General features: G+C 46.1%; 42 protein-coding genes, 5 tRNA genes and 1 riboswitch (1 of these 48 running past the window's edge). Of the genes, 16 read left to right on the top strand and 31 right to left on the bottom strand.

Features of this window, described 5'->3' with window-relative positions; all coding sequences use genetic code 11:
• The 3 genes in view from DW743_RS10955 to DW743_RS10945 are tightly spaced (at most 30 nt apart) and all read left to right on the top strand, a layout consistent with a single transcriptional unit that may run on beyond the window.
• Positions 1–9, top strand: partial view of a CD1871A family CXXC motif-containing protein gene (locus tag DW743_RS10955; RefSeq protein ID WP_020435933.1) — the 3' end only. It extends 132 nt beyond the left edge of the window; the window shows 9 of its 141 coding nt (coding positions 133–141); its start codon lies beyond the left edge, outside the window; it ends in the stop codon at positions 7–9.
• Positions 2–892, top strand: coding sequence for a 4Fe-4S binding protein (locus tag DW743_RS10950; RefSeq protein ID WP_117761572.1), 891 nt, complete (start codon positions 2–4; stop codon positions 890–892). The genes DW743_RS10955 and DW743_RS10950 overlap by 8 nt, the downstream gene beginning before the upstream one ends.
• A 30-nt stretch (positions 893–922) precedes the next feature.
• Positions 923–1,870, top strand: coding sequence for a TlpA disulfide reductase family protein (locus tag DW743_RS10945; RefSeq protein WP_117761573.1), 948 nt, complete (start codon positions 923–925; stop codon positions 1,868–1,870).
• Between the two features lie 72 nt (positions 1,871–1,942).
• Here the strand turns inward: DW743_RS10945 and DW743_RS10940 are convergent, their stop codons facing one another.
• The 4 genes from DW743_RS10940 to DW743_RS10925 form a co-directional block, all read right to left on the bottom strand.
• A complete protein-coding gene (locus tag DW743_RS10940) occupies positions 1,943–4,105 on the bottom strand; it encodes an ATP-binding protein (RefSeq protein ID WP_117761574.1) in 2,163 nt (720 codons plus the stop codon).
• Positions 4,089–4,904 (bottom strand): substrate-binding periplasmic protein, encoded by an 816-nt coding sequence (locus tag DW743_RS10935; protein ID WP_117761575.1) that lies wholly within the window; start codon positions 4,902–4,904, stop codon positions 4,089–4,091. Before DW743_RS10935 ends, DW743_RS10940 begins: the two co-directional genes overlap by 17 nt.
• 45 nt (positions 4,905–4,949) lie before the next feature.
• On the bottom strand, positions 4,950–7,115 hold the full coding sequence (locus tag DW743_RS10930; protein ID WP_117761576.1) for an ATP-binding protein: 2,166 nt from the start codon (positions 7,113–7,115) through the stop codon (positions 4,950–4,952).
• A gap of 146 nt (positions 7,116–7,261) precedes the next feature.
• On the bottom strand, positions 7,262–9,106 hold the full coding sequence (locus DW743_RS10925) for an ABC transporter substrate-binding protein (protein ID WP_117761577.1): 1,845 nt from the start codon (positions 9,104–9,106) through the stop codon (positions 7,262–7,264).
• Between the two features lie 99 nt (positions 9,107–9,205).
• Positions 9,206–9,281: riboswitch (cyclic di-GMP riboswitch) on the bottom strand.
• A 446-nt stretch (positions 9,282–9,727) separates the two neighbouring features.
• Here DW743_RS10925 and DW743_RS19080 point away from each other — a divergent pair.
• Entirely contained in the window at positions 9,728–9,934 is a 207-nt protein-coding gene (locus DW743_RS19080; RefSeq protein ID WP_117761578.1) for a helix-turn-helix domain-containing protein, read from the top strand.
• Positions 9,935–9,957: 23 nt separating this feature from the next.
• Here the strand turns inward: DW743_RS19080 and DW743_RS10910 are convergent, their stop codons facing one another.
• The 5 genes from DW743_RS10910 to DW743_RS10890 form a co-directional block, all read right to left on the bottom strand.
• A complete protein-coding gene (locus tag DW743_RS10910; RefSeq protein WP_117761579.1) occupies positions 9,958–12,372 on the bottom strand; it encodes a glycoside hydrolase family 3 N-terminal domain-containing protein in 2,415 nt (804 codons plus the stop codon).
• Positions 12,373–14,796 carry a glycoside hydrolase family 3 protein gene (locus DW743_RS10905; RefSeq protein WP_117761580.1) on the bottom strand — a complete coding sequence of 808 codons (2,424 nt, stop codon included), beginning with the start codon at positions 14,794–14,796 and terminating at the stop codon, positions 12,373–12,375.
• Positions 14,797–14,845: 49 nt separating this feature from the next.
• A complete protein-coding gene (locus DW743_RS10900) occupies positions 14,846–17,194 on the bottom strand; it encodes a GH36-type glycosyl hydrolase domain-containing protein (RefSeq protein ID WP_117761581.1) in 2,349 nt (782 codons plus the stop codon).
• A gap of 115 nt (positions 17,195–17,309) precedes the next feature.
• On the bottom strand, positions 17,310–18,743 hold the full coding sequence (locus DW743_RS10895; protein ID WP_238032763.1) for an MFS transporter: 1,434 nt from the start codon (positions 18,741–18,743) through the stop codon (positions 17,310–17,312).
• Positions 18,744–18,835: 92 nt separating this feature from the next.
• Positions 18,836–21,286 (bottom strand): beta-galactosidase, encoded by a 2,451-nt coding sequence (locus DW743_RS10890; protein WP_117510213.1) that lies wholly within the window; start codon positions 21,284–21,286, stop codon positions 18,836–18,838.
• Positions 21,287–21,506: 220 nt separating this feature from the next.
• Between DW743_RS10890 and DW743_RS10885 the strand changes: the two genes are divergently transcribed.
• From DW743_RS10885 to DW743_RS10855, 6 genes are all read left to right on the top strand, one after another.
• Complete coding sequence (locus DW743_RS10885) at positions 21,507–22,706, top strand: helix-turn-helix domain-containing protein (protein ID WP_022463022.1); 1,200 nt, start codon at positions 21,507–21,509, stop codon at positions 22,704–22,706.
• Between the two features lie 446 nt (positions 22,707–23,152).
• A complete protein-coding gene (locus tag DW743_RS10875; protein WP_055228581.1) occupies positions 23,153–23,911 on the top strand; it encodes a formate/nitrite transporter family protein in 759 nt (252 codons plus the stop codon).
• Positions 23,908–26,010 (top strand): DNA topoisomerase, encoded by a 2,103-nt coding sequence (locus DW743_RS10870; RefSeq protein ID WP_117761582.1) that lies wholly within the window; start codon positions 23,908–23,910, stop codon positions 26,008–26,010. The genes DW743_RS10875 and DW743_RS10870 overlap by 4 nt, the downstream gene beginning before the upstream one ends.
• 48 nt (positions 26,011–26,058) lie before the next feature.
• On the top strand, positions 26,059–26,724 hold the full coding sequence (locus DW743_RS10865) for an acyltransferase (protein WP_055228579.1): 666 nt from the start codon (positions 26,059–26,061) through the stop codon (positions 26,722–26,724).
• 224 nt (positions 26,725–26,948) lie between these two features.
• The gene (locus DW743_RS10860) at positions 26,949–27,641 is read left to right on the top strand and encodes an iron-sulfur cluster assembly scaffold protein (protein ID WP_022463018.1); all 693 of its coding nucleotides are present in this window, start codon (positions 26,949–26,951) and stop codon (positions 27,639–27,641) included.
• Between the two features lie 25 nt (positions 27,642–27,666).
• On the top strand, positions 27,667–28,677 hold the full coding sequence (locus DW743_RS10855; RefSeq protein ID WP_022463017.1) for a GGGtGRT protein: 1,011 nt from the start codon (positions 27,667–27,669) through the stop codon (positions 28,675–28,677).
• A 183-nt stretch (positions 28,678–28,860) separates the two neighbouring features.
• On the opposite strand, the gene asd is transcribed toward DW743_RS10855, so the two are convergent.
• The 7 genes from asd to DW743_RS10820 form a co-directional block, all read right to left on the bottom strand.
• The gene (asd, locus tag DW743_RS10850) at positions 28,861–29,946 is read right to left on the bottom strand and encodes an aspartate-semialdehyde dehydrogenase (RefSeq protein ID WP_022463016.1); all 1,086 of its coding nucleotides are present in this window, start codon (positions 29,944–29,946) and stop codon (positions 28,861–28,863) included.
• A gap of 87 nt (positions 29,947–30,033) precedes the next feature.
• Positions 30,034–31,413 carry an argininosuccinate lyase gene (argH, locus tag DW743_RS10845; protein ID WP_055267678.1) on the bottom strand — a complete coding sequence of 460 codons (1,380 nt, stop codon included), beginning with the start codon at positions 31,411–31,413 and terminating at the stop codon, positions 30,034–30,036.
• A 193-nt stretch (positions 31,414–31,606) separates the two neighbouring features.
• The gene (locus DW743_RS10840; RefSeq protein ID WP_147345102.1) at positions 31,607–32,500 is read right to left on the bottom strand and encodes a recombinase family protein; all 894 of its coding nucleotides are present in this window, start codon (positions 32,498–32,500) and stop codon (positions 31,607–31,609) included.
• Between the two features lie 71 nt (positions 32,501–32,571).
• A complete protein-coding gene (locus tag DW743_RS10835; protein WP_055217700.1) occupies positions 32,572–33,510 on the bottom strand; it encodes a DNA/RNA non-specific endonuclease in 939 nt (312 codons plus the stop codon).
• Entirely contained in the window at positions 33,507–33,803 is a 297-nt protein-coding gene (locus DW743_RS10830; protein ID WP_022463012.1) for a hypothetical protein, read from the bottom strand. The genes DW743_RS10835 and DW743_RS10830 overlap by 4 nt, the downstream gene beginning before the upstream one ends.
• 16 nt (positions 33,804–33,819) lie before the next feature.
• Positions 33,820–34,665, bottom strand: coding sequence for an ABC transporter permease (locus DW743_RS10825; RefSeq protein ID WP_022463011.1), 846 nt, complete (start codon positions 34,663–34,665; stop codon positions 33,820–33,822).
• Positions 34,658–35,428 carry an ABC transporter ATP-binding protein gene (locus DW743_RS10820; RefSeq protein WP_117761584.1) on the bottom strand — a complete coding sequence of 257 codons (771 nt, stop codon included), beginning with the start codon at positions 35,426–35,428 and terminating at the stop codon, positions 34,658–34,660. Before DW743_RS10820 ends, DW743_RS10825 begins: the two co-directional genes overlap by 8 nt.
• 110 nt (positions 35,429–35,538) lie before the next feature.
• Between DW743_RS10820 and DW743_RS10815 the strand changes: the two genes are divergently transcribed.
• Positions 35,539–36,186: an epoxyqueuosine reductase QueH gene (locus DW743_RS10815; RefSeq protein WP_117761585.1), complete on the top strand. Its 648-nt coding sequence runs from the start codon at positions 35,539–35,541 to the stop codon at positions 36,184–36,186.
• 192 nt (positions 36,187–36,378) lie between these two features.
• Here the strand turns inward: DW743_RS10815 and DW743_RS10805 are convergent.
• Positions 36,379–36,451, bottom strand: a tRNA-Thr gene (locus DW743_RS10805).
• A gap of 311 nt (positions 36,452–36,762) precedes the next feature.
• Here DW743_RS10805 and DW743_RS10800 point away from each other — a divergent pair.
• Entirely contained in the window at positions 36,763–38,163 is a 1,401-nt protein-coding gene (locus tag DW743_RS10800) for a citrate/2-methylcitrate synthase (protein WP_117761588.1), read from the top strand.
• 125 nt (positions 38,164–38,288) lie between these two features.
• Here DW743_RS10800 and DW743_RS10795 read toward each other — a convergent pair whose 3' ends face one another.
• The 3 genes from DW743_RS10795 to DW743_RS10785 all read right to left on the bottom strand — a co-directional run bounded on the left by DW743_RS10795 (position 38,289) and on the right by DW743_RS10785 (position 43,272).
• Entirely contained in the window at positions 38,289–40,544 is a 2,256-nt protein-coding gene (locus tag DW743_RS10795) for a DNA gyrase/topoisomerase IV subunit A (protein WP_117761589.1), read from the bottom strand.
• Between the two features lie 18 nt (positions 40,545–40,562).
• Entirely contained in the window at positions 40,563–42,488 is a 1,926-nt protein-coding gene (locus DW743_RS10790; protein ID WP_117761590.1) for a DNA gyrase/topoisomerase IV subunit B, read from the bottom strand.
• Between the two features lie 121 nt (positions 42,489–42,609).
• A complete protein-coding gene (locus tag DW743_RS10785) occupies positions 42,610–43,272 on the bottom strand; it encodes an HAD family hydrolase (protein ID WP_117761591.1) in 663 nt (220 codons plus the stop codon).
• A 204-nt stretch (positions 43,273–43,476) separates the two neighbouring features.
• Here DW743_RS10785 and DW743_RS10780 point away from each other — a divergent pair.
• The 4 genes from DW743_RS10780 (at position 43,477) to DW743_RS10765 (ending at position 43,921) form a co-directional block, all read left to right on the top strand.
• Positions 43,477–43,548 (top strand) — tRNA-Glu (locus DW743_RS10780).
• Between the two features lie 52 nt (positions 43,549–43,600).
• A tRNA-Glu gene (locus DW743_RS10775) sits at positions 43,601–43,672 on the top strand.
• A gap of 52 nt (positions 43,673–43,724) precedes the next feature.
• Positions 43,725–43,796, top strand: a tRNA-Glu gene (locus DW743_RS10770).
• A gap of 53 nt (positions 43,797–43,849) precedes the next feature.
• Positions 43,850–43,921: transfer RNA gene (locus DW743_RS10765), tRNA-Glu, on the top strand.
• 123 nt (positions 43,922–44,044) lie between these two features.
• Here the strand turns inward: DW743_RS10765 and pepT are convergent.
• The 11 genes from pepT to DW743_RS10710 all read right to left on the bottom strand — a co-directional run bounded on the left by pepT (position 44,045) and on the right by DW743_RS10710 (position 57,384).
• A complete protein-coding gene (gene pepT / locus DW743_RS10760; protein ID WP_055217684.1) occupies positions 44,045–45,262 on the bottom strand; it encodes a peptidase T in 1,218 nt (405 codons plus the stop codon).
• Positions 45,263–45,278: 16 nt separating this feature from the next.
• A complete protein-coding gene (locus tag DW743_RS10755; RefSeq protein WP_022463104.1) occupies positions 45,279–45,590 on the bottom strand; it encodes a metal-sensing transcriptional repressor in 312 nt (103 codons plus the stop codon).
• Positions 45,591–45,669: 79 nt separating this feature from the next.
• A complete protein-coding gene (locus DW743_RS10750; protein ID WP_055228568.1) occupies positions 45,670–46,428 on the bottom strand; it encodes an arginase family protein in 759 nt (252 codons plus the stop codon).
• 17 nt (positions 46,429–46,445) lie between these two features.
• Positions 46,446–47,321, bottom strand: coding sequence for an ABC transporter permease (locus tag DW743_RS10745; protein WP_055217680.1), 876 nt, complete (start codon positions 47,319–47,321; stop codon positions 46,446–46,448).
• 14 nt (positions 47,322–47,335) lie between these two features.
• Positions 47,336–48,301, bottom strand: coding sequence for an ABC transporter ATP-binding protein (locus DW743_RS10740; RefSeq protein ID WP_117510237.1), 966 nt, complete (start codon positions 48,299–48,301; stop codon positions 47,336–47,338).
• Positions 48,288–50,834: a hypothetical protein gene (locus tag DW743_RS10735; RefSeq protein WP_117761592.1), complete on the bottom strand. Its 2,547-nt coding sequence runs from the start codon at positions 50,832–50,834 to the stop codon at positions 48,288–48,290. Before DW743_RS10735 ends, DW743_RS10740 begins: the two co-directional genes overlap by 14 nt.
• Positions 50,831–51,964 carry a sensor histidine kinase gene (locus DW743_RS10730; RefSeq protein WP_117761593.1) on the bottom strand — a complete coding sequence of 378 codons (1,134 nt, stop codon included), beginning with the start codon at positions 51,962–51,964 and terminating at the stop codon, positions 50,831–50,833. The genes DW743_RS10735 and DW743_RS10730 overlap by 4 nt, the downstream gene beginning before the upstream one ends.
• A complete protein-coding gene (locus DW743_RS10725) occupies positions 51,954–52,652 on the bottom strand; it encodes a response regulator transcription factor (RefSeq protein ID WP_022462401.1) in 699 nt (232 codons plus the stop codon). The genes DW743_RS10730 and DW743_RS10725 overlap by 11 nt, the downstream gene beginning before the upstream one ends.
• 149 nt (positions 52,653–52,801) lie before the next feature.
• Positions 52,802–54,130, bottom strand: a complete 1,329-nt coding sequence (locus tag DW743_RS10720) for an MATE family efflux transporter (protein ID WP_117761594.1) — start codon at positions 54,128–54,130, stop codon at positions 52,802–52,804.
• Between the two features lie 210 nt (positions 54,131–54,340).
• Positions 54,341–56,671 carry an ABC transporter permease gene (locus DW743_RS10715; RefSeq protein ID WP_117761595.1) on the bottom strand — a complete coding sequence of 777 codons (2,331 nt, stop codon included), beginning with the start codon at positions 56,669–56,671 and terminating at the stop codon, positions 54,341–54,343.
• A 14-nt stretch (positions 56,672–56,685) separates the two neighbouring features.
• Positions 56,686–57,384, bottom strand: a complete 699-nt coding sequence (locus DW743_RS10710; RefSeq protein ID WP_117761596.1) for an ABC transporter ATP-binding protein — start codon at positions 57,382–57,384, stop codon at positions 56,686–56,688.
• Positions 57,385–57,671: the final 287 nt, after the last annotated feature.

Below are 57,671 nucleotides of genomic sequence, written 5' to 3'. Positions count from 1 at the left end.
ATTGGATAAGAAAATGAAATCAAACAAAAACTTTCTGGCCCGCTTCCGCGGATGGATTCAGGCAGCTGCTACACTGCTGACCAACATTCACATCCCGAATCTGTTGAAAGGGAAAATTTATCAGGGAAATGTAAAAACGATGTGCGTCCCGGGACTAAACTGTTACTCTTGTCCTGCCGCCACAGGTGCCTGTCCGATTGGAGCTTTTCAAGCCGTGGTCGGTTCTTCAAAATTCAAATTTACCTACTACATCACCGGATTTTTCATCCTGTTAGGTGTTCTGTTAGGGCGGTTTATCTGTGGATTTCTCTGTCCGTTTGGATGGTTCCAGGATCTGCTGCATAAGATTCCGGGCAAGAAACTTTCCACCGCAAAACTGAAGCCTCTGCGGTATCTGAAATATGTGATTCTGGTCGTCTTTGTTATACTACTTCCGGCATTTGTAACCAATTCACTTGGTATGGGAGATCCTTTCTTCTGCAAATACATTTGCCCACAAGGCGTACTTGAAGGCGCAATTCCACTGTCACTTGCCAACTCAGGAATCCGTGCCGCACTCGGACATTTATTTACATTTAAGTTCACAGTCCTTGCGCTTTTCATCATCCTGAGCATCTTGTTTTACCGTCCATTTTGTAAATGGATCTGCCCGCTGGGTGCTATTTACTCACTGTTTAACAAGGTATCTTTTCTTAAAATTCAGGTTGATCATGAGAAATGTGTTGGCTGCCAGAAATGTAGTCGTGTCTGTAAGATGGATGTCAATGTAGTAGACACACCAAACCATCCGGAGTGTATCCGATGCGGAGAATGTATGAAAGCCTGTCCGACTGATGCAATCTGCTATCATTACGGATTTTCAACTAAGAAACAGGCTGAAAATAAAAACTAATAAAACGTAATTTAAAGGAGATTTAAAATCATGAAAAACAAAACACTTAGAACAAACTCAATGAAATTAAAAAAGGTAATTGCTGCATCCCTTGCCATTTCTGTACTTTTTGCGTTTACAGGCTGCGGAAATTCCTCCTCAACAGACAATACAAACACAAAACAGGAATCTTCTTCCACAACAGAAACGGGCAGCGCAGACGAGCTGAACAAAAAACGGGATGACCTTTACCAGCAGGAAAACCAGCTTTTTGCTGATCACAAAGATGCATGGGACAAAGCCTTTGATCTTATGAACAAGAACGCTGCCGGTGATGCCATGAGCGAAAACTATGCTGATTCCCTCGCAAGCACAGTGGAATCTAACAAAGACTCTTTCTCTGAAGAAGAATATGAAACTCTGTGCAAAGACATCGAGACAATCCGCGGAATTGAAGAAGAAATTGCCAAGCTTGAGAAAGAGATTGCTGCATCCGATTCCTCTGACAGCTCTTCCTCCAAATCAGACGAATCCACAGCTGTATTCAAAGGTTTCAAAGGAAAAGATCTGGATGGAAACGATGTAGATGACAGTCTTTTCGCTAAAAATAAAGTTACAGTTGTAAATTTCTGGTTCAGTGGATGCAAGCCATGTGTCGGAGAGCTCTCTAAGCTGAATGAATTAAATGAGAAACTCAAAGAAATGGGTGGCGAAGTTGTTGGTATCAACATGGATACTTTAGACAACAATGAAGCCGGAATCAAAGAGGCAAAAGAAATCCTGAAAGCTCAGGGCGCTTCCTACAAGAACCTGACTTTCGATTCTAATTCAACAGTTGGAAACTATGCTGGAAAAGGAAACATCATGGCATTTCCTACAACCGTTCTTGTAGATAAAGACGGAAATATCGTTGGGGAACCTTTCATGGGTGGCATTGACGATCAGTCAAACTACGATCAGCTGATGAAGCAGATTCAGTCCGTACTGGACCAGAAATAATTACATAAATATCCTAGTTAGGGGGCAGTTACTGTTTGCAGTAACTGCCCCCTAACATTCTTATAACATCTTTTATTTCACCAATTTATGAATTACTTTTATCAGTAATTCCACATCAACTGGCTTAGCAACATGTTCATCCATCCCTGCTTCTTTTGCTTTTATTCTGTCCTCCGTGAACGCATTTGCTGTCATTGCAATGATCGGTACCTCCTTTGCATCCTCTCTGTCCAGAGACCTGATCATCTTTGTGGCTTCATAACCATTCATTACAGGCATCATAATGTCCATAAGAATGACATCAAATTCACCAGGTTCACTTTTTCTGAACAGCTCAACCGCTTCCTGCCCATTCCACGCTTTAATCACGTCCGCGCCCTCATTCTGAAGCATAAATTCAGCGATTTCCATATTCAGCTCATTATCTTCCGCCAGAAGAATATGCAATCCCTTTATAGATTTTTCGGATACCTCCTTCTGTTCTTCACGTTTATCCGCATCCGGATCTATTTTAAATGGAACCCGGATCACAAATGTCGTCCCTACGCCTTTTTCACTTTCAAAAGTAATGGTTCCACCCATTTTCTCGACCAGCTTCCTTGCAATGGCCATTCCCAGTCCGGTTCCGACAAACTTTGTGCGGCTTCCCGTATATTCCTGTGCAAATGGTTCAAAAATATGTTTCTGGAACTCCTCAGTCATTCCGATTCCTGTATCCCGGCAGATAAATTCCATTGTCGTCATTCCTGGCTGTTCGGATGGGATTTCCATGCAGCTAAGATAAATATGTCCATTTTCTCTGTTATATTTCACTGCATTGGACAGGATATTCATCATCACACGTTTTACATACCCCGGACTTCCAATAAGATCACGGTGTATGATTTCTTTTTTCTCCCATACAATCCGGATATTCTGTTCTGCAGCAATCTGTTCAATTACAACAAGCACTTCCTCAGAGATTTTGCTCAGATTAAATGGACTCTCTTCCAGAACAACTTCACCCGACTCCAGCTTACTCATGTCCAGAACATCATTTACCAGTTCCAGCAACAGATTGGATGCCGCTTTAACCTTTGTTCTGTATTCCTTCTGCTTCTCCATATCATCTGCATAATGGTCTGCCATATTGATCAAACCGTAGATTCCATTAATCGGAGTCCTGATATCGTGGCTCATACGATGAAGGAATTCTGTTTTTGCCTCATTGGCGGCTTCTGCCTTTTTTGCTGCTATCAGAAGTTCTGCTTTATATTTTTCATCTTTTTCAAATTCTTGTTTCCGGTGCGCCAGATTGGTTCTGTATGTCCAGAACCAGAATATGCCGGACATCAGAAAATAAAGAAAAATAACACCTATAACACTTAATGGAAGATTACAAAACACTTCCGTATCCGGAAGATATGCGTAGATATAATAATCACGCTGTTTCAGCATGATTCCATAACATCCAATTCCTTCCTTCCTAAAATGATAGATATGCTGACTGTCTGTATGCTTTTTCATTGCCTGAACAACTTCGTTGTCGGCTGTATTCTGTCCCAACAGGCTCTCATTATTGCTGGCAACAACGATTCCGTCGTCTGCAACGATAATCGTTCCATCTTTCTGGATACTATAACCATTTAAAAGCCCCTGTATCGTCAGCGTATAGTTTCTGGCAAATTCAGGAGATGTGTAATAATAGATTGCAACGATACCCGGTGCATCTTTTCTGGCGCAGGCTGCAATGTCAATAAAGGATCCATCTTCCCTGGTAAACCGTTCCGAATAGCTTCTTTCTTCATATCCGGCAAAATTCATGATAATTTCTTTTTGCAGATACTCCGTAATCTCATTAGCCAGAGACTCATCCGTGCTGTATTCACAGTCCGTCTTTCCTTCTGCATCCAGTACAATGATACCATCCACCCATAGAGTCTGCAGGTTTTCCTTCAGGAAATCCCGGCTTAGCTGACCGCCGTTTTCTATTTCCATATCGATATTCGTACTCATCTGTCTGGCACTTTCAATCGCACGGAGAAGACTTTTGGATTCCGAAGATTCATTATAATGGGTGTAGGTGGAACACTGCACTTTGACATAATTTACAATCTCCACCATTCTTTTCTCTGCTTCCGCTTTCTCCGCATGAAAGAAATAAAACAGAGAAATTACAGCCACACAGATTCCAATCAGACCACCGAGCAGCTGGATTCGTTTTTCTTTTTTCTTTCTCTTAATATCCAAGATCATCCACCTCCAGATACTTCTGGGGATCATCCAGATATTTTTCAATAATTTTCAGGGATGTGCCATCCTGGCGCATTTCTTCCAGTGTCTGATCCATCTGCTCACAGATTCCCCTGTCATCCTCTTTTGCAAAAGCAACTCCTATCCCCACAACCATCAAAGGTTCTTCAAGGATGCGGAAGCTTGTATCATAATCCTTCATATACTGGACAATAGATTCCTCATGTGCGGCGACTGCATCTACATATCCTTTCCCAAGAAATGTATAGATCAGCTCCCTGTGTCCCAGACTGATCAGATTGCCCAGCTTTGGGATTCTCTGATCCGTCCGGTTCAGAAAGATGCCTTCCGGTTTGGTTGTGGACTGAACAGCCAGGTTCTTTCCCGCCAGGTCACTCAGTTTATAGAGATCACTGTTCTCATTTACAGCGACCACCTGCCGGCTTGCTATATATGGTCCCGCCCAGCGGTAATCGTCAAGGCGTCCTTCCATGGAAAAGCAGCCCATGATACAGTCAATCTCTCCGCTCTCCACCAGTTCTTTTTTCTTCTCCCAGTTGATCTGGACAACCTCCACCTGATATCCCATTCTTTTGAAAGCTTCCGCAGCCAGTTCTACATCGATTCCCGTCGGTACACCATCCTCATTCAGATAATTGTATGGTGGATAGCTGTCGCTGCCGAGGGTAATAACAGGCTTTTCGGTTTTTTCTTTCGTGTTATCTGTGTTTTTACACCCCGCCAGGGTGACTGCTAAAATCCCTGCAAGCAGAATGCCTGCAATCACTCTTTTTCCTTTCATTTTCTGTCTATCCCTAACTCTCCTTTTTGATTCTTCTATGTCCGGTTACTTTCCATTCGTCACTGTACAGTGACCTGCGGTTCGGTACCCCCCCCCGCCTGATTTTATACTTCTTATCGTCTTTTCCAGCACCTTCATCTCAACCGGTTTTGAAACATGTGCATTCATACCGGCTGCCAGAGAATGCTGAATGTCCTCTGAGAATGCATTGGCAGTCATGGCAATGATCGGTATCGTCTTTGCCAGTTCATGGGAACTTCTGCGGATTGCCCTCGTCGCCTCATAGCCATTCATAACAGGCATCTGCACATCCATCAGGATCATGTCATAATCACCTGGAGCAGACTGCTCAAATGCCTTCAAAATCTCTTCACCATTTTCACAGATGGTACATTCCGCACCTTCAATCTTTAACAGTTCCGTCAGGATCTCTGCGTTCAACTCATTATCCTCTGCACACAGGAATTTCATTCCCTGCAGGATATTACCATCCTGCTCATCTGTTTCTTCCTGTGCCGCCAGAGCAGCTGTTCTATCCTCTGCAATTTTCAGATCCAAGAGAACCTCAAAACAGCTTCCCTGTCCCAATTCACTCTCCACATCAATGGTACCTCCCATTGCCTCAACCAGATTCTTAGTAATCGCCATTCCAAGTCCGGTTCCCTGTATTTTATTTGTAAGGGAACTTTCCGCACGGGTAAACGCATCAAAAATTGTATCCTTGAAATCTGCCGACATTCCCATACCATTATCGCTAACTAAGAAACGGTACTTTGCATAGACAGATGACTTTGTCTCACATTCTTCTACAAAGAACTGAATTTTCCCACCTTCCTGGGTATACTTCACTGCATTGGAAAGCAGGTTGCTGAAAATCTGCATCAGGTGAACCTGATCCCCATTCACCCACTCATGCTGAATATTTTCTTTTATGATTGTAAGGGTCTGCTGCTTTTCATATATTTGAGTATGAAATATAGTGTTAAGTTCCTGTACAAGATCCAGAATAGAAAAGTCAGAATATTTGAAGACTGTTTTTCCTGCCTCAATCTTGCTCATATCCAGAACGTCATTGATAATTCCCAACAGATGCTGTGATGAAATATGTATTTTATCTGCATACTCTATAACTTTTGCTTTATTACCTGCATCATGTCTAATCAAAGATGTGATACCAATGATTGCATTCATAGGTGTGCGAATATCATGTGACATATTAGACAGGAAATCCGTTTTCGCCTTATTTGCATTTTCAGCTGTCTGTAAAGCCTCTGTTGCAACGTTCTTTGCCTTTTTCAGTTTTTGATTGACTACTTCCATTTCCTTCATTGTTTGTAAATGAAGTTCATTATTTCTTTTTTCATATTCTGCTTTTTGATCTGCAAGACTAAGTCTGGAAATACTGTAGAATAATCCGGCAAAAAGTAAAAGTATAAAACCTGCCATGAGTATTGTTGTAAACAACACCGTTTTCTGGTAATCCATCAGCACATTGTCCACAACTCCCTTAGCCACAATGCACACCAAAATGGTGTTGTTGCTTTCTATCGGGCAATACCCCAGATAATAGGGGTTCTGTTTTCCCAAAAGTGCAACTCCGGATTCTCTGTTATCAAACTTCTTTTTGAACAAATCAGCCTCTTCTTCTGTAATAGCCTGTTCCCCTTTTAAATGTTTTAACAAAGAATAATTACGCAGGTATTTATCTCCACTCTGGTTCGTATACGTAATATTTCCGTCATGATCCAGCATGAACAAATATGCTTTTCCATGATAACCTTTCAATTTTAACATGGAATCCAGTTTCGAATGATCATACACAGTTCCAATTGCCGTATAAGTTTCTCCATTGATCGTGTATTTCTGACATGGAATCGCAACCAGATAACCGTCTTTTTTCTTCTGATCATAATCAAGACGCACCAGTTTTCCAATATTGTATCCGTTCTTTAAGTCCAGCAGAAGTTTACTTGGCATATCAATCCGCATTTTTGTTCCACCTGCTGATATTGCCTGACCATTTTCCTGAAGGAATATAAGAGTACTTTCCGATTCTTTTTCCCATGCTTCAAAGAAATTTTTGTTCGTATCCGTTTCAAGAGACAGTTCCCTCTCATGAAGTAAGAATTCCTCAACCAACTGCAGCTGGCTGTAGTATCCACTCACCTGAAGATCATAGGTCTGCTGTATCTGTTCAACAACAGCTCCCATACTGCTTTTTCCATTTTCGCTGATATACTTATTAGACTTACTTATAAGATACTTGATACAAACTAAGCTTAAAAGAATCATAAGTAGTATAAGCAACAGCCTTGTTATTTTTTTTCTTTTATTTACCGCTTGTTCTATCTCCACTTTTACTGTTCAACCTCTATATAGTCTTCCGGTGCTGACGGCTGCTGTCCATTTGACATTGCTTCGGTCCATGCACTTGATAATGTTGTATCTTTAAGCTGCTCAATCTCACATTTCGGATTTGTTTTTTTCAAAACGGACATTGTGGTGTCTGTAAGAAGAATCGAGTATTCCTTTTCTTTGTCTATTTTCTTATCATTAACTGTTAAGTCCTTTAACGAAAATCCACTTTCCTCTTGACTGACGATCATTTTCATACCGGATGCAATTGGTAATTCGTATTTATTGGTTACATAAAAATTCTCATCAGCATCGGCGAGATAATTTTCCACGAGTTCACAAACCTGTTTACCATTGATTTTTGCAACATATAATGGTGTATCTGAACTCTTCGCTGTCATCATGCCAACCCGGCTGCTGGTGCATTCTCCTTTGTACATAGAAGAAGTGAAATAATAATATGGTGCCAGAGCCAGCTGTGCATCATTTTCTTCTCTGATCGTAGTTAAAATGGAAGATGCTGCATCACGGCCATTTCTATCGTTCAGTGAAATGGAATATTCATTTTCAAAATTCACCGTTGCTTTTTCTTCTGGATCTTTACGATTCATTACACTGCGAAAAGTATCATAAGCCTGTGTTTCATCCATTTCCCCTGACAGTAATCCGTGAACAGCCTCAAGACTTGCATCAAATGATTTTTGGGCGGAATATCGGATATAAACAGCATTATGATTAATTTCCTCTTCCAGTCCAGGCACATCCTGCATCATGGTTGGAACATCTGTATTCAATGAAATAACACCGCTTCCATCCGCAATCAGCTTTTGCCCCTCTTCTGAAATCATACAATCCAGCACATCCAGCGCAGTATCCAGTTTCTCCCGATCTTTTTCCAGGTTTTTGTTAAATGCAATGTTTAAGGACGGAGTCATGTACACATAGGATTCATCCGATGTCTGTGAAAAGTAAGGAATACGGATCAGCTCCGCATCCATCTGTTTCTGCAGCTGCTGCATAACCGTCGGATGTCCATGAAACATTGCTGATTTTCCTTCGACAAACATCTGGGTTCCTGTATTGATATCAATATTGATATCTTCTTTACCAAAATGCGAGTCCTTAAGAAACTGACTGGTTTCTGAAAAAATACGTTTCCATAATACATCATCAAACTTTACTTCATCCGCTGCAGTCTCTGCACCGTTTCGCCATTCAATACCATCCAGGCTTGTAAACTCACCGATTGCTGCAGCCTGGATGATTTCATTATTAGACCAGTCTTCCCCAAGATCCATGGAATACGGTTTTATGCCATTATCATAAAACTGCTGACATGCCTGTACATATTCCTCATAATTTTCTGGAATCTTTACGCCATACTGATCAAACAGTGTTTTGTTGGCAATGATCGTCTGCGGAATACCACAGATTGGCAGCCACTGGATTTCATCCTCCGCATTCTTATAATATTGCACCGCATAAGAATAATACTTGGAAACAACATCATAAGAAGCAAAATCCATAAGATAAGGCTGTAAGTCCTGTGCATCTGTTCCAGAAAATCGACGTACTGTTATAATATCCGGTAATTCATCATGTTCTTTAAAATAACTGTATAAATCGGTATCATTGTTACCTATAATAAATTCAATATCCTGATCTGGAAACTGTTCATGGATATAGGGTGCAATATTTTTCATCAAACGATTTTCCCACAGATAAACGGTAAGATGATCATCATTTATAGATACTTCTTTCTTTGACTGTCCACATCCAGACAAGACAGCAGATGCTACAAGTACACCTGACACCACTGCTATCAGACAACGTTTTGCCTTTTTCATACTTTTATTTTCCTCATTCTTTCCTGATAAAATCATTATTGTTACGTCTATGAAATAACACCGTAAAAAAGCACCGTCAGACAGACAGTGCACCTCATTTTATGCAACTGGCTGCCATTTTAAAGGCCCTGTAGCTTTGCGTCCCAGACTTTCATCTGGTTTGCCAATTTCCTTATTATAGCTTTAATCTTATGTAAAAAACTGATTTTATTATACTTTAGTGTTCTACTATACACAAGAAAAAAATTAACATTTTAACGTTCAAAAACAAAAAAAGAACAGCCGATACATATACTCGAACTGTTCTCTTACTTCCGAAGTCCACGCAGCATTGACATTACTGTTTCCTGCTCATTTGTACTCAGATCATTCCATATCCCTAGAACTTCTTTCTGTTTTTCTGTCAGATTCTCTGAATTATCTTCTCGAAAAAACTGCGATAATGTCACGCCCAAAGCTGCACATATTTTTTCAAGTGTGATCAGCGACGGCAGGTTTTCCTGCTCTGGTTCATATGGTACTTACAATTCCACGTTGTATGTGATAAACTATTATTGTCCATTTGGACTACCTTTACAATCCTTTTTACAACACGTATACTTATTATATCGAAAAAATAATATGAAAATATCTGCAAAAATTATTAAAATATTGCCAAAACATAGAAAACAAATCACGGAGATAACAGAAACCACACTTCCCATCAGACAGATCGTCCTGCAGACCGGCTTCAGCCAGCAGTCCTATTTCGGAAAATGTTTCCGTGAAAAAATGAACTGCTCCCCACGGGAATACCGCAAGAACAGAACCGAATGCCGCTTTGTATAAAATGGCATCCGGTTCTGTTCTTTTTATTTCGCTGCGGCACTTGCCCAAAACGCTCTATTTCTTCCCGCAACCCATTTATTTTCTTTCACACAGTAGCTTCCTCTTAAACGAATATCTTCTGAAGAACTTCCGACCTCTACTGCATATCGTCCTTTTTCCACTTTCCAGTGCATATCAATGTCCAGAAAAGCCATTTGATCCGTTTTCACCTCAAAGCATACCGTTTTCTTTTCGCCCTTTCGCAGGTGAATGCGCTTAAAACCTGCCAGTTCTTTTACTGGTCTTGTCAGGCTGGCATATTCATCTCGTAAATAAAGCTGGACGACCTCATCTCCTTCACAGCTTCCCGTGTTCTCAACAGCGCAGGAGATCTGAACCGTATCTGCTGCCTTTTCATTTCCCATCGAGATATGTAAATCCGAATATGTAAATGTTGTATACGACAGTCCGTATCCAAAATAATATCTCGGTCTGTGCGGCATATTCACATAATTGGCAAAACCGATACTGCCGCTCTGATCCCAGGAGGAACCATATGGATGATTGTAATAAACCGGCAGCTGTCCCACTCCATAAGCAACGGTAACCGGAAGTTTTCCTCCCGGATTATATATTCCGGTTAAAATATCAACTACTGCTTCTGCTCCTGTTTCCGATGGACTCCATGCTTCCAGAATAGCATCTAAATATTCCCCTGCAGCATCACTGGAAATCGGTCTTCCATCAAAGTGAACGCCAACCAATGGTTTTCCAAGCTGCGCAGCCTTGCGAATAAATGCATCCTGACATTTTGGAAGGTTAATATCAGTACTGTCAATTCCTTCTCCCATTGATGCCATGGAACACGTTCCGTGCTTACCGCCAAGCGTCAGTATCACAATGTCTGCCTGCTTTGCTGCCTGCAGCGCTTCTTCAAAATGACTTTCGTCGTTTCCTGCAATCGGATAGCCATATGCATATAAAATCTCACTTTCCGGAAAGCGGATTTGGAATTCTTCATACAGATTTCTGCATTGCGGTTTCTGTCTTTTCAGGATCTGATCAAACTGCTCTGTCTCATCAGATTGAATATTGGTTCCCGGAACCGTAATAATCTCATCTGCATCTGCCTGTACAACTCCGCTTACACCTGCAATAGAATTGGCAATCGCATAGGTAGACTCCATCATGCACATATGTGTGTATCCACCAAACATTTTTCTGGCATACCCGGCATGCGGTCCGATCACCGCGATTTTTTTCCCTTTTGCCGCAATCGGCAATACGCCGTCATTTTTCAGCAGTACCATGGATTCTCTGGCCGACCGCAGGGAAGTGTTCCTGTCTGCTTCCTGCATTACAAGAGCATGAAGCTCTTTCCCTTCCAGCGCATAGGGATTTTCAAATAAGCCCATTCTGAATTTTCCCTCCAGAACCCGCAAAACCGCTGTATCCAAAATATGGATATCCAGTTTTCCACTTGAAAACATCTCTTTTAATTTCTCATTATAGCCAGTACAGGACGGCATCTCGATATCCATTCCCGCATGAAGACACATCGCACCGGCTTCTTCAAATGTTTCTCCAATATGATGTACACTATGCGCATTTCCCACTGCACCGTAATCGCTGATGCACATGCCGTCAAATCCCATTTTTTCCCGAAGCAGTTTCGTAAGCATGTTATAAGAAGCAGATACATCTTCTCCATTCACAGAGCAATAACAAGGCATAATACCTTTCAGATCTGACTCTGTGATTGCTGCCTGGAAAGGTTTTGCAAACACTTCTTCTAAAAGTCGCGTCGGCGTTTCGCTGTGTGTTCCATGAATTCCACCCTGCGAATTATGAAAAGCCACAAAATGTTTTGCCACACTTTCTGCTTTTCTTGAAGCAACTGTATTCTTTTGTATTCCTTTCGTATACGCTGCCCCCATCGCACTTACAAGGGAAGCATCTTCTCCATAACTTTCTCCAAAACGGCCCATACGCGGATCTCTTGCTACATCCAGAACCGGTGCCAGTATATGGGTAATGCCACAGGCCGTTTCCTGTCTACTCACAATTTCTGCAATCTGTTCTTCCAGCTTGGGATCAAAGCTTGCTCCCCTGCCAATCCCAGACGGAAAACTGGTGGAGTCCTGAATGAAGGCCCCGCACAATCCTTCCATATGAAAGATTGCCGGTATTCGATGGGCACTGTTTTCCATCACAATCTTCTGCACTTTTCTCTGCCATGCAGCCACTTCATCAAGTGTCTCCATCCTGCGCATTTCCAGCGTGCTTACTTCTCCCATTCCGTATTTTGTCTCCTGCTGAATTTTTTCAAAGTTATAGGCATCCTGATCAAAAGGAAAAACACAGTTAATCTGTGCCATCTTTTCATCAAGGCTCATTTCTTTGAGCAGAAGAGAGGCTCTTTCTTTAGCACCCAGTGAATAATCCCTATATGATTTCATTTAAATACGCTCCCCTTTCTCAAATAACTTCAGAACATGTAACAATCTTGCAACACTCCTTTCCAGATCTTTTCTGGTAATCCGTCTCTCCTGATAGGCCTGCAAAATCTGCCGGATCACCGGCGGGCCACCCGGCATCACGATATCATTTCCCGCTGCCACAGCATCGCCGCCATCTGCGACAATATCCATATCGCCCCAGTCAGTAACGACAACACCATCAAAGTTCCATTCTTCCCGTAAAATATGCGTACACAAATCTCGATTTCCAGCTGCAAGAACCCCATTAATTTTATTAAACGATGTCATAATAAAAGATACTCCGGCATCTCGAACCAACATTTCAAAAGGTTTCAGATAAAGTTCCCGCAATGCACGTTCCGTAAGGATGGAATCTACCGCATCGTACCGCTTCTTCGCACTTCCTCTTCGATACGTTTCCTGTTCATTCACGGCAAAATGTTTGGGGCAGACGCGGACAGGATGATTTTCCTGAACGCCCTTTGTAATCTGGACCGCACAGATTCCGGTCAGATAAGGATCCTCCGAAAAATATTCAAAATTTCGCCCGCAAAGCGGATTCCGGTGCAGATTGACTGCTGGTGCCAGCCATACGTCAACCGCTTTCTTTTCGCACTCTGCGCCAACCGCATTTCCAAACGCTTCCCACAGTTCTTTATTGAATGCGCAGGAAATCAGCATAGCCGTTGGCCAGGCCCCCGTTCCCACACCTGCCGGTCCATCTTTATAAAAAATGGAATGAATACCTTTTTCTGGCATAGCCGGGGAGACATATCCTTTTGCTCCGACTGGATGATCGTTTTTGGTCATTGGATTTCCCTGACCATCCAATATAGTTTCCGGCTGTTCCTGTTTGCTGAACGCTGCAAATGGAATTCCAGGTCCATACCCCACACACAATGCAGCCAGCTGTTCGATACTGAAATTTTTTACTTGTTCCATTTCATCCCGTAAAAGATCATATCTTTCCTGCTCTTTTAAACCATCGGTCTCTTCTTTTTTCTTTTCATGCATTCGGACCTTTTTTCGTCCTTCTCTTGCAGATAGTACCTGCAAATGCTCTACATTGCAGTTTTGCACGCAAAGACGATTCACACATTTTTTAATTATGTAATCTTCTCTTATCTGGATTTCTCCTGCAAAAATTGTCTCACGGGATGAATTTCCGATAAAAAACTGATATTTTCCCTTTTCCAGGATATATGATGCAGATGTCTCAACATATCCTGCCAGATCCTGCATGGATATTCGGATCGAAATATTCTGCTTCTCCCCCGGAGCAAGAAGTCTCGTTTTTGCAAAGCCTTTTAATTCTTTTTCCGGTTTTTCCGACTCTGTACCAGAGCAGGACAAATAAAGCTGTATCGTTTCTTTTCCTGCATAATTTCCGGAATTTGTTACCTCCGTAATAAATTCCACCTCTTCTTTTTCCTGTTTCATCTCTTTCGGAAGAATCGTAAACGATGTGTAAGACATTCCATATCCAAAGGGGTACAATACCAGTTTCCGAAAGGTATCAAAATAGCGATACCCCAGATAAATGTCTTCCTGATACACCGTTACCGGGCTTTTCGTATATCCTGTACTTCCATTTGCCTTTGCATCCAGTCCATAATTTTCGTAAGTTAAAATTTCATCTTCCTGTTCTTTATTCCAGGTGAAATTTTCTGCTGTCGGGTAGTCTTTGAAAGACTCTGCCATGGAAAAACTTAATTTTCCAGATGGATTCACAGCCCCCGTCAGAATATCAGCTAATGCTCCGCAGCCTTCTTCGCCCGGAATTCCCAGAAACACCACGGCCTTGATTGCGGAATAGGCGTTCACCCACTGCATATCGATCATTCCATTAATATTCAGTACAACGATCACATGTGGAAAAACACAGCACACCTGTTCCAGCAGTTCTTTTTCGGATTCGGTAAGTTCATAATCACCTTCGATGTGTCTGTCACATTCTTCCCCACCGGAATTCCTTCCCAGCACAAAAACAGCGGTATCGGTAAACTCCCTGGCTTTCTGCATCAGCTGCTCCGGAATGTGATACTCTGTCCACATCGGCTGATATTTTCCAAAGATCTCATACATAAAACCGCAGTTCATATTTTCTACATTTGTGATATCAATACCGTCAATCACAAACTTTTCCGATTCGTTTTTTTGATGGCTGGTGTAAAATTGTTTTAACCCTGCTTCTGCACAGATTCCTCTTTTTTCACATTCACATAAGAGATTCTTGTTTGCAAGGGATTTGGATGCTCCCGAACCGTTTCCCGAAAAAATAGTTTCTATCTGTGCCCGTCCCAAAAAAGCCACCTTTTTTTCTTTTAATGGCAAGATCTGCTCTTCATTTTTCAAAAGAACAATTGATTCTTCCACAAGTTCCTGAAAAATACTTTTTTTCATCTCTTTTCCTTTCTTTCTGCTGATGTCTTCCTAAACAAGCCTCTTTTGTCTATTTACGCAATATAACATGGACTTCATGCATTTTTCCATCCTTGAAATCAGGCAGCACAAACCCATCTGCTTTGTCGGACATATCGCAAACTGCTCCATCTGTCTTAATTTCAAGCACTCCTTTTTCCAGATGATCTGGATTTTCGATGATTACATGATAATCAGCACCTCGAAAATGTCTGGTCACTTCTGCCTTTTCCCATTCTTTCGGCAGACACGGATCGATCCGCAGTCCATCGTAATCCCGTTTGATTCCGAGGATTCCTTCGTACACCCCCATCATGCACCACGCAGAAGTTCCCGTTGTCCAGGACTGGTAGGATTTTCCATAATATCCGGGATTGGTAGAATAACAGTTTGTAAAAACATATGGTTCTGCTCCGGATTGCATGGATGGATTTTTATCACTGTCCGGCATAATTTTTTTCAGTGTTTCGAATGCTTTGCTTCCTCTCCCCACCTTGCAGTCCATCAGAATTTTAAACCCTGTAGCATGACAGTATACACCACCATTTTCAAACAATCCTGGCAGCATGCCGGACATTCTCCCTACATTTGGCGAATACTTCTGATACGGCGGAAGATTTAACGGAAATCCAAAATCATGCTCCATGGAATCCACTGCTTTTAATATCTTTGGTAATTTCTCTGCATCTGCAACATCTCCTAAAACAGCCCATGTCTGCGCGTTCAGATAAATTTTGCTTCCTTCGCTGTTTTTGGAACCAATATTCTCCACATCACTTAACGCCCGCATGTACCACGCTCCATCCCATGCATATGCATTAATGCTGTTTCGTAAGATACGATATTCCTCTGCTATTTTTCCGGCATATACCTGATCGCCTTTTTTCTTCAGTAATGCTTCTAATTCCTTCAGTGCCAGGCAGAACTGATGGGAAAGCATTACGGATTCCGCATATTCATCCGTTGTAACATTGAGTGCATCATTCCAGTCCGCAAAATAAATCCGTACCAGTCCATGCTTTCCTTTATCCTGCAGCAATCGATTCACAGCCGCTTTCACATGATCCAGAACAGCCGCCTTCCCTCCATCCTGCCATTCAATCTCCAGATCCAGGATAGAAAAGTCTCCCGTTTCTTTTATCAGCTGGCAGACAGCCCATATGATCCAGAACGGCTGATCGGAATACCGGGTATCATCATAAGGATACCACGTAAGAACTCCATGACCATCCCGAAACTGATGGCGAAGACATTCCAGAATCTCTTTTTTTGCTGTTTCCTGCCGATAGTTTAACAGGCCGACTGCAATCTGAAGATTATCGCGGACTCCTTTTTTCCCGACAATGCAAAAATCTACCTGTTTTTTCACCCAGTTATTCATCATGTGATTGATTTTTTCATCCGGCGTTTCCACGGTCAGCGAACGATATTTTTCCAGATAATGCGTTTCTGCTTTTTCAAGTTCCTTTTCCACAGCTGCAGAATTGGAAAACTTTTCCGATACCGCCCTTGCCTCTTCGAGTGATTCACTGATTCCAAATACAAACTGTAATTCTTTTTCTTCTCCTGGCTGTAGCACAATTTTATGCTGCAGCACACCGCCCAGAATAAAAAGGGCCGCTTTGGAATTTGTACAGTCTTTTCCCTTTACGACAATGTCCGGTCTCTGGAAAAGCGCGCTTGCTGATGCATCCAGCCTTGTTATGGTACTGGTTGTCCCGCAAAATGCTTCCAGATTTCCATCATATGCGTATGCCAGCTCTGATGCTGCCAGAAATGCGTTGTATCTTTTGTGCGGTGCGAAAGGATGTGCGGATCTGCAATATACACCCTTTAACTTTTCATCATAATCTGTTTCCATACAACGATACATTTCATAATATCGCGGATAAGAAAAGCCCTCCAGATAAAAGCTGACTGCTGAAAATATGCTGAGATGGCGCTGTCTTTCCCCTGTATTTTTTATTTTCAAAGTCCACACTTCCTGGTATCCTTCTTCCGGTACAAACAGCCGCCAGGAACTTGCAATATTCTGATAAGAAGACTGGATTCTGGAAGATCCAATGCTGTGTACGCACTGATAATTTTCTACTTCCGTATTTAATGGACCTTCGCCGATATTCCAGCATTCTTTGCTTTTCTCGTCTCTTAGATAGATATATCTTGCATCGTCCTGATTCATCATACACATATCTGCTTTTTCACTGAGGTAATAGCTGCGCCCATGTCCTGTCTGGGAAATCTGCGCACAGTAATGATTTTCATTCCACAGATAATTATACCAGTATCTTGGTGTTCTGGTTTCTGTTATAATGCAGGAATTTCCATCTTCTGAAAATGTATAAGGTTTCTTTTTTTCATTGCATAATGTATCGCTCATTTTCAATTCTCCTTATTTTTAACCTACAGAGCCTGCCACTGGCAGTTTCTGTAAATTGAATGACAACTGCAAAGTCGGTACAGTCTTTCCTGTACCGACCTTGTAGTTTCTCCGTTTATTTTTTCTCTTTTCTCGCAAGTACTTCTTCCCGCATCTTTGGTAATTTTTCTTCCAGATCAAATCTGGTAAAAATCAGGAACATAGCCAGGTTTACAACCAGCGGAAGATAGTTGGAAAATCCATAAATCGAATATCGCATGGAAGCAGTTGCACTTTCCAGCGATGCCTGATATCCGCCAATGGCAAGAAATGCGGATAAGATAACAGATCCAAGGCCGCTTCCCACTTTACTTCCAAATCCTATGGCTCCGCCCGACATTGCAACTAATTTCTTTCCATATTTCCATTCGTTATAATCTACCGTCATTGCTGTTAATACGCCGTACAGACACATCAGTGGAATCTGGATAAAGCTCGCCACAAGGCTGGTTGCTGCATAAACCATAAAGTTTTCCGGAATAAAGCAGCGGATCAGGGATGGAATGGCAGCTCCCATTAACCCAAGCTGAATTGTTTTTGTAACACCCAGCTTCGAAATGATCGGCTTGGAAACCACAAATCCGATTACCGTTGCCAGCATACCTGCCGCTCCTATGACTGCAACAAGATTATCGTTGCCAAAAATCCATTTTGCATAGTATGTACCCGAGGCTGCTGCCACTGCAGCGGTAATATTGGTAATCAAATTGAACAGAAGAACGATCACCCAGTATTTATTCTGCAATAACATTTTTATAGCATCTTTAAATGGAACTGCTTCCTCTTCTTCTGTTTCTGTCGGTGCTGTTTCTGATGCGTTTTCCGATTCGCTTTCATAATCCGAAGCAAATTTTGCTTTTCTTCCATTGTTGTAGCAGATCAGGAAAAGTAATAAAACGCCAAGTGCAAGCGCAACACCATATTTGATCCATGCACTCTGTGTACCACCCAGCATATTGGTTACCGGAATTGTGATAATAGCAATGATTGTTCCGGCACCGTAGTTTCCGACTGCACGGAACAGCCCCATATTGCTTCGCTCACTCTGGCTGTGGGTACGCACAATCATAACCGCTGAAAACGGTGTGGCAATCATAGTATAAATAACTGCTGTTAAAAGAAGATTGGTAACCAGTACATAAATCAATGCCGCTGTCTGTCCTGCCTGAATCGGGACCGTAAACATCATAATGATGATGACTGCTGCAGGAATCGCCATTTTCAGCATCCAGGAGTAATATTTCTTATTTCCACCTTTGGAGTGGTCAATCATATTTCCCACAAGAACGTCCGTCAGTGCATCTATAATCTTAGCGATCATCATCGCAATTCCGACTCCGCCTACCGCCATGCCGACTTTATCTGTATAAAAGTAAGTAAGCTGACCAACCAGATTGGCCATCACGCCTATCGCTAACTGACCTCCCATATCAGCCATATAATCTCTTTTTCTCATAACTCTTCTTGCCCCGTCTGCATCATAGAGGACTTTTTGTTTCTTTTTTCCCATATCTTTTTCTCCCATCGTTTTTTACAGCCGCTGTTTTATACTTGTATTCTATCAAGTATTTTGTTTCTTTTATTACATATAGCAATTTAATATTATATATTTGGGCATTCTTTTTTTATTTTTAAATTATATTGAACACTTGGAAGATTGCCTGACAGAAGAAAACATACTCCTTTTTCTGTCTCTTTTCCTTCTATTCTTCCAATTTCATTTCCCATTGGATCTAATGCTGTAAGAACGGCCTCCTTAGCTTTTACGTAGATTCTTCCTTCCAGCGTTTCGGCATATAATTTTCCCTGAAAGTGTACTGCAGTAAACGGAAAGCCCATCATCTGTGCACCTTCCTGATACGTTGTCTTGTCCATTCCCGTTGTTCCCATCGCAGTGATCACAAATTCCTCTGCCTGCTCCAGTTTTTCCTTTCCCACTGGAAGAAGTGCCAGCGTAATCCGCTCATTTTCTGACTGGATCTCAATTTTTTCAGACAGCCGCAGACTTTCTGCTGGGCTTCCACTGAAATATCCGCAATACGGTGTATGAATTACGAACCGGGCATGTGCCGGATCAAACACCAGCTCTTTTGTATCAGAAATCAGTTTTCCATCTACCAGACCACATTCCTCCGAAAGTATCTTCCATTCTTTCATTGCCCGGTCAAGAATTGCAGCAAATTCACGATAATCTCCTGTGCCTGCGATTTTCTGAATTTCATCAAAGACAAGTGCCTGTGCTCCCAGATACACGCCTTCTCGTATCTCTTCTGCATTCTTCGCTGCCTGTTTCAGCCTGTTGTGGTCTTTATATTTCCGCCATGCGTCACGATACGGTGACCATGCATAATACACACCGTGTTCTGCCTCCGAGAGATCTGCCCCATTCAAAAATCCTGCGTTCACTGCAACAGCCGCGTCTCCCTGATAGGTATCCCCTCCGTCCAGGAATACATTTCGCATACATGTGATGTAAGGTAAAAAAGTAGTTGGCATTGCGTGCATTTTCGGCAGTGTTTTCAAATCGTTCTGTGTATATACGACATCTACACGATTTTTAGCCGCCGATACCAGCCCTTTGAGAAATACAGATGCCATAAATCCCCACTGACAGATAACCGCCGGATCATTATATACATCAAAAACACTCCAGATTTCATCGTCCGGCTGATCGTCCGCCTTTTCCGACGTATGATAATTGTATAAAATCAGTCCGTCCCAGTCGTTCAAGCATGCATAGGCAACCGTGTGCACATATGCTGTCGAATGGAAAGGATGTTCCCCATATTCGTTCCACTCACTGAGCATGAAAGGCTTTCCTTTTACAATGGCAACGGAAGCAAGATTTAAAAGTGTTGTTGCCATAGAACCAACTCCTGTCTGCATGGTCAGCGGGTTCGTTGACACATATTCGGCCGGCCCTGCAACCAGATAGGTATTTGCCTCCTGGATCGGAAGCAGCGGGTGATTAAAATAGCTGTTATTTTCCATAAAATCCCCGTCGGTATGGCCATATACATCCGCTGCACCGGCAACCAGATTGCTTGTCACGATCGGAACTTTTACTCCAAGGGAATGAAGATAATCTTTCATATCCTGATAAAAATTACGATTCATCGTAATGCCAAATTCCATAAAATCAGCATAGCGGGCCGGACTTTCATTTTCTTCCCATTTTCCCAAAGGGTCGCATTCCGGCTGATAGAAATTACCTGCGGCTCCCTGCACAGTTCCTTTCTCCGGATCTTCTTCCTCGCCAAGCGCACATTTTCCTTCAAACGTCCATGCTTCTTTCAGACGCTCTCTTGTTCCATATTTCATCAAGAGGAAGCTGTTAAAACGATTTTGTACCTCATCCCGATATGGCTGCATCTCTTCCCGCTGATCCGTTTCCATCGTTCCTTTAATCGCAGAATCTTCATTATTGATCTGAACCGTGATCACCGCCGGATCGTCAATCAGTGCAAGACCTGTATAAGGATTCACATGACAGAGAATCTTTCTGGCATATTCTTTTTGCAGCTCTATCATCCGTTTATTGTACATGGGAAAACGTTTGATGCAGCTTCCCGCATTTCCTGGGTAGTCCAGTCCATCTCCTTCTACAAAATCTCTTGCAACGATAAGATCAATGTGAAGGTAAATACCCCGCTCTTTCAATTTTGCGACAAAATAGTCAAATCGATCCAGACCTTCCGGATGAAATTCTCTCCCGTTTCCTTTTTCATAATCTAAAAGTGGAGCTTCTTTACAGCTGGACCAGCTGCGTGGTTCTTCGCTGATTGGGGCATCTGCTGCATGGAGCCGAATCACATTCACGCCCAGGCTCGCAAAACGTTCCGCCAGTTTCTCTGCGGTTTCATGATCCGGGGTATTTGATCTTGCAGCCACATTAAACCCAAGAAATTTTGCCCTTACACCATCTTCAAAATAAAAATGGCCATTCCTTGTCGTTACAAATCCATGTTTTCCAGCTGGTGCATCCAAAAGATAAGAATAATCGAGAACACCTTTATTTGGATTCGTTTTATTAATTTTAATCGGTTGTCTCATACGTATGATCCGCCTTTCCTTTTTTCTAATCGCACTTTATCAAAAATGAAAGGAAAGATATTACATAAAAACATACAAAATTATATGTTTTCGTATTGTTATTTTTCTTTTTCCATTTTATACTTTAAATTTGGAAGTGAAGGAATCGTGAATTGCTTTGCAGAAACTTTCAAACGAAAATTTGATCCACTGCATCCCACAGATACCAGGAGAATATCATATGAATTATGTTACTTTTTGTAAAAATTACTATGCCGTTACAGGAATTCCTACGAATCTAATTACTGAAGCAGGAGCTATTTACTCTGCTTTATCAGAACAGCTCCACATCTCAACCGAGAGCCCTTATCCGCTTTATCCATCCGATTATAATCCCGAATTTCGTTTTGCATCTCCCGACATTGTATATGGCTCTGTCCAAATTGAAGCTACTGGTGAATATATCATCTTAGGCCCGGTTTTTTCCGTTCCTGTGACAGATGAGCTCGTCCGCAGTTATATGCATGACTCTGCCACGCCCCTGAAGTACAAGGAAGTAATCGCTGAGGCTCTCGCCTCCATTCCCCGGTTATCACATATCCAATTTTGTCAGCATCTTGTTTTCCTGCATCAATGTGTGAACCACAAGGAAATCAGTGTGTTGAAATTATTGGGACAGCGTGCACCCCAGCAATTGCGGCAGAGCCAGCAGCATTTGAAATCCATTACAGAAAATATGGAAAATAAAAAGATGCATAACACTTACCAGTTTGAATGCGAACTTTTTCAGTTTGTTCAAAACGGAAATGTAAATGCTTTGCAGAATTTTTTGAAGAATAATACATTACAATTAGAAGAAGGCAGACTTGCAAAAACTCCGATTCGCCATGCCAAAAATCTTTTTATCGTGACAGCAATCAAAACCGCTGTTCTTGGTGCCATTCCGGGAGGAGTAGATATTGAAAAAACATATCAGCTTCTGGATCTTTATATTCAGGAATGCGAGGCACTGCAGTCACTGGAAAAAATCCAGGCACTGCAATACTCCATGATTCTGGATTTTTGTCAGCAGGCAGGTGAAACCAAAATCCCTGCTGGAATCTCAAGAGAAGTTTATACCTGTATGAATTTTATCCGTACACATACAAATGAATCCATCTCTGTGAATGATGTCGCGGATTCCATTCAGAAAAGTACTTCCTACACGATGAAAAAATTCAAAACTGAGCTCGGCTTTACCATAGGTGCTTTCATTACAAGATGTAAATTAGAAGAAGCTAAAATGCTTTTAACCTACAGTACAAAAAGTCTGGCTGAAATCAGCAGTTATCTCTGCTTTTCCAGCCAGCCTCATTTTCAGAGTTTATTCAAAAAACAGTATCATATGACTCCTTTAGAATATCGGAAAAAATCCGGTGTAATGGATACTATACGGCTTTAGTTTATCCTTTCCAGAGGCCCATTACAAAAAACTCACCTGCCGTTTTATCTTTTGTATGAAAACAGCAGATGAGGTTTTTGCTAAGAATGAACATCAGTGCAGATGATAAACCAGTTTCACAAACGCCGGATCATCATGGTTTACAATTTCACTGTGTCCGAGATCTTTGTAAAACAGAACATAAAAAAAGCTTTCAATCCTTGTTTCAATCCCTCTGAGTTCATCATACAATCTGTCGTTTCACCCCTTATTTTCTGACATTTCTGTGGAAATATACTTTTTTCTTCCTCCTTCATTGCGAATCTTTCCGGGAAATGCTATAATAGCCAAAGTTGAAAGCGCGAAATCCGAAGCATTTGCAAGCTGCTCCGGAAAAAAAGACCATCCCCCGGACAAAAAGAGAGGGGATATGTCCATCCTACGGGACATAAGAAAGGAGTTATTCTATGCCTTATGATGACGTACAAAAATTTTCAGAGGCAGCCGTAAACAAAGCAAGGCTGCTGAAAGAACACCCGGGGAAATACTTTCTCCGTGCAGTCATGGCCGGTTTCTTTATCGTGGTTGCCATGATTTTCTCCAACGTGGTAGGCAATACGTTCCAGAGTACAGATCCTGCCTGGGGAAAACTGCTTGGCGGTATTGTGTTTGCCATTGCGGTTCTGCTGATCGTTTTTATCGGTGCAGAGCTTTTCACCGGAAACAATCTTGTTATGGCATTTGGGGCCTATGACAAAAAGGTCTCCTGGGCACAGGTTGGAAAAGTATGGCTGGTAAGCTACATCGGAAACTTTGTCGGATGCCTGATTCTCTCCGTAATTTTCGTACTGGCAGGTGCTTCCGGTACTGCCGATTATTACGCAGGATTTATTGGAAATAAACTTTCCATTCCTGCCGGAGAAATGTTTTTCCGTGCCATTCTCTGCAACTTCTTCGTCTGCCTTGCCGTTGCCTGCGGCATGAAATGCAAAAATGAAGTTGCCAAATTTTTCATGATTATACTTTGCATCACCGGATTCGTTGTTGCCGGTTTTGAACACTGCGTTGCCAACATGGCCACCTTTGTTACCGCTGCACTTCTGGTCCCAGGCGGCATTTCTCTGACTGCCGCATTGAAAAGTATGGTCATTGTAACTATAGGAAACGCAATAGGAGGCGGTGTGCTCCTTGCCTGGCCGCTTCGAATGATGAGTGCAGATAAATGACAAAATCTTTATACATTGCGGAAAAACCGAGCGTTGCTCAGGAGTTCGCAAAAGCGTTAAAACAGAATATGCAGCGCAGGGATGGATACTTAGAGTCGGATCAGTCCGTCGTAACCTGGTGCGTCGGTCACCTGGTTACGATGAGCTATCCGGAAAAATATGATCCTGCGTTAAAAAGGTGGAGTCTCGAGACCCTGCCTTTTTTGCCTGAAAACTTCAAATATGAAATTATCCCGGAAGTAAAAAAGCAGTTCACCATTGTGAGTAACCTGCTCCACCGGGAGGATATTGAAACCATTTATGTCTGTACCGACTCCGGGCGTGAGGGAGAATACATCTATCGTCTCGTCGCGCAGATGGCCGGTATCAAAGACAAGAAACAGAAGCGTGTCTGGATCGACTCGCAGACAGAAGAAGAAATCCTGCGCGGTATCCGCGAAGCGAAGGACGAAAGTGAATACGACAATCTTTCGGCATCCGCTTATCTCCGCGCCAAAGAAGATTACCTGATGGGCATTAACTTTTCCCGTCTTCTCTCGCTCAAATACGGAAGCGCTGTCGCATCGTATCTCGGCACTAAATATCAGTCTATTTCCGTCGGCCGTGTTATGACATGTGTGCTCGGCATGGTCGTACGCCGGGAGCGCGAAATCCGTAGCTTTGTGAAAACACCATTCTACCGTGTCATCGCCGGTCTTTCCTTAAATGGACGCAATTTTGAGGGGGAATGGCGCGCCGTAAAAAGCAGTCGCTACTTCAACTCTCCGCTTCTCTATAAGGAGAACGGCTTCCAGAAAAAAGAGGACGCACAGAAACTGATTGAGGAATTAAGCATGCAGAATCCTCTGATCCCGCATGTCCTGAAAATGGAGCGAAAAAAGGAAAATAAAAATGCGCCACTGCTTTACAACCTTGCGGAGCTGCAAAACGACTGTGCCCGCTTTTTCAAAATCAGTCCGGATGAAACGCTGAAAGTTGTTCAGGAGCTTTACGAGAAAAAGCTGGTTACCTATCCGCGAACCGATGCCCGTGTGCTTTCTTCTGCCGTTGCCAGGGAAATCAGCAAAAACCTGCGCGGCCTGCAGCAGTACGGTATCTGCAGCGGCCTTGCAAATGAAATTTTGCAGGGTGAAAGCTGGAAAAAGATTGGTTCCACCCGCTATACAAACGATAAACAGATTACCGATCACTATGCGATCATTCCGACCGGACAGGGCCTTAACAATCTGCGGAACCTCTCGGAACTCTCCGCAAAAGTTTATGAGACAATTGTCCGCCGTTTTCTCGGTATCTTCTATCCGCCGGCGGTCTATCAGAAAGTTGCTCTTGTCACCGAAATCGGCGGCGAGCAGTTTTTCTCCAACTTCCGCGTTCTCGTGCAGGAGGGCTATTTAAAAGCCATGCAGTATTCTTTCTTCCGTAAGAAAGAGGAGGACGACGAGGGCAGAAAGGAGGACGAGACGACTTGCGATCCCTCTTTTCTTGCAGCGCTGTCCCAGCTGCAGAAAGGCAGCGAGCTGAATCTTCTCGGCCTTTCTATCAAGGAAGGAGAAACCTCTCCGCCAAAACGCTACACCTCCGGTTCGATGATCCTTGCAATGGAAAATGCCGGACAGCTCATTGAAGACGAGGAGCTGCGCGAACAGATTAAGGGAAGCGGCATCGGAACGAGTGCGACGCGTGCTGAGATTCTGAAAAAGCTTGTCTTTATCAAATATCTTGCTCTGAACAAAAAGACGCAGGTTATCACCCCGACACAGCTTGGCGAAATGATCTACGACGTCGTACACCAGTCGATCCGCCCGCTTCTGAATCCGGAGCTGACGGCAAGCTGGGAAAAGGGACTTACCTATGTAGCGGAAGGCTCCATTACCTCCGAGGAATATATGGGAAAACTGGAAAACTTTGTGACACGCCACACGGTAAATGTGAAGCAGCTGCGGAATCAGTTCCAGCTAAAGAGCAGCTTTGATGCGTCCGCGCCGTATTACAGAAAAGCCTCTTCCACGCGCTCCCGTACCGGGAAACGTACCGCTGCAGAAGACTCCTCTGCAAAGTCCTATTCCACCGCCAGAAAAAAAGGCGCACAGAACTCCTGAAATGTGGTAAGATAAACAGGAACTAAAACAAGAAAGGATGAATCACGCATGAAAGATGCAACCATTTCTGAACTTTATGATTTAACCCAGACCATTGCCGCAAAAATCTTTGAAGGCAAAACGTATCCATGGGAAGTGCTTCCGCTCATTAAAGATTTTATTCTTGAACTCGGCGAAACACTCGATCCGGCAGAATACGAAAAACGCGGCGAAAATGTCTGGATCGCAAAAGATGCCGTGATCGCACCGACCGCTTCCATTAACGGCCCATGCATCATTGGAAAAGGCGCTGAGATCCGTCAGTGTGCCTTTATCCGCGGAAACGCCATCGTCGGCGAAGGCGCTGTCGTTGGAAACTCCACCGAACTGAAAAATGTCATTCTCTTTAATAAAGTACAGGTTCCGCATTACAACTATGTCGGCGACTCTGTTCTTGGATACAAAGCCCATATGGGTGCCGGTTCCATTACTTCCAATGTAAAATCCGATAAGAAGCTCGTTGTTGTCAAAGGCGCAGATGAACAGATCGAAACCGGACTGAAAAAATTCGGTGCGATGCTCGGCGATGAAGTTGAGGTCGGCTGTAACAGCGTATTGAACCCGGGAACGGTTGTCGGAAGAAATTCCAACATTTATCCACTCTCCTGTGTTCGCGGTGTGATCCCGTCAGGTCATATTTTTAAGAATGCGAAAGAAATTGTCAAAAAAATCTGATAATTAAAAAAATTCTCTTTTATCGAGAGAAAACCAAACCGATTGATTTAAAAGACCGCCGGAAATTTTATCGTTTTCCGGTGGTCTTTGCAATTTTTTATCAAAATATGCTGGACGAATGACCAATTTTGTGAGACAATAACCATAGGTCTGTGAACAGGCTGGAAACAGTCCGTTCGAAAGACAAAAGCTCAAATAAGTACATATTTGAAAGGAGTTTAACAATGACTTATTCACACGAAGTAGAAATGATGTGTCCGGTTGCCCAGGGCGTGCATCACGGTGCAGCTCCGATTCCGGAGGAAGCAAAATGGGTAAAAGCAAAAGAAATCAAAGACATTTCCGGATTCACTCACGGTATTGGCTGGTGCGCACCGCAGCAGGGTACCTGCAAACTGACTCTGAACGTAAAAGAGGGCGTTATCCAGGAAGCTCTCGTTGAGACCATCGGATGTTCAGGAATGACTCATTCTGCAGCTATGGCATCTGAGATTCTGCCAGGACTTACCATCCTTGAGGCACTGAATACTGACCTTGTGTGTGATGCTATCAATACTGCTATGAGAGAGCTCTTCCTGCAGATCGTTTACGGAAGAAGCCAGAGTGCATTCTCCGAGGACGGACTGGTTGTAGGCGCAGGCCTGGAAGACCTTGGTAAAGGACTTCGTTCCCAGGTTGGTACCATGTACGGAACTCTTGCAAAAGGACCTCGTTACCTGGAGATGACCGACGGTTATGTAACAGGTATCGCTCTGGATGCAGATGATGAGATTATCGGTTACAAATTCATCAACTTCGGAAAGATGATGGACTTCATCAAAGCCGGCGATGATGCAAACACAGCTTTCGAAAAAGCAAGCGGACAGTACGGACGTGTTGCTGATGCTGTTAAGATCGTTGACCCGAGAAAAGAGTAATCAGATAATTTAGGAGGATAGGAAAATGGCTTTATTTGAATCATATGAAAGAAGAGAGAAACAGATTCTGGCTAAGCTTGCTGAGTACGGAATCAACTCCATCGAAGAAGCTGCAGAAGTTACAAAAGCTGCTGGCCTTGATGTATACAAAATGATCGAAGGCATTCAGCCAATCTGCTTCGAGAATGCAAAATGGGCTTACACTGTAGGCGCAGCAATCGCAATCAAAAAAGGATGCCGCAAAGCTTCTGAAGCTGCTGCAGCAATCGGTGAGGGACTTCAGTCCTTCTGTATCCCGGGTTCTGTAGCAGATCAGCGTAAAGTTGGTCTTGGCCATGGTAACCTTGGTAAAATGCTTCTGGAAGAGGACACCGAGTGCTTCGCATTCCTGGCTGGACATGAGTCCTTCGCAGCTGCTGAGGGTGCTATCGGTATCGCTGAAAAAGCAAACAAAGTACGTCAGAAACCTCTGCGTGTTATCCTGAACGGTCTTGGAAAAGACGCTGCTCAGATCATCGCTCGTATCAACGGCTTTACTTATGTAGAGACTGAATATGACTACTACACCGGAGAACTGAAAGAAGTATTCAGAAAAGCATACTCCGATGGACCGCGTGCGAAAGTTAACTGCTACGGCGCTAACGACGTTCGCGAAGGCGTTGCTATCATGTGGAAAGAGAACGTTGACGTTTCCATCACCGGAAACTCCACCAACCCGACTCGTTTCCAGCATCCAGTTGCAGGTACCTACAAAAAAGAGCGTATCGAAGCTGGTAAAAAATACTTCTCCGTTGCTTCCGGCGGTGGTACAGGACGTACTCTTCACCCGGACAACATGGCAGCAGGTCCTGCTTCCTACGGTATGACCGATACTATGGGACGTATGCATTCTGACGCTCAGTTTGCAGGTTCTTCTTCTGTACCGGCTCACGTAGAAATGATGGGTCTCATCGGCGCAGGAAACAACCCAATGGTTGGTATGACTGTTGCTGTAGCTGTTGCTGTTGAAGAGGCAGCAAAAGCTGGCAAATTCTAAGATTAGCCAAACCTTGCGTAAATAGAATTATTTGAGCAGAAAAGAAGCGCCGCGGGATTTTCCGTATGGCGCTTCTTTTTTGCTGCTTTCGATATCCTGCAAACTATATTCTTTTGATCCATGCACAAAAAACGCCTCTGAACACAAAACGTTTCAGAGGCGTTTTTTATATCATTCTAAGCATTATTTTGCAGCGATAAACTTCTTTGCAACCAGTGTCTCTGCACAAAGTACTGCTCCGCCTGCTGCGCCGCGGACCGTGTTGTGGGACAGACCTACGAATTTCCAGTCGTAGATGGAATCCTCTCTTAAACGGCCTACGTTGATTCCCATGCCGTTCTCGTAGTTGACATCCAGGGTTACCTGCGGACGGTTATCCTCGGTCATGTAGCGGATGAACTGTTTCGGTGCGCTTGGGAGGTTCAGTTCCTGCGGAAGGCCTTTGAAGTTCTCCAGTTTCTCGATGAGCTGCTCTTTCGTTGGTTTCTTGCGGAACTTAACGAAAACAGCTGCGGTGTGTCCGTTTAATACCGGTACACGGATGCACTGGCAGGTGATCTTCGGCTCGGTTGCTTTTACGATCACGCCGTTCTCGATTTTACCCCAGATACGAAGCGGCTCCTGCTCGCTCTTCTCTTCCTCGCCGCCGATGAACGGGATGATGTTGCCTTCCATCTCCGGCCAGTCTTTGAAGGTTTTTCCTGCTCCGGAAATTGCCTGATATGTGGTTGCAACAACCTCATACGGCTCAAACTCTTTCCATGCAGTTAAAACCGGCGCATAACTCTGGATGGAGCAGTTCGGTTTTACCGCAATAAATCCTCTCTTGGTGCCCAGACGTTTTTTCTGGAACTCGATGACATCGAAATGTTCCGGGTTGATTTCCGGCACTACCATCGGCACATCCGGTGTCCAGCGGTGTGCGCTGTTGTTGGAAACAACCGGTGTCTCGGTCTTTGCATATGCTTCTTCAATCGCTTTGATCTCGTCTTTCGACATATCAACTGCGGAAAATACAAAATCTACGGTAGATGCCACATGCTCTACATCATTTACATTCATCACAACGAGCTTTTTCACTGCTTCCGGCATTGGAGTATCCATTTTCCAGCGTCCGCCGACTGCTTCCTCGTATGTTTTTCCGGCACTTCTCGGACTTGCTGCCAGGGTCACAACTTCAAACCACGGATGGTTCTCCAGCAGAGAAATAAATCTCTGACCTACCATACCGGTTGCTCCTAAAATTCCTACTCTCAATTTCTGCTCCATTGGTTTCATCTCCTTGTTCTTCTGTGGCGTACATTTGTGCGTCTCATGTCATACTATACCAATTTTTTCAAAATTGCAACTGTTTTTTCAATTTTCCTGTAAATATTTTTTATTCTGCTCGATGACAGCCAGCATCGCATCTGCTCCCGGCGCACCGATCGTGTTGCGTCGTTCTACGCAGTTCTTCATGCTGATGGCATCATAAATATCATCCTCGAAGACCGGGCTGATCGCTTTGTACTCTTCGAGTTTCATATCATCAAGGGAGATTCCTTTGTCAATGCAGTACAGAACGAGACGACCGACAATGCCATGTGCATCGCGGAACGGAACGCCTTTTCCAACAAGGTAATCAGCTGCGTCCGTTGCATTCGTGAAACCGTTCTTTGCACTGTTCTCCATGCGGTCTTTTTTGAAGTGCATGGTAGAAAGCATGCCATTGAACAGAGCCAGGCATCCTTTTACGGTGTCGATGGCATCGAAGGTCAACTCTTTATCCTCCTGCATATCTTTGTTGTACGCCAGCGGGATTCCCTTCATAGTGGTGAGCATTGACATCAGAGCTGCGTAAACGCGGCCTGTTTTTCCTCGAACAAGCTCTGCGATATCCGGATTCTTTTTCTGCGGCATGATACTGCTTCCGGTGCTGTATGCGTCGTCGATGTCCACAAACTGGTACTCATTGGTATTCCAGATGATGATCTCCTCGGAGAAGCGGGAAAGATGCATCATAATCGTAGAAAGAGCACTGAGGAGCTCAATGACATAGTCACGGTCGGATACGGAATCCATGCTGTTTAAGGTCGGGCCGTCAAAGCCGAGCAGCTCTGCGGTGTAAGCGCGGTCCAACGGATACGTCGTTCCAGCCAGCGCACCGGAACCGAGCGGACAGTAATTCATTCTCTTGTAGATGTCTGCAAGGCGGCCTCTGTCGCGGCGGAACATTTCAAAATATGCGCCCATGTGATGTGCCAGTGTGATCGGCTGTGCTTTCTGCAGATGGGTGAATCCCGGCATATAGGTGTGAATGTTCTCTTCCATGATTTTTTCGAGTGTTACCAGCACCTCTTTGACGAGTGCATCAATCTCGGTGATCTCATCGCGGACATAAAGTTTCATATCGAGGGCTACCTGGTCATTGCGGCTTCTTCCGGTGTGCAGCTTCTTTCCGGCGTCTCCGATGCGGTCGATCAGGTTTGCCTCCACGAAGCTGTGGATATCCTCATATTCGCTGGTGATTTCCAGTTTTCCGCTCTCTACATCGGCAAGAATCCCCTCCAGTCCTGCAAGAATCTGGTCTCTCTCCTCTTCTGTCAGGATGCCCTGTTTTGCCAGCATCTTTACATGTGCCATGCTGCCTTTGATGTCCTGTTTATAGAATTTCTGATCAAAGCTGATGGATGCATTAAAATTATACACTAACTTGTCGGTCTCTTTTGTGAACCGTCCGCCCCATAACTGTGCCATTTTCATTCCTCTTTTCCTGTAAGTTTTTTAAATTATCATGCATTATTATACAAGCATCCAACCTTCCTTTGCAAGTCAAATCACCTACTTTCCCGAATTTCGGCGTTTTGTGTAGTTTTTCTCCAGCCAGCCCAAGATGCCGTACAATCCTGCCGCAACGAGGCAGAGGATCAGGATGGACAGGATTACCCAGTCAAGTCTGAACAGATTTGCCCACCTTTTTGCGGCAGAGACGCTCGTCAGCCGCCCGATTTGCCTCTATCCAGAGCTCTTCAGAGACGATAGCAGGAATTTTCCCCGCATAGACGTACTGCCCGCCCGGCGGTGTAGGGAGCGTTTTTCCGGTGTTAAAATCGTAATGCTTCTTGTTCATGACTACGGTGCCTTTATTCATGGGATTCCGCACCATGCGGATAATGTCTGTTCCAGAGAATGGTTTTCCGGCGCGGCTGCGGACGCCCTCCGCTGCCAGAACCGCCGCAATTTTCCGTCCGCCGAGACCGTCTGCACAGAGTTCGTACATACGGCGCTTCACTGCGGCCTCCTCCGGGATAATCTCAATCGCTCCGTCTGCCGTCCGCCGGTAACCATAACTTTTTGAGGTCAGCACCGGCTTTCCATTATTCTGCTGCCGTTTCTGGTGCGCCAGATTCATCTTCTTGCTCAGCTCCCGGCTGTACTCCTCCGCCAGAATCGCCTTAATGCCGGTCAGAAGCGCGTCTTCCGGCGAATAGAATGTGTTCTCCAGATAAAAATACAGCCGCTTTCCGGCGCAGTTTAAGCGGTCTGCGAACAGATACCAGTCCCGCGTGTTCCGCATCAGGCGGTCCTGCGACTTGATTACGACGACATCAAACCGGTTCTGCTCGAGATCCTCGTACAGGCGGTTATATTCCCATCTGCCCTTCCGGCTCGTACCGGAGCGGCTCTCCACGTAGGCATCCACAAGCCTCCATCCTCTTGCCCGGATTGCCTCTTCCGCCTCCGCCGCCTGTCTTACCAGCGCATCCTTCTGATTTTCCTCCTCGGTGCTGCACCTTGCATAATAAACCGCACGCAGCTTCTCCTCTTCCATCTCCTGTCTCACTTTCCAGATGCTTCTCTTTACTATATAGAAAAAAGGACCGGAAAGTTCCGACCCTCTTTTTGTAATTTCTTTTACGGATTGCACCGTCCGCACGGCTCATAGCCTTCGGCGATCAGGTCCTCGCGCGGTCCCTGATATGTCGCCTTGTTTTCATCCTTAATCGAGCTGACGCTGGAGCATGACGGCAGGTGGAATTTCATGCTGGATGTGTTCATGACATATTCCTGCTGATCCGTCATCGTTCCGCTGCTTTCGCTTAACGTGCTGTCTCCCGTTGCATAATTAATCGAGATGCCCGGCTGATTGTTGTATGCGAAGATATGGAAGGAAATGCCCTCGCCGTCATCTTCCATGGAAAGTGCCTCCATCTCCACACCGTCCGCTACAAGGTTGTCCCCGGTAAAAATTGGTGTAACGCGGTACAGCACATGGTTTCCGGTCTCTTTGACGTAGTCGGCAACCATGTTTTCAAACGGCAGCATGCCCTCGACATTCAGATAACGTGTTCCAGTGATCAGATTCTTCTCGTTTGCATTCTCACCGGTCAGCTGGTATCCGATCAGATGGCAGCGGTTGTACAGATATTTACCTTCCACCTGATCGTATTTTACCGTATGCCAGCCCGTCGGCTTTACCTGGCCGATCGCGCCGCGCTTCTCCGTCGGCATCAGATCCTGGCCGATATTCGCCTCTGCCACGCCGCACCGTCCCAGGCTGTCCAGATCGCTGTAATGCTCGTACGACTCGGTCGTCTTTTCCTCATCGGTAAAATCCGGCTCATTTCCGTTTAAAACGACATACGGTTCACCGGAAAACTCCGGAACATCAAGAACTGAAACGGCCGTCGGTGCCTGATCGGTAATCTGGGATTCCGTCATCGTATAAGCGGCCGTAACCTCCGAACCGGAATCTGCTCTCTCCGTCGAGAGAAGATCCTGCGCCTCACAGCCGGTCAGTGTCAGAACAAGAAGCGCCGCCAGCAGCAGAAGCTGTTTTCTTAGTTTTTTCATTTCTCATATACCTCTTTCGTTATTTTCTCATGGGAATAGCCTGCAAACTCCTCCTCGGACACTTTATTCCATTTGGAAAGATCCAGGTCGAATTTCCGGTCAGACGGATAATGCCGGTTCCACCAGAAAACGATGATTTTCTCTATCTTCGCTTCCACAGCCTGCAGTCCCGTATTCTCCACAAAGCAGTATTCTCCTTCGCCTGCCTGCTCCAGAAAATCTGCCGCCGCCTGAAGTGTTACCTTCCCACTCTCCTTCTGCTCCGCGAACAGCTTTTCCGAAGCCGGATTCATCCAGAGCGTTTTCCCCTCACACAGTTCGCAGATTTTTTCCGTTACCACGCGGTCCCGCGAAACGCGTCGTCCGCCAAACTGCATTCCTCTTCGTTCTTCCAGACATACGATTCCAATCATCTGTCATCCTCCCTTCTCTTGCGTGTGCATATCTGAACACCTGACTGCCGTAGATAATCAGATAGCCAAGCCCCTCTCTTGCCCCGATAAACTCTCCGATTACAACACCGACGAGGCACAGGCCGATGTTGACCTTCCACACGGCGAGCAGCCCCGGAAACGACCACGGCAGCACAACGCGGAACAGCATATCCTTCTTCGTTCCGCCGAGTGTTGCAATCAGGCGGAGCATATCCGGCTCCACACTCTGAAAGCTGCTGTAAATGCTGATCACCGAGCCGAATATCGCAACGGAAATGCCGGCCGTGATGATCGTTTTCACGTTTGCCCCCATCCACACAATGAGAAGCGGGGCGAGCGCCGATTTCGGCAGGCTGTTCAGGACTACCAGGTACGGCTCCATCACCGCAGAAAAGCGCGGAAAGAGCCACAAAAGCACAGCGAACGCCATGCCAAGTGCCGAGACGAGCAGAAAGCTGATTCCCGTCTCATACACCGTGATCCCGATATGGCGCAGAAGGTTCTGCTCCGTCAGCAGGGTCACGAACGTTTTTCCCACCCGCACAGGGCTGGAAAAGATAAACGGATCGATCCATCTCAGATCCGCCGCCACCTCCCATAATACCAGAAAACTGACGAGAAGCAAAGCCCGAAACACCCGCACCTGCTCCCGTTCTCTTTTTTTCTGCCGGAGATACGCCCTCTGAAAGCTGCTCTCCGGCGTTTTTGCCTGCTCACGCATTTTCATTCAGCTCCTTCCAGATGGCATTGAAATACGTTTTAAATTCCGGCGCACTGCGCGCTTTCATCGGCGTGCGCTCCTCCATCGCAAACCGGATCGGAATCTTTTTTTTCACATATGCCGGCCGTGCCGCCAGAACAATCACACGGTCCGCCATGCTGATGGCCTCCGAAATATCGTGTGTCACGAGAATTGCTGTCTTTCCCTCTTTTTTGATGATCTTTCCGATATCATCACAGACGTTCAGCCTCGTCTGGTAGTCGAGAGCGGAGAACGGCTCGTCAAGCAGCAGAAGATCCGGCTCCATCGCCAGTGTACGGATCAGTGCCGCCCTCTGCCGCATACCGCCGGAAAGTTCGGACGGACGGGCATTGGAAAAGGATTTCAGGCCGTATGTCTCCATCATCTCCCCGACTTTTTCTTTCCGCTCGGGTGTCAGCGTGCGCGAAATCTCAAGGCCCAGCAGAACGTTGCTGTAGATGGTCCGCCATTCAAACAGGTGGTCTCTCTGCAGCATGTAGCCGATATGGAGATCCGCCTCCGTGATCGGCCGTCCGCGACTCAGCAGAGTTCCCGCCTCCGGCTTTAAAAGACCGGAAATCAAGTTCAGGATCGTGCTCTTTCCGCAGCCGCTCGGTCCGACAAGAGCAACAAATTCCCCCGGGGTTACCGAAAAAGTCAGATCGCACAGCGCCGGTGTTTCTCCTTTCATGGTGTGATAGGACAGTGATATATGCTCTAATGACAGGATTTGATCATCCATTTTTTTGCATCCTCCTCTATCTATAAGATATCATATGCAGCTTGCATCCCAGCCGCGCTGAGGCTATAATAGAAAGGATTGAAAGATACCAGGAGGTTTGAAGATACATTATGGCCAATAAAAGAAATTACCAGAAAGAGCTTGATGCGAAGATTGCAGGACTTCACGGTGAAGTTCCGACCTTGCTGCTGCACAGCTGCTGTGCGCCGTGCAGCAGTTACGTGCTGGAATATCTGTCGCAGTATTTTTCCATTACGCTCTTTTACTATAATCCCAACATCTATCCGCCGACGGAGTACGAGCACCGCGTGGAGGAACAGCAGCGTCTGATCCATTCTCTTCCCGCCGTGCATCCGATTTCCTTCTGCCCCGGCCCGTACGATTCTGACCGGTTCTATAAACTGACACGTGGGATGGAAAATGTGCCAGAGGGCGGCGAGCGCTGTTTTGTCTGCTATGAAATGCGGCTCCGCGAAGCGGCCGAAATGGCAAAGCAGCTCAAACTCGACTATTTTACAACAACCCTCTCCATCAGCCCGCTGAAAAACGCGGAAAAGCTGAATGAAATCGGAGAACGGCTTGCCGCCGAATACGGGATCCCATATCTCAATTCAGATTTCAAGAAACGGGGCGGCTACCAGCGTTCCATCGAACTTTCCCATGAATACGGCCTCTACCGCCAGGACTACTGCGGCTGCGTCTTTTCCCGCCGGGAACGCGACGCACGGGTGGCAGCACAGGAAAATGGCAACAGCTGATGTGCTCTTTGAAGTGCCTGGCCAAAAGCTCCGTCAGGATATGCTGTACGAACTGATTTTCCTGAAACTTGTAACAGCAAACGCCCTTTGCAGCAGATCTTTTTCCTGCAAAGGGCGTTCGTATTTCTGTCATATTTCTCATGATACCAGAAAACCCGCAGAACCTTACGTCCTGCGGGTTTCTAAAGAATAAGCCGAAAATCAGATTCGAACTGACGACCCCTTCATTACGAGTGAAGTGCTCTACCGGCTGAGCTATTTCGGCCTGTGAAATTCATTTCCTGAATGACACAATCATTATTATACCGTATTTTTTTGAAATTGCAAGCATTTTTTTGAAATTTATGAATCTTTTTCTAAAATTTGTTCCGCCCCACTGATTTCCCACCGTTTCCATCCCTGTTGTTTTCACCTCCCTGGCGCAAATTTTATGCATAAACTTTGCCCTTACTTTCAAAAATTAAGGAAAACCATCCCTTTTCCTTATAAAAATTAATGTATTTTGAAAGAAAAGCATTGACAACCGCCAAAAAAGTAAGTATAGTTTTTAACTAAAGGAAGAAAGGGGCTGTTGTCATGACCATGCAATACGATAATCTGGAAGACAAGCTCAGTCAGCTTGTAGAGTATACGAAAGATTCCGGAAAGATTGATTTATCTTTATACACTGAGTACGATGTAAAACGGGGACTGCGTGATTCCACTGGTAAAGGTGTTCTCACCGGCCTGACCGAAATTTCCGATGTTATCGGCTTCGATATTGATGAGCGCACCGGCGAAAAAGTTCCGACCGATGGCCGTCTCTATTTTCAGGGCTATAACGTCGCTGATCTGATCAAAGGTATGGAAGGACGACGCTTCGGTTTTGAAGAGATTACCTATCTTCTTCTGTTCGGTTCTCTTCCGACAGAACCGCAGTTAAATGATTTCAACGAAATTTTAAGTATCTACCGCGAGCTGCCGGACACTTTTGTCCGCGACGTTGTCATGAAGGCAACCAGCAAAAACATGATGAATACTCTGCAGCGCTGTGTGCTGACCCTGTATTCCTACGACGAAAAGCCGGATGACATTTCCATTCCGAACGTCCTCCGCCAGGCTTTGAGTCTGATCGCCAAAATGCCGCTGATCGCCGTTTACGGCTACCATGCATACCGCCACTACCACGAAAACCAGAACCTGATCATCCGAAATCCGAAACCGGAGCTGTCGATGGCTGAAAACATTCTGCAGATGCTTCACCCGGATGGAGAATACACTGCTCTGGAGGCAAAGGTTCTCGATGTTGCGTTAATTCTTCACGCAGACCACGGCGGCGGAAATAACTCAACATTTACGACACACGTTGTCTCCTCCTCCGGAACCGATACCTACTCTGCTGTTGCGGCTTCTTTAAGTTCCTTAAAAGGACCGCGCCACGGCGGTGCCAACTTGAAGGTTATGGAAATGTTTGAAAATATTGAAGAGAATGTTACAAACTGGGAAGACGAAAACGAACTGCGCACCTACCTGACCAAAATGCTTGATCGTGAAGCATTCGATGGAACTGGTCTTGTCTATGGTATGGGCCATGCTGTTTATACCCTGTCCGATCCACGTTGTGTGATTCTGAAAGAATATGCAAAAAAGCTTTCCGCTGAGAAGCACCGCGAGAAAGAATTTGCTCTCTATGAGTCTGTAGAACGCATTGCCGGCGAGTGTATCGCCAAAAAGCGCCGTCTGCTCAAACCAGTCTGTGCAAATGTTGATTTTTACAGCGGTTTCGTCTACGCAATGCTTGGCCTTCCAAAAGAGCTCTACACCCCGATCTTTGCTATCTCCCGTATCTCCGGCTGGTCCGCACACCGGATCGAAGAGCTTGTCAACGAAGGAAAGATCATCCGTCCGGCTTATAAATATGTCGGTCATCATCGTCCGTACGTTGCCATTGAAAGAAGAACCCCAAGAAAGACTTCCCACAGTTTTTCAAATAACTAAAAAATTATGCAAAAAGGACATCTGCCCGTACCGTTCTGGTATCGGGCAGGTGTCCTTTTATTGCCAAGTGATCTCTCGAAAAACCCGCGGAGCGTGCTTCTCATGGTTATAAACAAAACTCTGCGTTATACCCGGATCTTTGTTCCCTTGGTATCTCGTTTTGCCAGCTTAATCTTCGCTGTCAGAGAAATCTCTTTGTCGTGATACGTGATCGTGTAATCCATCCGGCTTGCCAGCAGATACGCATGCTCTACCGCGTCGTCCTCTGCCATACGGATACCACGCACACCAACGGCTGCTTTTTTCTTCTCCGGCACTTCACTCGTAAGGAAGCGCAGGAAGACACCGTTTTTCGTCTGCAGAACCACATACTCCTGCTCCTGGCAGACCTCGGCAAGAATCAGACGGTCCTCCTCGGATGAAAGCTTCGTCGCCGCGATCGTTCGTTTTACGACATCAAACTCGGATCCATCGACAAGCTTTACCATACCGGCCGCGCTGACGAACAGCAGCTTATTGTTCTTGATATTTTCCAGTGCATCGACGTAAATCATCTGCTCCTTCTGGCTGCTGTAATTTCCAAGGTTGTCGATCGGCGTTCCCTTGTCACGGAATCTTCCATACGGGATGTCCATTACTTTGATGCTGTGCATCATTCCAAGATCCGTAAAGACGCAGATCTTATCGGTGTTTTTGCACTGGAACACATATTTGTTCTCGTTGTGCACAGCCTCTTTGTTCCGCTCGTAAGCAGACGTATCGATCGTCTTCGCATAACCGAAGCGGTCCATCAGGAAGACAACATCCATCTCCTCGACCTTCGGCTCCTCAAGAACAATCGCCTCAGCATTCTCAATCGCCGTTTTCCGCTTGTGGCCGTACTCTTTTTTAATCTGCGTCAGATCTTCCATAATAACTTCCGACATCGAGTCGTAATGATTTAAGATATCCTCATACTTCGTAATCTTCGCCACAGTCGCCTCATGATCTTTTAAGAGTGCTTCCACTTCCAGTCCGATCAGTTTCTGCAGACGCATCTCCAGAATCGCCGTTGCCTGGCGTTCCGTAAAGCAGAGCTGTGCTGCCATACGCTCACTTGACTTTGATTTGAAGCGGATACCATCGGTCACACCCATAATCAGACACTCTTTGACCTGCTTCTGTGTCTTGCTTCCGCGCAGGATCTCAATGATCAGATCGATCACATCGCATGCCTTGATCAGACCTTCCTGCACCTCGCGGCGCTCCATCTCTTTGCGGAGAAGGTTCTGGTATTTGCGGGTTGCCACTTCAAACTGGAAATCAACGTGATGCTCGATCACCTGTTTAAGGCTTAACGTCTCCGGTCTTCCATCTGCCACGGCGAGCATGTTGACACCGAACGTATCTTCCAGACGTGTTTTCTTGTACAGCAGATTCGTGATCCGCTCCACATCCGCGCCTTTTTTCAATTCGAGCACGATGCGTGTTCCTTCTTTCGAGGACTGGTTGGAAATGTCGACAATTTCCGGCGCTTTCTTGCTCTCCACAAGCCCCGCCACATCGTTCAGGAACTTTCCGATGTTCGCACCGATCATCGGGTACGGAATTTCGGTGATCACAAGATACTGCTTTCCGTTTCTGCCTTTCTCCACTTCCACTTTTCCGCGGATTTTAATCTTTCCGACACCTTTTTCGTAGATCGACAGCAGGTCATCCTGATTGACGACAATACCGCCGGTCGGGAAATCCGGTCCTTTGATGTATTTCATCAGACCTTTGACGGTGATGTCGTTGTTTTTCATGTAGGCCTTGACCGCATCCACAATCTCACACAGGTTGTGCGGCGGAATGCTTGTTGCCATACCGACAGCGATACCGTCTGCGCCATTCAACAGAAGGTTCGGCACGCGCACCGGCAAAACAGACGGCTCTTTTTCCGTCTCGTCGAAGTTCGGTACGAAATCGACAACGTCTTTGTCGAGATCCTTTAAATAGACCTCCTGTGTAATTTTCTGCAGTCTCGCCTCGGTGTATCGCATTGCAGCGGCACCGTCACCCTCAATCGACCCGAAGTTTCCGTGACCGTCCACAAGCGGCTGCCCTTTTTTGAAATCCTGTGCCATTACGACAAGAGCATCGTAAATGGAACTGTCGCCGTGCGGATGGTATTTACCCATCGTATCGCCGACGATACGCGCGCACTTTCGGAACGGCTTGTCGTACTGGATGCCGAGCTCATACATGTCATACAGAGTACGGCGCTGTACCGGCTTTAAACCGTCCCGCACGTCCGGAAGCGCTCGGGAAATGATGACGCTCATCGCATAATCAATATAAGATTTCTGCATGACCTCAGAATATTCGGTCCGTATAATCTGATCTTCTGATTTTTCTTTCATCTTCCTTTGTCCTTCCTGTTAAATATCCAGCTCTGCATCGGTTGCATGCTCATAAATAAATGCTTTCCGCGGCGGAACCTCGGTTCCCATCAGTACTTCCGTCACATCGGAGGCCATACGGGCATCCTCGATCTCCACACGCTTCAAAAGTCTCGTCTCCGGATTCAGTGTCGTCTCCCAGAGCTGCTCCGGGTCCATCTCGCCAAGACCTTTGTAGCGCTGCAGCGTAAATTTTTCTTTGTGTGTCTTTCTGTATTTTTCCAGTGCTTTGTCGTCGTACAGATACTCTTCTTTTCCGCGGGACGGCATTGCCTTGTAAAGAGGCGGCATCGCGATATAGACATGTCCCTCGTAGATCAGCTCCGGCATGAAACGGTAGAACAGTGTCAGCAGCAGCGTTGAAATATGCGCACCGTCGACATCGGCATCTGCCATGATGATAATTTTATCGTAACGGAGCTTTGTGATATCGAAGTCGTTGCCGTAACCCTCGGAAAAGCCGCAGCCGAATGCATTGATCATGGATTTGATCTCTGCATTTGCCAGAACTTTATCAATAGAAGCCTTCTCTACGTTCAGAATCTTACCGCGGATCGGCAGAATCGCCTGGAAATTACGGTCACGCGCCGTCTTTGCGGAACCGCCCGCAGAATCTCCCTCGACGATAAAGATCTCGCACAGCGACGGATCCTTTTTCTCGCAGTTTGCCAGTTTGCCGTTCGTATCAAACGAATATTTCTGCTTGGTCAGCATATTTGTCTTGGCTTTTTCTTCGCTTCTACGGATTTTGGCAGATCGCTCAGCGCAGGCAAGAACATTTTTCAGCACTTCGAGATTGCGGTCGAAATACAGCGGAATCTCCTCGCCTGTTACTTTTCCGGCGGCCTTTGCCGCATCCGGGTTGTCCAGCTTCGTTTTTGTCTGGCCCTCGAACCGCGGATCCGGGTGCTTGATCGAAATAACAGCGGTCATACCGTTTCGGATATCCGATCCCGTAAAGTTATTGTCTTTTTCTTTTAAGACACCGATCTCTCTGGCATAGCTGTTCATAATCGTCGTAAAGGTCGATTTGAAACCGGAAATATGGGTACCGCCCTCAGCGTTGTAGATATTATTACAGAAGCCGAGCACGTTTTCCTGGAATTCGTTGATATACTGGAACGCACATTCTACGGTAATGCCCTCAGATTCCCCTTTGAAATAAATCGGATCGTGGATTGCCTCTTTGTTCTTATTCAGATCGCGCACAAAACCAACAATGCCGTCCGGCTCGTGATACGTCAGGTGCTCCTCTTTTCCATCGCGCAGATCGGAAAAATAAATGGTAAGCGCCGGGTTCAGATATGCAGTCTCATGGAGACGGCTTTTGACCTCTGTTACGGAAAAACGTGTTTTCTCAAAGATTTCCGGATCCGGCAGGAAGTTGATGCGGGTTCCGCTGTTCTTCGTTTTTCCGATCTTCGGCAGCAGCCCATCCTCATCGAGTTCCTGTACGGCAACACCTCGTTCGTAGCGGTCGTGGTAAACCCAGCCGCCGAGGCTGACCTGTACGTCAAGATAGGTGGAAAGCGCATTGACAACCGAAGAACCGACACCGTGCAGACCGCCGCTTGTCTTGTACGCATTGTTGTCGAATTTACCGCCGGCGTGCAGGGTTGTAAAAACGAGACGCTCCGCCGGAACGCCTTTTTCATGCATGCCGACCGGGATTCCGCGGCCGTTGTCGGTCACGGTCGCCGAGCCGTCTGCTTCAAGTGTTACGTGAATGGTGTCGCAGTAGCCCGCAAGATGCTCGTCCACCGCATTGTCTACAATTTCATAAATCAGATGATTCAGGCCTTTCCGCGAGGTACTTCCGATATACATACCAGGGCGCTTACGCACTGCTTCGAGACCTTCCAGCACGGAAATACTGCTGGCATCATACGTTTCTTTTTTTGGCATAACTGTTCTATCCTCACTTATGTGTTACTGTCTTTTTCTCTTAAAAATACTTCTGTCTGTCCCATTTTGGGGCACAGTATTTTATTATATCATTTTTCTTCCCGGAATAGCAAGATTTTCTTTAGAAGAAAGAATCTCCTCCGTTCATCAGCTCCTTAAAAGAAGTCACGTAGCGGTCTGCTTCCTGCTCCATCTTTGCGCGGTTTCCTTCCCCGCTTCTGTCATACACGCCCACAGCCGCAAATCCGCCCATTTTGGCGCCGCGGATTCCCGCTAGGATATCTTCATATACCACACACGTTTCCGGCGGAAGAGACAGCTTTTCAGCCGCTTTCTCGTAGATATCCGGAAAGCCCTTGCCGCGCTTTACTTCCGAGACGGTGACAAATGCTTTAAAATACTCATAAATCCCATTTCTCTTTAAGGCCGGCTCATACAGCTCCGGGCTCGATGAGGTAGCAACCGCCATGCGGATTCCTTTTTCTTTTAAATAGCGGAGATATTCTGCTGCCCCGTCTTTTAACTCCACTTCATACGTATAGGCGTCGACCGCCATCTGATGCCACTCCTGAATCAGCTCTTCCGGCGTTTCCGGAAAGCCGAACCGTCTGATCGTGTAGCGGGCAGCCTCCAGAAAGCCGAGCGGTGTAATCGCCTCCTGATAATCCGGCGGAACCTCAAGTCCTCTCTTCTTTAAAAATGCAACATCGATGTCATCCCAGACCCGCATCGAGTCGAGCAGTGTTCCGTCCAGATCAAAAATGGCTCCTTTGTACTGTTTCATTTGTCTTCTCCTTCTCTATTCTAATCTTTTTTCTTTCTTTTTAGAACGTATTTCTGTTTTTTAGAACATTTGTTTGTTTCATCATACCATAACTGGCAAAAAATGCAAGTAAAATGCGAATTTCGCTACTTTTTGAAATTTTTTAAATTTTTTTCAAAAAAACACTTGCATTTTCTCCAGACATCGTGTATTATAAGCGAGTACGGTTCGTTGGTCAAGAGGCTAAGACGTCGCCCTCTCACGGCGAAAACAGGGGTTCGATTCCCCTACGAACTGCTGAAGGTTCGCAGGATGCCTTCTCTCTTAAAAATCCTGTTTTAAGCGACATGGTTCGTTGGTCAAGAGGCTAAGACGTCGCCCTCTCACGGCGAAAACAGGGGTTCGATTCCCCTACGAACTGCTGAAGGTTTTGCAGAATCCCTTCTCTTTAAAAATTCTGTTCTATATCATACGGTTCGTTGGTCAAGAGGCTAAGACGTCGCCCTCTCACGGCGAAAACAGGGGTTCGATTCCCCTACGAACTGTTGAAGGTTTCACAGACTTCCTTCTCTTTTAAAAATTCTGTTCTATATCATATGGTTCGTTGGTCAAGAGGCTAAGACGTCGCCCTCTCACGGCGAAAACAGGGGTTCGATTCCCCTACGAACTGCTTTTAATCGGAGCCTGCATGGCTCCGTTTTTTGCTGTGCTGATTTTTTTCTTCCTATCATAAACGCCAGCAAAAAAGCCCGGCAGTTTTCTGCCGGACTTTTCCTTTTTTCTGACAACTCTTTTATTCTGCGTAGATCTTAACCAGTTCTTTCAGCATTGCCATCGTCTTTTCCATCCCCTCAACGGTAATGTGCTCATACGGTCCATGGCATGCATATCCGCCGGTTCCGATGTTCGGGCACGGCAGCCCCATGAAGCTTAAGCGTGCGCCGTCTGTGCCGCCGCGGATCGGAAGAACGATCGGCTCCATGCCGGCTCTTCTGGCTGCCTCTTCGGCATTCTCAATCAGATGGTAGCAAGGACGGATCTTCTCAGCCATGTTGCGGTACTGCTCTTTGATCTCCAGTTTTACCGTTCCCTCGCCGTATTTTTCATTCATTGCTTTTTCAATCCGGCGCAGATTCTCTTCTTTTGCTGCAAATTTCTCTGCATCGTGATCACGGATGATGTACTCGGACTCGGCATGTGCCACATCGCCGGACATACTGGTCAGATGATAGAAGCCTTCATATCCTTCGGTATTTCTCGGGGACTCTGCTTCCGGCAGAAGAGACTGGATCTCGCTTGCAACAGCGATTGCATTGATCATCGTGTCTTTTGCTCCGCCTGGGTGGATGTTAAATCCGGTCACCGTGAATTTCGCTCCGGCTGCATTGAAGTTTTCGAATTCGATTTCTCCCTCTGTGCCGCCGTCCACGGTATAGGCAAACTCTGCGTCAAAGCCTGGAACATCAAAAAAGTCAGGGCCTTCACCGATCTCCTCATCCGGTGTAAATCCGATGGAAATCGGACCGTGCGGGATTTCTCCGGCAAGAAGGGCTTCTGCCAGTGTCATAATCTCTGCCACGCCCGCCTTGTCGTCTGCACCGAGCACCGTTGTTCCATCGCTTGTGATCAACGTTCTGCCGGCCAGGGATGGAAGATGCGGGAATACCGAAACCTCCAGTGTTCTTCCGCTGTCAGCCAGCTTCAGATCCTTTCCGTCATAATTTTCATGTACGATCGGATTTACCGCATGATCTGCAAAATCAGATACCGTATCCATGTGTGCGATAAATCCCAGTTTTGTCTTTCCTTCGTATCCTTTTGTTGCCGGAATTTTTCCATAGACGTAGCATTTATCCTCTACACGGACATCCGATACGCCGAGCGCTTTCATTTCTTCTGCAAGCTGGTCTGCCAGGACTCTCTGACACTCGGAAGACGGATGGGTTCCGCTCTTCTCATTGCTCGGTGTCGGCACTTTAACATAATTCAGTAATCTTTCATATGCTTTCATTTTCTTCTTCTCCTTCTTATTTCATCAGCTTCTGGATGGTTTTGCAGAGCTCATCCACGGCGCCTTCTTTTCCCTGCCGGATATCCTCCACAACGCAGGATTTGATGTGGCTGGAAAGCAGTACCTTGTTGAAACTGTTTAATGCAGACTGGATCGCGGATACCTGGGTCAGGATATCGACGCAGTAGCGGTCGCTCTCCACCATTTCCCGTATTCCGCGCACCTGGCCTTCAATTCTCGAAAGACGGTGGATCAGATCTTTGTATTCTTTTTCGTCCCGCACTTTTTTCCGGTCGCATTCACTGCAGTGTGTACAACATTCACCCATGAGGTTTCCTCCTTGTGTTCCGTCACTCTATATACCCCGTCTGGGTATGAATTTATGATACTCTTTTGCCCCGGCTTTGTCAATCTTCGATTTTTGCCGCAAGCGCGCCGTACAGCTTCTGGTTTACCAGACTTGCCGCGCTGCACTCCGCCTCCGGCGCGTTCGCCGACGGCTCTCCGCAGAGATCGACCGCGAGCACCTTTCTCCCCGCAAGACAGTCCTTTGCAAGGGACAGCAGTTCATCCACACGCACATTTCCCTGATCCCAGTTCGTATCAAGCTCCTCCTTTGACAGAATGTCCTTATCGACCGACAGATATACCGGAAATGTTCCCGCATGGGATGCAAAAATCTCTTTGATCTTCGCCGCTCCGCTTCCGTCGTCGAGCTCTTCCTGTGTCACAAACCAGACATGCTCCATCGCTTCTGTTTCCCGCACCGACGCCTCCGGCGGGCCGATCACACAGATTCCTTTGATGTTTTGATACGCCCCGGCAGCATCCCGGATCCAGGAACCGCAGGAGAGCACCGGAAGAAGCGCCGGCGGCTGCATATCGGTATGGTGGTCGAATACGGCTAAAAACAAATCTTCTTTTTCCAGTCCCAGCAGCAATTTGCTCATATAGTGATAATTGCCGGAATCCAGAAGGCGGATCCGCGGCAGCTCTTTCGTTTCTTTTTTTCGGCCAAGTTCCGCTTCCAGAAACTGCTCCGTCTCCGGATCGAGATAACCGTCAGTTCCCCGGAGCTCTCTTAGATCCCAGATCTTTCCCGCCTGCTCCCAGGCATATCCTTCGGACTCATAAATTCCGGAAAGGCTAAAACAAAATGGTTTCATCTTCTCTTTTACTCCTGTTATTTATTTAATGGATTCAGCTTTCTTCCCGCCGTTACAAGAAGAACGGCTGATATCAGAAGCTGCAGAACGGCACTCGCCTCCGGCAGATAATGGATCAGCGGATTCTGTCCGTAATTTCCAAGCAGATAGCAGAGCTGTTCCATCTCTCTTCCATTCCCAAGCTGGCGGCTGATGATCCCCGCAAACGAGGTAAACGGATTGAAAAGAAGAAGGTAAATTACACCTCCTACATCGATCTGCTGATAAGCTGCCGTCATCTCCTGCTGCAGCAGTCCTGCGTAGTAGGCAAGCCCCGTGCAGGCGCATATTCCTACGACCAGAAAAACGACAATGACATAGGAAAGAACGGTCGCCAGTGTGGTCCGCTTAAAAACAACCGAACAGAAAATGCCGATACTGCCGACAAAAATTCCGGTCAGAAGAAGGCCTCCCGCCATCAGAAGCAGTCCGCCAAGGCCGATACCGCCGAACACCACAACAAGGGACAGCACCGGCAGTGCCGAAACCGTCAGTATCAGAACAACGCCAAGCGATGCCTCCAGCTTTCCCGTAATGATTCTCCACGGGTTCAGGTTCGTCGTCAGCAGCACATCCAGCGTTTTTTTCTCACGCTCCAGCGAAATGCTTCCTCCCGCAACCGCCGGAACTGAAAGGACGACGAGAATAAACAGAAGATACGTCATCAGAATATAGCAGTTCATCGGAACGCTGTAACTGACCGGTGCCAGATAGCCAAGCTGGCTGCTCTCCCCGAAATAGCAGACAAACGCAACCACGGCAAGCAGCAGATTGCAGACAAAAATAATCCAGGAAATCCGCGATGACCGCGAGTTCCGCTTCATTTCTTTTTCAAATACAGGATTTAACCGCACGTTTCGTTCCCTCCTTATCCGATCGTGTTTCCGAACGTTTCTGTGTTTCGGCTCTTCTGTTCCGTTTCCCCGGTCAGATGGAAGAACAGGGACTCCAGGCTGTTGTGTTCCCGTGCAAACGAAACCACAAGGATTCCGGCATCCACCAGTTTCTGCAGCAGATACGCCTCCTCCTCCCGGCTTCCCGAAAACCAGGCCGCAATCTTGTTTTCATCCACAGAAAGGCGGCTGACCTGCGGATCCTGCCGCAATAGTTCCAGCGCCTTTGGCACCTGGTTCAGCACAGTGATGCGCAGCGGATTGGAGCTGTCGATCGCAAGCATAATGTTTTCCAGCTTTCCCTGCTGTACCATGACACCTCCGTTGATGACACCGATGCTGGTGCACAGATCTGCTAATTCCGAAAGAATATGGGAGCTGATCAGAATCGTATAATCCTCCCGCGCCAATCGCTGCAGGAGAAGCTGAAAATCCTTTCTCGAACGCGGATCCAGACCGGAATTCGGTTCGTCCAGCACCAGAAGCTTCGGTTTATGGATCATCGCGCGCGCCAGACAGAGCCGCTGCTGTATGCCCCTTGAGAGCGAATCCACCATCTGCTCCTCTTTTCCCGATAGTTCGACCATCTCCAGCACTTCCCGCGCACGGACAGTTCCTGCCCGCCCGTAAATTCCATACGATGCGGCAAAAAATTCCAGATACTCTATCACGCTTAAGTTTTCATAGACGCCAAAGAAATCAGGCACAAAGCCGATCAGGCTTTTCTGCTTCAGAATATTTTTTGTCGTCCGCACGCCGTCCAGCCACAGATCGCCGCCGTCGCTCTTTAAAAGCCCTGAAATAATGCGCAGCGTCGTTGTTTTTCCCGCACCATTCGGTCCGACAAAGCCGTAAATATCGCCTTTTTTTACTTCCATATCAAGACCGTTCAGGGCATATGTTTTTCCGTATTTTTTGGTCAGTTTCTCAATTTTCAGTATCGGCATTTGGCTCCTCCGTTAACAGGTTCTCCAGATATTGCTCCGGTGGGATCTCTTTCGCCTTTACGATCAGATTCGGTGCCTCATAGTATCCATAATTTTCATGATACTCTTCTCCCTTTTCTTCTTCGGAAAGACGGTACCGCACACGGATCTGGTTGTCCGCATTCACATACTGCGCCTCCAGCGCCGGATCACTCGCAAAATCGATCTCCCAGTCGGAAATTTCATCATACGTTCCCGTCTGAAAATTGTACAGCTCAATGATTCCATTGAAATTCCGGATCTTGGTCCCATCCTCTGTGCGGGCTTTCTCGAAAGCAAGCGAAAGAATGGTTCCCCGTTTTCCTCCCCCGCCGGTTTCTGCCGCCTGGATCTTATCTTCTAACGCCGTCATCGCATACGGCCAGAATGCAGGATCATAGATTCCCTCAGAATCCGGCTGCATCACGCCTTTAGCATACATTCCATACAGACACCAGATGTTGTTGTTTTCAAAGACACCGTTCAGATAATACGTTACTTCTGTTTCCTCTTCCGAGATTCCGCCGGAATTCGGTCCCATTTCAAAGCTTACCGTGTTTCCGCCGTCCCATCCGCTGTACTCCTGCGCATACGGACAGTACACAACGCCGGCCTCTTTCATGTCCACAGACACTTCCTGATAGTAATACGAGATTCCATACGCTTCGTATCCGCTGTCAAGCTGGAACGTATCGTCATTGCCTGCCAGCTTTCCAAAGAAAAGGCAGTTGTCACTCCGGTTCGGCATGTGATTATAGATGACACCGTCCAGATAATTTTTCTCTATCTCCGGCAGATCTTCTGCCGCACTCCAATTTCCGAACTCCCGCACGCTGTCCGCTTCTATTCCATCCAGCGTGATCGTCTCCCCGTTTTTGATGTCTCCAATGAGGGCACAGTAACCTGGAACGGCGATCACACAGCTCTCCAGATCATAGCCTGTCTTATTTTCCACGGTTCCGCTGATCTTCTGATCCCAGAAATGAAACGTGCCTTTCAGTCCTTTGCCTTCATCCAGCGTTTCCATCCGCTGCATGCCGAACTCATTCAGGGCAAATGCAGCCTGATTGGAAATTTCTGCCCTGTTTTTCTGTTCTCCGAAACTGATCTCCGTCTTTTCATATTCCGCATCCTCCGTTTCCGGCTGTGCCGTGCTGTTGGACATATAGTCCATACGGTTGTACATCACCAGATCGTAGGACGGATCCAGATACAGCTCATAGGAAGCATTGTACGGCGCCTGTGCACAGAAATTAATGTAATCTTTCTGGTATGTATCGTACTGCCAGATTTCTCTTACATACGTCAGCACCGGGGCCTTGAGCCTCGTGCTCTGGCCAAACAGACTGATCAGCATAACAAAGACGGCCGAGCAGGCACAGATCGCCCCCCAGAGATACTGACGTTTTCCTGTTTTTTTCAAAAAGAAATACAATCCCGGCCCTGCCAGAACCAGATAGACCAGAATCAGGCCGCCGTACAGCACCGTATTCGGACGGTTCCGGATCTTAGTGTTTTCCAGAAGATCGGAAATCGTATAGTATTTCTGATAATTCATATTTCGTTTTGCCAGAAGGCGGCTGGTGGTCTCTTCGTCCAGAATATTTTTCAGAAAATCTACCGGCGCTTCTTTAAACGCACTGCGCTGGCTTTCCGCAAATGTCTCGTTTCCCGAAAAGGTAATCAGAAGACCTCCCTCTGCCTGCCAGAGATCAATTTCTTTCTGGATTGTCTCATCCAGTTCTTCTTTGGACTGCTCCAGAAGGATCAGCACATCCGGCGAATACGACTCCGCAAGCCCGACAAGCTCCTCTGCCCGGACAGATGCAGCTTCCACCTCATAAATCCCGTCGTTCAGCGTAACTCCATTCAGCTGCTGCCCGTAATTAGTTTCTTCTTCCACAACGCAGACTTCCACCTTGGACTGGAAGAAGCCTTCACTCGAAATCGTTTCTTCCCGACTGTACACCGTGTCCCTCTGGCTGTTCTCCAGGCGCAGGACACAAAAAGACGTATTTTCCACCAGAAGCCCTGCAGAAAAAGTCTTTGTAACGGTTCCGTTCGCCGGAATATAGATTGGAAAACGGTACGTAAAAAGGCTGTTTCTTCCATCGCCCGACCGCTTGACCCCCGGAAACAGTTTTGAGAGAATGCCTTCTCCACTGTTTCCGCGGTAAATCGATTCCGCGGCGTTTTTTATCTGAAAAACAAAGTATCCTTCAAATTCAACAGCGCTCTCATTTGTGATTGTCACACGAATCGGTACGTGATTCCCATCCTGATAGTTTCCTTCGAATCCATAAGAAAAATCAATCTGGTATTCCCCTGCGTAGCTGTTGGCAAGAAGCTGCTTTTCTTTCCCGCCGCTTCTTCCGCCATCCGACGGCGTGTTCTGATAAAGTTCTGTCCGCGTTGTCATCGCAGACACCCTCTGAACTCCCGCCAGAAGCAGAATCAGCAGCAAAATACCGGACAGACAGCAGATTTTGCTTCTTCTTTTCCTGTTCATCGCTTTTCGTCCTCTTTCTTCCCCTTTGGCATTCCGACCGGCAGTTCCACCTCAAAGACGGTTCCCTGCAGATCACTTTTTACCCGCACCTGTCCGTGATGCAGTTCCGCAATCTGCTGTACAATCGCAAGTCCAAGTCCCGTCCCGCCGGTATCGCGGCTCCTCGACTGCTCTGTCCGGTAAAATTTCTGGAAAATATGATCCAGTTCCTGTTTTGGAATGATCCGTCCGTAGTTAATGACACGCGTGACCACATATTCGCCCTCTTTTTCCATTGAGACGCGGACCTGTTTTCCCTCTTTTCCGTATTTGACAGCATTGTTCAGCAGATTTCCAAAGAGCCGTGCCAGCAGCTCACCGTCCGCCTCGAGAAAAATCGCATGTTCCGCATGCAGAAATTCCACCTGAAGCTCATTTTTCACAAAAGACGGCGTCATCTCGTCGAGCATCTGCTCCATCAGCTGCACCAGATCAAGTTTTCCGAGATGCAGCTGCATCTCTTTGTGCTCCAGCTTGACGAATCCAAACAGCTCGTTCGTGAGCTGCTCCAGACGGAGTGCTTTCTGATAGGCAATATCGATATAATGATTTCTCATCTCCTCATCCAGATCCGTCCGCGTGCGCACCCAGCCGAGATAGCCGATAATCGAAGTCAGCGGCGTACGGAGGTCATGTGCCACGGATGAGACGAGATCGTTTTTCGTATGCTCCGCGATCCGTTCCCGTTCCATAATTTCCTTGATATTCTGCTGCATCGTATTTAAGTTCTCCGCCATCACAGAAAACTCGTCATTTCCCTTTACCTCGATCGGATGATCAAAATCCCCTGCTGATATCTCCTTTACCTTTTCCAGAATCTTCCCAATGTATCGGATGGTTTCGCGCATCAGGAAATAAAAGGTCAGGCAGAACGAAAGCAGCGCAGCCGCCGTCAGAATCATCGTCCGCACCGATGGGCGGAGGCCTCCCGGTCCGATCCAGGCGCTCCGGTAACCGATGTTCATCAGTCCATTGCCGAAAAAGGTCAGAATCCCGTCGGTAAGCATCACTACAAGTACCGTGACAAGTGCACTTACAATCAGATCAAAGACCATCCTCTGGCTGAAGTTTTTTATAAAATCAGGCTTCAATTTTGTATCCCACTCCCCAGACTGTTGTAATAATCTTATCTTCTCTTGTGTCGTCTTTCATTTTTCCGCGCAGACGGCGGATATGTACCATAACCGTGTTGTTCGCCTCATAGAATTTTTCATGCCAGACGCGCTCGAAAATTTCGTCTGTACCGAACACGCGGCCCGGGTTGGAGGCCAGCAGATACAGAATATCAAATTCGATCGGTGTCAGCTTGATGCTTTCTCCGTAGCAGACAACCTGATGGGTTACCTTGTTGATTTCCAGATGCTTTAAGGAAATCACTTCCTGGCGCTCGTGCGGCTTCGACGGATTCAGTTCGCGGTAGCGGCGGAGCTGGGATTTTACACGCGCCATCAGCTCCAGCGGATTGAACGGTTTTGCCACGTAATCGTCTGCTCCCGTTGACAGACCGACGATCTTGTCGATATCCTGCGTTTTGGCACTTACCATGATGATCGGAATGTTGTTCGTCTCCCGGATGCGGCGGCACATCGCAATACCGTCCATATCCGGCATCATCACATCGAGCAGCACCAGGTCGATTTTTTTCTCCTCCAGAATGCGGAGTCCCTCTTTTGCACTGTACGCTTTTAATACCTGAAATCCATCGCTGATCAGATAAATTTCCAGCAGATCCGCGATTTCTTTTTCATCATCCACAACTAAAATATTTGTTTCTTCCACGTCGTTTCCATCCTCTCTGTTTTTAACTACCGTAATGGTACCATGAATATTCAAAAAAATCTTTACTTAATTCTTACGTCTGTATTATCTATTATAAAAAGAAAAGCCGCCTTCCACAAGAGGCCGCTTTTCTTTTCTTCTTATATTTTTTATCTTCGTACTGCGCGGCGGTATACCACAAGAGAAACCGCTGCGGAAATGACCTCTGTGATCCAGAAGGCGTGCCATACGAAAACGCCGCCTCCCAGATGGGACAGCAGGTAAGCTGCCGGGAGAATGACAATGACATTTCGGCAGAGGGAAATGATCAGGGAAGATCCGCCTTTTCCGAGTCCCTCCAGCGCACCGGAGGATGTGATGGAAACTGCCGAAATCAAAAAGCCCGCGCTGATGCGTGTCAGTGCCTGTCCGCCAAGACGGATGGTCTCCGGATTGCTGCTGAACAGTCCGATCAGCTGTTCCGGAATGGCAAGGCAGATGCCGGTTCCAATAAGCATGATCACCGCACACATAATCAGGGTGATCTCATAAATCTTCCGCACACGCTTATGCTCGCCTGCGCCGTAGTTGAAGCCGATAATCGGGCGCATGCCCTGTACAATGCCGTTTGCTGTCAGATAGATGAACGTCTGCAGCTTGTAGTAAATGCCGAGCACGACAACGTAGCTCTGGGAATACACGGCCAGGATTCCATTCAGTGCGGAAATCAGAAGAGACGGCAGCGCCAGGTTCAGGATCGCCGGGACGCCGATCGCATACAGTCTTCCGACCAGATTTTTTCCTTCTTTTAAATATTCCGGATGGATTTTGACCGAAATCGGGCGGATCTTGTAAATGATCCAGTAAATCACGACCGGTGTCACCTGACCGATGCCGGTTGCAAGTGCCGCACCCTCAATTCCAAGACGCGGGAACGGTCCGATTCCGAAAATAATCAGCGGATCCAGAATGATGTTGACAATACAGCCGATCATCATACCGGTCATCGTCACTTTCATCCGGCCGACTGCCTGAAAAACCTTTTCAAAGTAAAGGTTTGCCATGATTGCTATGGTAAACAGAAAGATAATCCGTGAATACCGGACACCAAGATCGATGACAGTTTCGGAAGAAGAAAACATCCGCAGGAAACGCTCGATGACCAGAAGGCTTCCGATCGTTAAAATAACCGCATGCAGCATGGTAAGGGCAAGACCCTGCGTTGCAGCACAGCCGGCTGCCTTTTTGTCACCCGCTCCCAGATAATACGAAATCACCGCATTCAGTCCGATTCCAAAACCGATGGCAACGGCATTTACAAAATTCTGTACCGGATAAACCAGGGAGAGCGCCGTCATGGCATCTTCGCTGATCTGTGCGACAAAGAAGCTGTCCACAATGTTATATAAGGAATTGACCAGCATCGAGATTACCATTGGAAACGCCATCGAAACCAGCAGTGGAAATACTGGCTTTTCTTTCATAAAGTTTTCGTTCATTATTACCTCCATTTGTGATCTTTTCTGTTGGTGGGCTTACGTGCAGGCACGGACTTTGCTCCATTGCCACAAAAAAAGCCACGCAATTATCTGCTTTCGATAATTGCGTGGCGAAAAGAACTTTATTACAAGTTGAAAAATCCACACCAAGTTTGAGAGCAATATACCACACTTTGCCCGGGCTTGTCAAGATTTCTCCTGTAACTTTTTTTATTCTACATTTTTCAGTGCCTCGTCCATCGGAATCTTTTGGATGTGGCGGAACTGCAGCACAGCGATAACAGCATACGCCGCAAGGCCCATCAGATACATTTTTCCGTAAATTGCCGGATCAATATAGTATGTCAGCCAGCCGCTGTACTCGGAAAGCATAATGACATAAATCTGGCGGATCAGCGCGGAGGCAATGATCAGGCTGGCACCGATTGAGACGATCACAACCCAGGTTGTCGCCGTCAAATACAGACTCAAAATTTCCCTGTTCTCGTAGCCGAGAATCTTTACCATCGAAATCGAAGTCGTATTCTTCTCGATGATCAGCTTCGTCAGCAGATAAATCAGCAGCATGAACAGTACAATCGAGAAAACATTGATCAGCTGGAACATTTCTCCCATCGACACATTGAGCTGCCGTGAAATCTTTGTCATATCATCTTCCGTAATTTTCGTCGCGATATACGATTCCTCCAGGTCCGTGATCGGCTCATTGGAGAAATAGCCGTTAAAGTAGTCCTCTGGATGATCGAATTCCTCGCAGAAGACATCCATCGGCAGAAATACCGCAAGGGCTCCCGGGTAGGCATAAATGCTTTTTACTTCAAAGCTGTACGTTTTGTCCTCATACGGCTCTTTCAGTTCCAGTGTATCGCCGACTTTCATTCCATATTTTTCGGCATAACCGTCGGAAATCGTCACGCCGTCCTCAAACAGTTCAGCGGAAACATATTTGCTGTCTTTCTGAATTCCATATACCGAAATGCTCTCGCCCTCCCGGTTTTTCGGAATATTCTTCAGCGATGTGACGGCAAACGTTTCCACGCCCTCCGTATTTGTCTTCAGTGACGGCGTCAGAAGTTTCTGCACAATTCCCATCAGCGTGTACTCATCATCCTCATCGATCGGATCCGGGACATTTAAAATATACTGGTAATCTGCCAGCATATTTTCCACCGCCTCCGTCTGGTAATGTGACAGCAGCGGTTTCATCATCATACCGAACAGCAACAGAATATTGGCAAATACGATACCGAGAAACAGGGTAAAGTAACTCGATTTGTTCTGCAGCAGGATCCGCAGACGAAACCGCGAGAAGAACCGGAAGTTCGGAAGACGCACCGCATGGCTTTTTCCTTTCTTTGCAAAATCGTGGCGCAGAAAACGCAGCGGTGACAGACGCAGACGGCCGGAAATCAGCACCGCGTTGATCACAAACATCAGAATTGCCGGAATTACGGTCGTGAGCAGAAATGCATTGGCATTCCACCGCGTCTGATACGTCGGCAGACTGTAGCTTCCATAATACATACCGGCGCAGATATCTTTAAACACGGTGTATCCCAGAATATTTCCAATCACCGCCGACAAAATCGTAATCAGTACCGGCAGGGACAGATAATGCAGCAGAAGTTCCCGTCTCGTATAGCCGGATGCGCGCAGCGTTCCGATCACCGACGCTTCTTTTACAATCGTATTGTTTGTCGTAACTGCAAAAATGAACGCCATGATGGCAATCAGGATGTACAGCAGTACCTCCACCATCGCCTTGTCACCGCCCATATCGTCGCCGGTAAATTTGATTGCCTGATTGCCGTAGCGCGGCAGATAACCCGTCAGCGAGGAATGAGCCGCCAGAACCTCGACGAAATTATCGGACCATTCTTTTTCCTCGTTTTCATCTTTCGGTTCCGTATCGTATTTCCAGGAATAGCAGTATTTGATATGGTCATCGGTAATGGCATCATACCCTTCTTCGGTCATGATTCCCACACCGAATTTAACCGCATCGAACATCATGTCACTCGAATTGCTGAACAGCGCACTGTAATCCGAAAGTGCCACAAGACCGGTAACCGTCAGTTCTTTTTTATCAACCGAGATCACATCACCGACCTGCAGGTCATTATTGTCCGCATACATACGGTCAATTGCAATTTCATCCTTCTGCTGCGGCATTTCGCCTTTCATCAGGCAGACCAGATTGACCTCTGTTCTGTTTTTAAAAAGACGGATCGTGCTCTCTGGTTCCGAATCCAGATCCGTGTCGACATCTTCGTCTTTATAGAAATTCTCGTAAATCGTTACCTTCTCTTTTTCCAGCCGTGTTCTCTGGTCGTCGGTGAGCTTCTGTTCTGTTGTAAAATTTCCGTTTTCCACGTTGTATTTTTCAAAGCTTTCATCGTAAGCATACAGCATGCTCTCATCCGCAACGAGAAAACCGGACACAAAGCCAATCGTCGCCGTCATAAACAGAAAAATAACGAGATATTTTCCAATATCGTTCTTCAGTTCCCGCAGCAGGCGTTTTCGTAATGGATTTTTCATACTTCCACCCCGCTTTACCAGTCCAGATCGCCGGCGGCGATTTTGGTCTCATTGACGTAGTTTTTACGGATCTGGCCGTCGCGCAGACGAATCACGCGGTCCGCCATGTTTTTGATCGCATCATTGTGTGTTACCATAATGACGGTGTTGCCGTACTTCTGATTGACGTCCTCGATCAGCTTCAAAATTTCTTTTGAAGTATGGTAATCGAGTGCACCTGTCGGCTCATCACAGAGCAGAATGCTTGGATTTTTGATGATAGCTCTTCCGATTGAAGTACGCTGCTGCTGACCGCCAGAGAGCTGGTTCGGCAGCTTGTCGCGGTGGTCATAGAGCCCCAGTGTCTTTAACAGATTGTTGATGTCGAGCGGATGATTGCTTAAGTATGCGCCGACTTCCATATTTTCTTTCACCGTCAGGTTTGGAATCAGATTGTACATCTGGAAAACGTATCCTAAATGTTTTCGTCTGTACCGTGTCAGCGTTTTTTCATTCATATCCTCAATTTTTTCGCCTTCAATCACGATCGAACCGCTGTCCGCCTCGTCGATTCCGCCGATAATATTCAACAGTGTCGATTTACCGGAACCGGATGGACCTAGGAGAACACAGATTTCACCTTTTTCCACAGAAAACTGGATTCCCTTTAAGACCTCCACACGGCTTTCACCGGTTCCAAAACTCTTCTTCAGGTTATTAATCTCAAGAAACATAACTTTCCTCCCTGCATCTTTTTTCCTGAGTGTGTAAGAGTCTGTTTTGTGTTAGACTCTTCTAACCCCATAATACTGCTTTTTCTGTGAAATGAAAAGCGCTGTTAATGAGTATTTTTTCTCATTAGCAGCGCTCTTTCTTTTATTTTTTAACAGTAAAAAACCATCGGATCTCTCCGATGGTTTTTCCGATATACCTTCAAAACCGCATACACTACACATCTATCATTCCATTTTTTGTGAACACAACCATTCAGGTCAAGCCCTCGACCGATTAGTAACAGTCA

This window comes from Blautia sp. AM28-27 (assembly GCF_003480905.1).
GTDB lineage: Bacteria > Bacillota > Clostridia > Lachnospirales > Lachnospiraceae > Fusicatenibacter > Fusicatenibacter saccharivorans.
This window is presented reverse-complemented; position numbering and strand designations above follow the sequence as displayed.

What these genes read in the sequence shown, in the direction of transcription:
- DW743_RS10945 (WP_117761573.1), top strand. Translation starts at nt 923, where the DNA reads ATGAAAAACAAAACACTTAGAACAAACTCAATGAAATTAAAAAAGGTA.
- DW743_RS10940 (WP_117761574.1), bottom strand. Translation starts at nt 4,105, where the DNA reads ATGATCTTGGATATTAAGAGAAAGAAAAAAGAAAAACGAATCCAGCTG.
- DW743_RS10935 (WP_117761575.1), bottom strand. Translation starts at nt 4,904, where the DNA reads ATGAAAGGAAAAAGAGTGATTGCAGGCATTCTGCTTGCAGGGATTTTA.
- DW743_RS10930 (WP_117761576.1), bottom strand. Translation starts at nt 7,115, where the DNA reads ATGGGAGCTGTTGTTGAACAGATACAGCAGACCTATGATCTTCAGGTG.
- DW743_RS10925 (WP_117761577.1), bottom strand. Translation starts at nt 9,106, where the DNA reads ATGAAAAAGGCAAAACGTTGTCTGATAGCAGTGGTGTCAGGTGTACTT.
- DW743_RS19080 (WP_117761578.1), top strand. Translation starts at nt 9,728, where the DNA reads ATGAAAATATCTGCAAAAATTATTAAAATATTGCCAAAACATAGAAAA.
- DW743_RS10910 (WP_117761579.1), bottom strand. Translation starts at nt 12,372, where the DNA reads ATGAAATCATATAGGGATTATTCACTGGGTGCTAAAGAAAGAGCCTCT.
- DW743_RS10905 (WP_117761580.1), bottom strand. Translation starts at nt 14,796, where the DNA reads ATGAAAAAAAGTATTTTTCAGGAACTTGTGGAAGAATCAATTGTTCTT.
- DW743_RS10900 (WP_117761581.1), bottom strand. Translation starts at nt 17,194, where the DNA reads ATGAGCGATACATTATGCAATGAAAAAAAGAAACCTTATACATTTTCA.
- DW743_RS10895 (WP_238032763.1), bottom strand. Translation starts at nt 18,743, where the DNA reads ATGGGAAAAAAGAAACAAAAAGTCCTCTATGATGCAGACGGGGCAAGA.
- DW743_RS10890 (WP_117510213.1), bottom strand. Translation starts at nt 21,286, where the DNA reads ATGAGACAACCGATTAAAATTAATAAAACGAATCCAAATAAAGGTGTT.
- DW743_RS10885 (WP_022463022.1), top strand. Translation starts at nt 21,507, where the DNA reads ATGAATTATGTTACTTTTTGTAAAAATTACTATGCCGTTACAGGAATT.
- DW743_RS10875 (WP_055228581.1), top strand. Translation starts at nt 23,153, where the DNA reads ATGCCTTATGATGACGTACAAAAATTTTCAGAGGCAGCCGTAAACAAA.
- DW743_RS10870 (WP_117761582.1), top strand. Translation starts at nt 23,908, where the DNA reads ATGACAAAATCTTTATACATTGCGGAAAAACCGAGCGTTGCTCAGGAG.
- DW743_RS10865 (WP_055228579.1), top strand. Translation starts at nt 26,059, where the DNA reads ATGAAAGATGCAACCATTTCTGAACTTTATGATTTAACCCAGACCATT.
- DW743_RS10860 (WP_022463018.1), top strand. Translation starts at nt 26,949, where the DNA reads ATGACTTATTCACACGAAGTAGAAATGATGTGTCCGGTTGCCCAGGGC.
- DW743_RS10855 (WP_022463017.1), top strand. Translation starts at nt 27,667, where the DNA reads ATGGCTTTATTTGAATCATATGAAAGAAGAGAGAAACAGATTCTGGCT.
- asd (WP_022463016.1), bottom strand. Translation starts at nt 29,946, where the DNA reads ATGGAGCAGAAATTGAGAGTAGGAATTTTAGGAGCAACCGGTATGGTA.
- argH (WP_055267678.1), bottom strand. Translation starts at nt 31,413, where the DNA reads ATGGCACAGTTATGGGGCGGACGGTTCACAAAAGAGACCGACAAGTTA.
- DW743_RS10835 (WP_055217700.1), bottom strand. Translation starts at nt 33,510, where the DNA reads ATGAAAAAACTAAGAAAACAGCTTCTGCTGCTGGCGGCGCTTCTTGTT.
- DW743_RS10830 (WP_022463012.1), bottom strand. Translation starts at nt 33,803, where the DNA reads ATGAATCCGGCTTCGGAAAAGCTGTTCGCGGAGCAGAAGGAGAGTGGG.
- DW743_RS10825 (WP_022463011.1), bottom strand. Translation starts at nt 34,665, where the DNA reads ATGCGTGAGCAGGCAAAAACGCCGGAGAGCAGCTTTCAGAGGGCGTAT.
- DW743_RS10820 (WP_117761584.1), bottom strand. Translation starts at nt 35,428, where the DNA reads ATGGATGATCAAATCCTGTCATTAGAGCATATATCACTGTCCTATCAC.
- DW743_RS10815 (WP_117761585.1), top strand. Translation starts at nt 35,539, where the DNA reads ATGGCCAATAAAAGAAATTACCAGAAAGAGCTTGATGCGAAGATTGCA.
- DW743_RS10800 (WP_117761588.1), top strand. Translation starts at nt 36,763, where the DNA reads ATGACCATGCAATACGATAATCTGGAAGACAAGCTCAGTCAGCTTGTA.
- DW743_RS10795 (WP_117761589.1), bottom strand. Translation starts at nt 40,544, where the DNA reads ATGAAAGAAAAATCAGAAGATCAGATTATACGGACCGAATATTCTGAG.
- DW743_RS10790 (WP_117761590.1), bottom strand. Translation starts at nt 42,488, where the DNA reads ATGCCAAAAAAAGAAACGTATGATGCCAGCAGTATTTCCGTGCTGGAA.
- DW743_RS10785 (WP_117761591.1), bottom strand. Translation starts at nt 43,272, where the DNA reads ATGAAACAGTACAAAGGAGCCATTTTTGATCTGGACGGAACACTGCTC.
- pepT (WP_055217684.1), bottom strand. Translation starts at nt 45,262, where the DNA reads ATGAAAGCATATGAAAGATTACTGAATTATGTTAAAGTGCCGACACCG.
- DW743_RS10755 (WP_022463104.1), bottom strand. Translation starts at nt 45,590, where the DNA reads ATGGGTGAATGTTGTACACACTGCAGTGAATGCGACCGGAAAAAAGTG.
- DW743_RS10750 (WP_055228568.1), bottom strand. Translation starts at nt 46,428, where the DNA reads ATGAAACCATTTTGTTTTAGCCTTTCCGGAATTTATGAGTCCGAAGGA.
- DW743_RS10735 (WP_117761592.1), bottom strand. Translation starts at nt 50,834, where the DNA reads ATGAACAGGAAAAGAAGAAGCAAAATCTGCTGTCTGTCCGGTATTTTG.
- DW743_RS10720 (WP_117761594.1), bottom strand. Translation starts at nt 54,130, where the DNA reads ATGAACGAAAACTTTATGAAAGAAAAGCCAGTATTTCCACTGCTGGTT.
- DW743_RS10715 (WP_117761595.1), bottom strand. Translation starts at nt 56,671, where the DNA reads ATGAAAAATCCATTACGAAAACGCCTGCTGCGGGAACTGAAGAACGAT.
- DW743_RS10710 (WP_117761596.1), bottom strand. Translation starts at nt 57,384, where the DNA reads ATGTTTCTTGAGATTAATAACCTGAAGAAGAGTTTTGGAACCGGTGAA.